This window comes from Deltaproteobacteria bacterium, from assembly GCA_030690165.1.
Lineage (GTDB): Bacteria > Desulfobacterota > GWC2-55-46 > UBA9637 > UBA9637 > JACRNJ01.
The window spans coordinates 1-57,671 of the sequence record JAUYHF010000041.1; the positions used below are offsets into that span (position 1 = coordinate 1).

Annotated in this window: 60 protein-coding genes (1 of these 60 running past the window's edge); 19 read left to right on the top strand and 41 right to left on the bottom strand. The window is 43.2% G+C overall.

Going from position 1 to position 57,671, the window contains the following annotated elements; all coding sequences use genetic code 11:
* Positions 1–191, bottom strand: a 191-nt coding sequence (locus Q8P28_06550; protein ID MDP2682446.1) for a transposase, incomplete at its 3' end; no start/stop codon positions are given.
* A 468-nt stretch (positions 192–659) separates the two neighbouring features.
* Here Q8P28_06550 and groES point away from each other — a divergent pair.
* The 8 genes from groES (at position 660) to plsY (ending at position 8,577) form a co-directional block, all read left to right on the top strand.
* Positions 660–950 (top strand): co-chaperone GroES, encoded by a 291-nt coding sequence (groES, locus tag Q8P28_06555; GenBank protein ID MDP2682447.1) that lies wholly within the window; start codon positions 660–662, stop codon positions 948–950.
* 82 nt (positions 951–1,032) lie between these two features.
* Positions 1,033–2,676: a chaperonin GroEL gene (gene groL, locus Q8P28_06560; GenBank protein ID MDP2682448.1), complete on the top strand. Its 1,644-nt coding sequence runs from the start codon at positions 1,033–1,035 to the stop codon at positions 2,674–2,676.
* Positions 2,677–2,750: 74 nt separating this feature from the next.
* Positions 2,751–3,407 carry an endonuclease III gene (gene nth / locus Q8P28_06565; GenBank protein ID MDP2682449.1) on the top strand — a complete coding sequence of 219 codons (657 nt, stop codon included), beginning with the start codon at positions 2,751–2,753 and terminating at the stop codon, positions 3,405–3,407.
* A 55-nt stretch (positions 3,408–3,462) separates the two neighbouring features.
* Positions 3,463–4,857 (top strand): bifunctional UDP-N-acetylglucosamine diphosphorylase/glucosamine-1-phosphate N-acetyltransferase GlmU, encoded by a 1,395-nt coding sequence (gene glmU, locus Q8P28_06570; GenBank protein ID MDP2682450.1) that lies wholly within the window; start codon positions 3,463–3,465, stop codon positions 4,855–4,857.
* 66 nt (positions 4,858–4,923) lie between these two features.
* Positions 4,924–5,307, top strand: coding sequence for a hypothetical protein (locus Q8P28_06575; protein ID MDP2682451.1), 384 nt, complete (start codon positions 4,924–4,926; stop codon positions 5,305–5,307).
* Positions 5,308–5,329: 22 nt separating this feature from the next.
* Complete coding sequence (glmS, locus tag Q8P28_06580; GenBank protein ID MDP2682452.1) at positions 5,330–7,162, top strand: glutamine--fructose-6-phosphate transaminase (isomerizing); 1,833 nt, start codon at positions 5,330–5,332, stop codon at positions 7,160–7,162.
* 69 nt (positions 7,163–7,231) lie between these two features.
* Entirely contained in the window at positions 7,232–7,933 is a 702-nt protein-coding gene (gene radC, locus Q8P28_06585) for a DNA repair protein RadC (GenBank protein MDP2682453.1), read from the top strand.
* A 50-nt stretch (positions 7,934–7,983) separates the two neighbouring features.
* Positions 7,984–8,577, top strand: coding sequence for a glycerol-3-phosphate 1-O-acyltransferase PlsY (gene plsY, locus Q8P28_06590; protein MDP2682454.1), 594 nt, complete (start codon positions 7,984–7,986; stop codon positions 8,575–8,577).
* A gap of 1 nt (position 8,578) precedes the next feature.
* Here the strand turns inward: plsY and Q8P28_06595 are convergent, their stop codons facing one another.
* Positions 8,579–9,088 carry an NYN domain-containing protein gene (locus Q8P28_06595; GenBank protein MDP2682455.1) on the bottom strand — a complete coding sequence of 170 codons (510 nt, stop codon included), beginning with the start codon at positions 9,086–9,088 and terminating at the stop codon, positions 8,579–8,581.
* Between the two features lie 290 nt (positions 9,089–9,378).
* Between Q8P28_06595 and Q8P28_06600 the strand changes: the two genes are divergently transcribed.
* Positions 9,379–9,717 carry a P-II family nitrogen regulator gene (locus Q8P28_06600; GenBank protein ID MDP2682456.1) on the top strand — a complete coding sequence of 113 codons (339 nt, stop codon included), beginning with the start codon at positions 9,379–9,381 and terminating at the stop codon, positions 9,715–9,717.
* A 108-nt stretch (positions 9,718–9,825) separates the two neighbouring features.
* Positions 9,826–11,238, top strand: a complete 1,413-nt coding sequence (gene glnA / locus Q8P28_06605) for a type I glutamate--ammonia ligase (GenBank protein MDP2682457.1) — start codon at positions 9,826–9,828, stop codon at positions 11,236–11,238.
* 263 nt (positions 11,239–11,501) lie between these two features.
* Here the strand turns inward: glnA and Q8P28_06610 are convergent, their stop codons facing one another.
* From Q8P28_06610 to Q8P28_06635, 6 genes are all read right to left on the bottom strand, one after another.
* Positions 11,502–11,768, bottom strand: a complete 267-nt coding sequence (locus Q8P28_06610; GenBank protein MDP2682458.1) for a DUF1640 domain-containing protein — start codon at positions 11,766–11,768, stop codon at positions 11,502–11,504.
* A 278-nt stretch (positions 11,769–12,046) separates the two neighbouring features.
* Positions 12,047–12,241: a hypothetical protein gene (locus tag Q8P28_06615; protein ID MDP2682459.1), complete on the bottom strand. Its 195-nt coding sequence runs from the start codon at positions 12,239–12,241 to the stop codon at positions 12,047–12,049.
* Positions 12,242–12,624: 383 nt separating this feature from the next.
* Positions 12,625–13,023 (bottom strand): PIN domain-containing protein, encoded by a 399-nt coding sequence (locus tag Q8P28_06620; GenBank protein ID MDP2682460.1) that lies wholly within the window; start codon positions 13,021–13,023, stop codon positions 12,625–12,627.
* The gene (locus Q8P28_06625) at positions 13,020–13,274 is read right to left on the bottom strand and encodes a hypothetical protein (GenBank protein MDP2682461.1); all 255 of its coding nucleotides are present in this window, start codon (positions 13,272–13,274) and stop codon (positions 13,020–13,022) included. Before Q8P28_06625 ends, Q8P28_06620 begins: the two co-directional genes overlap by 4 nt.
* Before the next feature lie 111 nt (positions 13,275–13,385).
* Positions 13,386–16,139 (bottom strand): FecR family protein, encoded by a 2,754-nt coding sequence (locus Q8P28_06630; GenBank protein MDP2682462.1) that lies wholly within the window; start codon positions 16,137–16,139, stop codon positions 13,386–13,388.
* A 180-nt stretch (positions 16,140–16,319) separates the two neighbouring features.
* A complete protein-coding gene (locus tag Q8P28_06635; protein ID MDP2682463.1) occupies positions 16,320–17,828 on the bottom strand; it encodes a tetratricopeptide repeat protein in 1,509 nt (502 codons plus the stop codon).
* Between the two features lie 243 nt (positions 17,829–18,071).
* Between Q8P28_06635 and Q8P28_06640 the strand changes: the two genes are divergently transcribed.
* The 6 genes from Q8P28_06640 to corA all read left to right on the top strand — a co-directional run bounded on the left by Q8P28_06640 (position 18,072) and on the right by corA (position 25,752).
* The gene (locus tag Q8P28_06640) at positions 18,072–18,839 is read left to right on the top strand and encodes a tetratricopeptide repeat protein (GenBank protein MDP2682464.1); all 768 of its coding nucleotides are present in this window, start codon (positions 18,072–18,074) and stop codon (positions 18,837–18,839) included.
* Positions 18,840–18,942: 103 nt separating this feature from the next.
* Positions 18,943–20,169: a universal stress protein gene (locus Q8P28_06645; protein ID MDP2682465.1), complete on the top strand. Its 1,227-nt coding sequence runs from the start codon at positions 18,943–18,945 to the stop codon at positions 20,167–20,169.
* A 260-nt stretch (positions 20,170–20,429) separates the two neighbouring features.
* Entirely contained in the window at positions 20,430–23,087 is a 2,658-nt protein-coding gene (locus tag Q8P28_06650; GenBank protein MDP2682466.1) for a cation-translocating P-type ATPase, read from the top strand.
* A gap of 6 nt (positions 23,088–23,093) precedes the next feature.
* Positions 23,094–23,945, top strand: coding sequence for a prohibitin family protein (locus Q8P28_06655; GenBank protein MDP2682467.1), 852 nt, complete (start codon positions 23,094–23,096; stop codon positions 23,943–23,945).
* 13 nt (positions 23,946–23,958) lie between these two features.
* The gene (locus Q8P28_06660; protein MDP2682468.1) at positions 23,959–24,657 is read left to right on the top strand and encodes a lysophospholipid acyltransferase family protein; all 699 of its coding nucleotides are present in this window, start codon (positions 23,959–23,961) and stop codon (positions 24,655–24,657) included.
* Positions 24,658–24,687: 30 nt separating this feature from the next.
* A complete protein-coding gene (corA, locus tag Q8P28_06665; GenBank protein ID MDP2682469.1) occupies positions 24,688–25,752 on the top strand; it encodes a magnesium/cobalt transporter CorA in 1,065 nt (354 codons plus the stop codon).
* Between the two features lie 77 nt (positions 25,753–25,829).
* Here the strand turns inward: corA and hisG are convergent, their stop codons facing one another.
* The 24 genes from hisG to Q8P28_06785 all read right to left on the bottom strand — a co-directional run bounded on the left by hisG (position 25,830) and on the right by Q8P28_06785 (position 48,423).
* Positions 25,830–26,495: an ATP phosphoribosyltransferase gene (gene hisG / locus Q8P28_06670; protein MDP2682470.1), complete on the bottom strand. Its 666-nt coding sequence runs from the start codon at positions 26,493–26,495 to the stop codon at positions 25,830–25,832.
* Positions 26,492–27,745: a UDP-N-acetylglucosamine 1-carboxyvinyltransferase gene (murA, locus tag Q8P28_06675; GenBank protein MDP2682471.1), complete on the bottom strand. Its 1,254-nt coding sequence runs from the start codon at positions 27,743–27,745 to the stop codon at positions 26,492–26,494. Before murA ends, hisG begins: the two co-directional genes overlap by 4 nt.
* A 2-nt stretch (positions 27,746–27,747) precedes the next feature.
* A complete protein-coding gene (gene prfA / locus Q8P28_06680; protein ID MDP2682472.1) occupies positions 27,748–28,827 on the bottom strand; it encodes a peptide chain release factor 1 in 1,080 nt (359 codons plus the stop codon).
* A 128-nt stretch (positions 28,828–28,955) separates the two neighbouring features.
* Entirely contained in the window at positions 28,956–29,648 is a 693-nt protein-coding gene (gene thyX / locus Q8P28_06685) for an FAD-dependent thymidylate synthase (protein ID MDP2682473.1), read from the bottom strand.
* 85 nt (positions 29,649–29,733) lie between these two features.
* Positions 29,734–29,943 (bottom strand): 50S ribosomal protein L31, encoded by a 210-nt coding sequence (gene rpmE, locus Q8P28_06690; GenBank protein MDP2682474.1) that lies wholly within the window; start codon positions 29,941–29,943, stop codon positions 29,734–29,736.
* Between the two features lie 91 nt (positions 29,944–30,034).
* Positions 30,035–30,370, bottom strand: coding sequence for a histidine triad nucleotide-binding protein (locus tag Q8P28_06695; protein ID MDP2682475.1), 336 nt, complete (start codon positions 30,368–30,370; stop codon positions 30,035–30,037).
* 95 nt (positions 30,371–30,465) lie between these two features.
* A complete protein-coding gene (gene hisIE, locus Q8P28_06700) occupies positions 30,466–31,140 on the bottom strand; it encodes a bifunctional phosphoribosyl-AMP cyclohydrolase/phosphoribosyl-ATP diphosphatase HisIE (GenBank protein ID MDP2682476.1) in 675 nt (224 codons plus the stop codon).
* A gap of 7 nt (positions 31,141–31,147) precedes the next feature.
* Positions 31,148–31,600, bottom strand: a complete 453-nt coding sequence (locus Q8P28_06705) for a DUF2127 domain-containing protein (protein MDP2682477.1) — start codon at positions 31,598–31,600, stop codon at positions 31,148–31,150.
* 41 nt (positions 31,601–31,641) lie between these two features.
* On the bottom strand, positions 31,642–33,018 hold the full coding sequence (locus tag Q8P28_06710; GenBank protein ID MDP2682478.1) for a radical SAM protein: 1,377 nt from the start codon (positions 33,016–33,018) through the stop codon (positions 31,642–31,644).
* The gene (locus Q8P28_06715) at positions 33,015–33,941 is read right to left on the bottom strand and encodes a glycosyltransferase family 2 protein (protein ID MDP2682479.1); all 927 of its coding nucleotides are present in this window, start codon (positions 33,939–33,941) and stop codon (positions 33,015–33,017) included. The genes Q8P28_06710 and Q8P28_06715 overlap by 4 nt, the downstream gene beginning before the upstream one ends.
* A 3-nt stretch (positions 33,942–33,944) precedes the next feature.
* Positions 33,945–35,207, bottom strand: coding sequence for a glycosyltransferase family 1 protein (locus tag Q8P28_06720; GenBank protein ID MDP2682480.1), 1,263 nt, complete (start codon positions 35,205–35,207; stop codon positions 33,945–33,947).
* A gap of 2 nt (positions 35,208–35,209) precedes the next feature.
* Positions 35,210–35,911 carry a class I SAM-dependent methyltransferase gene (locus Q8P28_06725; GenBank protein MDP2682481.1) on the bottom strand — a complete coding sequence of 234 codons (702 nt, stop codon included), beginning with the start codon at positions 35,909–35,911 and terminating at the stop codon, positions 35,210–35,212.
* 27 nt (positions 35,912–35,938) lie between these two features.
* Positions 35,939–36,763, bottom strand: coding sequence for a class I SAM-dependent methyltransferase (locus Q8P28_06730; GenBank protein MDP2682482.1), 825 nt, complete (start codon positions 36,761–36,763; stop codon positions 35,939–35,941).
* A gap of 10 nt (positions 36,764–36,773) precedes the next feature.
* Positions 36,774–38,087, bottom strand: a complete 1,314-nt coding sequence (locus Q8P28_06735) for an oligosaccharide flippase family protein (protein ID MDP2682483.1) — start codon at positions 38,085–38,087, stop codon at positions 36,774–36,776.
* The gene (locus Q8P28_06740; GenBank protein MDP2682484.1) at positions 38,077–38,712 is read right to left on the bottom strand and encodes a hypothetical protein; all 636 of its coding nucleotides are present in this window, start codon (positions 38,710–38,712) and stop codon (positions 38,077–38,079) included. The genes Q8P28_06735 and Q8P28_06740 overlap by 11 nt, the downstream gene beginning before the upstream one ends.
* Before the next feature lie 473 nt (positions 38,713–39,185).
* Positions 39,186–40,313, bottom strand: coding sequence for an SPASM domain-containing protein (locus Q8P28_06745; protein MDP2682485.1), 1,128 nt, complete (start codon positions 40,311–40,313; stop codon positions 39,186–39,188).
* Positions 40,314–40,327: 14 nt separating this feature from the next.
* Positions 40,328–41,764 carry a radical SAM protein gene (locus tag Q8P28_06750; protein ID MDP2682486.1) on the bottom strand — a complete coding sequence of 479 codons (1,437 nt, stop codon included), beginning with the start codon at positions 41,762–41,764 and terminating at the stop codon, positions 40,328–40,330.
* 103 nt (positions 41,765–41,867) lie between these two features.
* Positions 41,868–42,557 (bottom strand): YdcF family protein, encoded by a 690-nt coding sequence (locus Q8P28_06755; protein MDP2682487.1) that lies wholly within the window; start codon positions 42,555–42,557, stop codon positions 41,868–41,870.
* On the bottom strand, positions 42,558–43,532 hold the full coding sequence (gene gmd / locus Q8P28_06760; GenBank protein MDP2682488.1) for a GDP-mannose 4,6-dehydratase: 975 nt from the start codon (positions 43,530–43,532) through the stop codon (positions 42,558–42,560). It lies immediately after the preceding gene.
* 1 nt (position 43,533) lies between these two features.
* A complete protein-coding gene (locus tag Q8P28_06765; GenBank protein MDP2682489.1) occupies positions 43,534–44,679 on the bottom strand; it encodes a glycosyltransferase family 1 protein in 1,146 nt (381 codons plus the stop codon).
* Positions 44,663–45,619 carry a GDP-L-fucose synthase gene (locus Q8P28_06770; GenBank protein MDP2682490.1) on the bottom strand — a complete coding sequence of 319 codons (957 nt, stop codon included), beginning with the start codon at positions 45,617–45,619 and terminating at the stop codon, positions 44,663–44,665. Before Q8P28_06770 ends, Q8P28_06765 begins: the two co-directional genes overlap by 17 nt.
* Positions 45,619–46,665: a GDP-mannose 4,6-dehydratase gene (gene gmd / locus Q8P28_06775; GenBank protein MDP2682491.1), complete on the bottom strand. Its 1,047-nt coding sequence runs from the start codon at positions 46,663–46,665 to the stop codon at positions 45,619–45,621. The genes Q8P28_06770 and gmd (Q8P28_06775) overlap by 1 nt, the downstream gene beginning before the upstream one ends.
* Complete coding sequence (locus Q8P28_06780) at positions 46,658–47,878, bottom strand: glycosyltransferase family 4 protein (GenBank protein ID MDP2682492.1); 1,221 nt, start codon at positions 47,876–47,878, stop codon at positions 46,658–46,660. Before Q8P28_06780 ends, gmd (Q8P28_06775) begins: the two co-directional genes overlap by 8 nt.
* Positions 47,879–47,907: 29 nt before the next feature.
* Positions 47,908–48,423 (bottom strand): helix-hairpin-helix domain-containing protein, encoded by a 516-nt coding sequence (locus tag Q8P28_06785; GenBank protein MDP2682493.1) that lies wholly within the window; start codon positions 48,421–48,423, stop codon positions 47,908–47,910.
* 208 nt (positions 48,424–48,631) lie between these two features.
* Between Q8P28_06785 and Q8P28_06790 the strand changes: the two genes are divergently transcribed.
* Complete coding sequence (locus tag Q8P28_06790) at positions 48,632–50,038, top strand: TldD/PmbA family protein (protein ID MDP2682494.1); 1,407 nt, start codon at positions 48,632–48,634, stop codon at positions 50,036–50,038.
* Between the two features lie 76 nt (positions 50,039–50,114).
* Here Q8P28_06790 and Q8P28_06795 read toward each other — a convergent pair whose 3' ends face one another.
* The gene (locus Q8P28_06795) at positions 50,115–50,519 is read right to left on the bottom strand and encodes a hypothetical protein (protein MDP2682495.1); all 405 of its coding nucleotides are present in this window, start codon (positions 50,517–50,519) and stop codon (positions 50,115–50,117) included.
* 271 nt (positions 50,520–50,790) lie between these two features.
* On the opposite strand from Q8P28_06795, the gene Q8P28_06800 reads away from it, so the two are divergent.
* Positions 50,791–51,669 carry an AEC family transporter gene (locus tag Q8P28_06800; GenBank protein MDP2682496.1) on the top strand — a complete coding sequence of 293 codons (879 nt, stop codon included), beginning with the start codon at positions 50,791–50,793 and terminating at the stop codon, positions 51,667–51,669.
* Here the strand turns inward: Q8P28_06800 and Q8P28_06805 are convergent.
* The 7 genes from Q8P28_06805 to Q8P28_06835 form a co-directional block, all read right to left on the bottom strand.
* Complete coding sequence (locus Q8P28_06805) at positions 51,656–52,258, bottom strand: redoxin domain-containing protein (protein ID MDP2682497.1); 603 nt, start codon at positions 52,256–52,258, stop codon at positions 51,656–51,658. The genes Q8P28_06800 and Q8P28_06805 overlap by 14 nt on opposite strands.
* An 81-nt stretch (positions 52,259–52,339) precedes the next feature.
* Positions 52,340–52,960, bottom strand: coding sequence for a 4Fe-4S binding protein (locus Q8P28_06810; protein ID MDP2682498.1), 621 nt, complete (start codon positions 52,958–52,960; stop codon positions 52,340–52,342).
* Positions 52,961–52,978: 18 nt separating this feature from the next.
* On the bottom strand, positions 52,979–54,043 hold the full coding sequence (gene apbC / locus Q8P28_06815) for an iron-sulfur cluster carrier protein ApbC (GenBank protein MDP2682499.1): 1,065 nt from the start codon (positions 54,041–54,043) through the stop codon (positions 52,979–52,981).
* Positions 54,030–54,239: a DUF542 domain-containing protein gene (locus Q8P28_06820; protein MDP2682500.1), complete on the bottom strand. Its 210-nt coding sequence runs from the start codon at positions 54,237–54,239 to the stop codon at positions 54,030–54,032. Before Q8P28_06820 ends, apbC begins: the two co-directional genes overlap by 14 nt.
* 16 nt (positions 54,240–54,255) lie before the next feature.
* Entirely contained in the window at positions 54,256–54,666 is a 411-nt protein-coding gene (locus Q8P28_06825; GenBank protein ID MDP2682501.1) for a cbb3-type cytochrome c oxidase subunit I, read from the bottom strand.
* Positions 54,667–54,688: 22 nt separating this feature from the next.
* Positions 54,689–54,877: a 4Fe-4S binding protein gene (locus tag Q8P28_06830; protein MDP2682502.1), complete on the bottom strand. Its 189-nt coding sequence runs from the start codon at positions 54,875–54,877 to the stop codon at positions 54,689–54,691.
* Between the two features lie 91 nt (positions 54,878–54,968).
* Positions 54,969–55,193 carry a NifU family protein gene (locus Q8P28_06835; protein MDP2682503.1) on the bottom strand — a complete coding sequence of 75 codons (225 nt, stop codon included), beginning with the start codon at positions 55,191–55,193 and terminating at the stop codon, positions 54,969–54,971.
* A gap of 333 nt (positions 55,194–55,526) precedes the next feature.
* Here Q8P28_06835 and nirK point away from each other — a divergent pair, with 333 nt between their 5' ends.
* Positions 55,527–56,558, top strand: coding sequence for a copper-containing nitrite reductase (gene nirK / locus Q8P28_06840; GenBank protein ID MDP2682504.1), 1,032 nt, complete (start codon positions 55,527–55,529; stop codon positions 56,556–56,558).
* A gap of 89 nt (positions 56,559–56,647) precedes the next feature.
* Here the strand turns inward: nirK and Q8P28_06845 are convergent, their stop codons facing one another.
* Positions 56,648–57,671 carry the 3' portion of an ATP-dependent DNA helicase gene (locus tag Q8P28_06845; protein MDP2682505.1) on the bottom strand. Its footprint extends 2,000 nt past the window's final position, so only the last 1,024 of its 3,024 coding nucleotides appear in the window; its start codon lies off the right edge, out of view; its stop codon occupies positions 56,648–56,650.

Sequence of the window (57,671 nt, forward strand, 5' to 3'; positions counted from 1 at the left end):
TGGCCCTTACCGACAAACGCTTTATCACCATCCTGGGCATACTTCCTTTTCCAGTTGTAAAACACATTGGCATGGATTCCCAAAGAGCGGGCTACCTCTGAGGCTTTTTGGCCTTCTTCAGCCGCCATTTTAACCGCTTGCCCCTTAAACGCCTTGTCAAACCGCTTTAATCTGACCTTTTCCCCTTCCATCGGACACCTCCTTTTTAAGAGACGGCTTTTATGCTACTACCAACTCTTCATTGTGTCCACTTTTTCGGGGGAAGATCAGTTAGAACTCTCCCCAAATTTAGATGGGTGGATAAACACTAACAAGGCGACAACTATTTCGCGCTATGGACATAAAAAAATTTCTCTTAGAAAATATCTCAGCAAAGTTCAAAAAAGAAAGAGGGATGGAGCTTTCCTTTGATGAGTACAAAGGGGAAAAGGCCTGATGCGAACTTGAAAAGCAGCAGACAGGTTATGGGTATAATCCTTGTTGTCATAATATCTGCTATTCCAATAATCTATAAAAAGACCACGTGAGGCGATTAGGCTGGTTTTTAATTGGATTAGCGCTCTCCATGCACGAGTGCTAAAATTCTCCTTGACAACTGAGACAGCGGCGCATATATTAGCGGCAGTAACAAAAACAATATTATAAGGAGGGAGTTTACGATGAAGATTAAACCGCTTCACGACAGGATTCTTGTAAAGGGTCTTAAAGAAGAGGAAAAAACAAAGGGGGGCATCATAATCCCGGACAGCGCCAAGGAAAAGCCGATGGAAGGCGAGGTTGTTGCAGTTGGTCCAGGCAAGATGACCGACGACGGTAAAAGGATTGTTATGGATGTTAAGGCAGGCGACAGGGTGCTTTACAACAAGTACGGCGGCACCGAGGTAAAGATAGAAGGCGTGGAGCATCTGATCATGAGGGAAGATGACGTACTTGGAATAATAGTAAAGTGAAGACCTCAAACCTAAAGGTTTGAGTTACAGGAAGTAACTCAAGGCTTTAGCCTTGAAAACAATAACTAAGGAGGAATGAAAAATGGCTGCAAAGATGATAGCCTTTGGTCAAAAGGCAAGAAATTCTATTTTAAACGGCGTCAATGTTCTGGCTGATGCGGTAAAGGTAACACTCGGCCCTAGGGGAAGAAATGTTGTTATTGATAAATCCTTTGGCTCGCCTACCATCACAAAAGATGGCGTGACAGTTGCAAAGGAGATAGAACTGGAAGATAAGTTTGAAAACATGGGCGCCCAAATGGTTAAGGAAGTGGCATCCAAGACAAGCGATGTTGCAGGAGACGGAACCACAACCGCAACAGTGCTTGCGCAGGCAATATACAGAGAAGGCGCAAAGCTCGTTGCCGCAGGCCACAATCCAATGGATTTGAAGAGGGGTATTGACAAATCTGTTGAGGCGGCAGTTGCTGAGCTAAAAAAATTATCAAAACCAACAAAAGACAAGAAAGAGATTGCTCAGGTTGGCACCATATCTGCCAATGGCGATAGTACAATAGGCGATATCATTGCAGAGGCAATGGACAAGGTTGGCAAGGAAGGGGTAATCACGGTTGAAGAGGCAAAGGGCATGGAGACAACCCTTGAGGTTGTTGAAGGTATGCAGTTTGACAGGGGGTATCTCTCCCCATACTTTGTAACAGACGCCGAGAGGATGGAGTGCGTTATAGAAGACGCATTCATCCTTATCCACGAAAAGAAGATAAGCAATATGAGGGACATGCTTCCAATCCTTGAAAAGATTGCAAAGATGGGTAAGCCGTTTATTATCATTTCAGAGGATGTAGAGGGCGAGGCCCTTGCAACCCTTGTCGTTAATAAGCTTCGCGGCACGCTTCAGTGCTGCGCTGTAAAGGCCCCTGGTTTTGGCGACAGGAGAAAGGCGATGATGGAAGACATTGCAATCCTTACAGGCGGCAAGCTCATTGCTGAAGAGCTCGGCATAAAGTTAGAGACCGTTGATATTAAGGACCTTGGAAAGGCAAAGAGGATAGTAATTGACAAGGAGAACACCACAATCATTGATGGCGCAGGGAAAAAGGCCGATATAGAGGGCCGTGTAAAACAGATAAGGGCTCAGCTTGATGAGACAACATCGGATTATGACAAGGAAAAACTCCAGGAAAGACTTGCAAAACTTGTCGGCGGTGTTGCTGTAATAAATATTGGCGCAGCGACCGAGACAGAGATGAAGGAGAAGAAGGCTCGGGTTGAGGACGCGCTCCACGCAACAAGGGCTGCGGTTGAAGAAGGCATTGTCCCGGGCGGCGGTGTAACATATTTAAGAATACTACCCGCTGTTGAAAAACTTAAACTTGAGGGCGACCAGCAGTTTGGCGTAAATATTGTAAAGAAGGCGCTTGAAGAGCCAATCAGACAGATTGCGGCAAATGCAGGCGCTGAGGGTTCAATAGTTGTTGACAAGGTTAAAAAAGAAAGCGGCGCATTTGGGTTCAATGCCGCAACTGAAATATATGAAGACCTCTTAAAGGCAGGCGTTATTGACCCGACAAAGGTTACACGGTATGCGCTTCAGAACGCCGCATCTATTGCAGGGCTTATGCTGACAACAGAGGCAATCATTGCCGAGAAGCCAAAGGAAGAAAAAGGCGGCGGCGGTATGGGCGGAATGCACCCTGGCATGGGCGGTATGGAAGGGATGATGTAGAAAGAAAGTAATGGGTTCAAAACTATAAAAGGGTGTCCTGGCCATCAGGGCGCCCTTTTTATTTACATGCTGACATGAAAAATTCCGACATAGCCTTAGTCATCAAAATACTTAAAAATGAGAACAAACTGTTTGCCACCCCTGCTGTTACTCAGGTATCCGATACATCCAGAAGTCCATTTATGGTGCTCATCTCGTGCATCCTGAGTCTGCGCACAAAAGATAATACTACTCTTCAGGCCGCTGAAAGGCTGTTTGATATTGCAAAAACACCTGAAGCCATGATGTCTCTGCCGATTAAAACAATTGAAAAGGCAATCTATCCTGTAGGCTTTTACAGAAACAAAGCAAGAATTATAAAAAATATCTGCAAGGAATTGGTGGAAAAATACCATTCAAAAGCGCCTGATGAAATTGATGAGCTTTTAAAGTTCAAAGGGGTTGGAAGAAAGACGGCAAACCTTGTTGTAACAATCGGCTATGGAAAACCAGGTATATGCGTTGACACCCATGTTCACAGGATAACCAACCGCTGGGGTTATGTAAAAACCAATACGCCGGAAGATACAGAGTTTGCCTTGAGGAAAAAGCTCCCAAAAAGATACTGGATTATTATAAATGACCTCCTCGTAACTTATGGCCAGAATATCTGCAAGCCTGTTTCGCCCCTATGCAGCCGGTGCAAGATTTATAAATATTGCAACAGGAATGGGGTTATAAAACACAGATAATCTTCTTGCCCAAAAATACCTTGACGCAAGGGCATTGTTAGTATATTTTTGATATGTGAAAAATAAAAACATTGCAGCTATTATCCTTGCGGCAGGCCTTGGAAAACGGATGAAATCGGATATGCCAAAGGCGCTTCATCCTATTGCAGGCAAACCGATGCTCTTTTATCCCATTGATGTTGTAAAAAGTCTTGGTATAGAAAAGGTTATTATTATAGTTGGCCACAAAGCCGGAGAAGTAATATATGCCTTAAACTCCGAACCAAACTCCAAACTTATTTATGTCAGGCAGGAGCCTCAACTCGGCACCGGCCATGCAGCTCTATCAGCCGCGGATTCTCTTAAATCATTCAAGGGGAATATTTTAATACTTTCCGGCGACGTTCCTCTCATTACCAGAGAGACCATTCTTGGCCTTTTAATCCTCCATGCAAAGAAAAAGGCCGCCATATCATTTATATCAACCGTTCTTGAAGACCCTGTCGGTTACGGAAGGGTGCTGAGGGATGACAATAATAGTGTCATCAAGATAGTAGAAGACAAGGATGCCGACTCCGAAGAAAAGGCTGTCAATGAAATCAACACGGGAATTTATTGCGCAGATGCGGCGTTTTTATTCTCCGGCTTGAAGAAGATAAAAAAGGGAAATGCGCAGGGTGAATATTATCTTCCTGACCTTATAGCAATAGCAGTTAAACAAAGACTAAATGTTTCGTGCCTTACGCACATAGACCCTGCCGAGGTAATGGGGATAAATAACCGCATTGAACTTGCACAAGCGAATAAGGTAATTAAACAGCGGATAAATAATGAACTTATGCTGTCAGGGGTTTCTCTTATTGACCCTGAAACAACATATATCCATTATGGTGTAAATATCGGCAAAGATACAACTATATATCCTAATGTGTTTTTAGAAGGCGATACAAATGTCGGACAAGGGTGTTTGATAGAAGAAGGGTGCAAGATAATAAATTCCGCTATTGGCGACGGTTCTGTAATCAAGAGCCATTCAATTGTTGAATCATCTAAAACCGGCAGGCATGTCTCTATCGGTCCTTTTGCAAGACTCAGACCAAAATGCGTTATTGAAGACAAGGCAAAAATTGGAAATTTTGTAGAGGTGAAAAAATCTAAAATAGGCAAAGGCACAAAGGCAAATCATTTAAGTTACATTGGCGATGCAACAATCGGCAAGAATGTTAATATCGGCGCAGGAACCATAACCTGCAATTATGACGGCATAAAAAAACATCAGACAATTATAGAAGACGGCGCCTTCATCGGCAGCGATACGCAACTGGTTGCGCCGGTGAAAGTCGGCAAGAATGCCTACATCGGCTCAGGTTCTACAATCACCAAAAACGTGCCGGCCGGTTCGCTTGCGTTGAGCAGGCCTGAGCAAAGGGTTATTGAGGGATGGGTGGAGAAGAAGGGGTTCAAGAAGTAAGGTCAGTTGTAAGAAGAGCTAAACGGGATTTAAAAAGTCTCAAAACAATAAAAAAAGGGGGTTTTTATGAATAAAATAGCAGCCCTTATTTTTTTCTTTGCGATATTCTCCTTTTCTGTCATGGCTGAGGATAAAAAAAGCTGCCGTGCCCTTGATACAAGGGAGTTTGGTCTTGTTTCTACAGGTGAAATAGATGAACCGTGGTCAGAGGTTCAACTGACTGAGAAATACGGAGAGCCCTGCCAGATAATTGATTTAGGTGTGGTTTTCTTAGAAAAGAGCCAGGAGCGCACAATTGAACTTGATCCAAAAACCTTTCAAAAGAATAAACAAAAAACCGGCACGGCCGCTGTAAAGCAACAATTTATATACAAGGGCGACTATTCCTCAGGAACATCTATTTTTACTATAATAAATGGTGTTATAGTGAAAAAAGAGCGGATATATTGATATTTTTAATTGGGAGCATTTCATGTGCGGAATAGTCGGCTACATAGGAAATAACGATGCAAGCGAAGTCCTTCTTGACGGTCTCAAACGGCTTGAATACCGGGGATATGACTCGGCTGGCATTGCTGTCATTGACGCCGGCAAAAAGATAGAGGTGCGCCGGAGCGTGGGCAAACTTGTAAATCTTGAGAAAAAGGTTTTTGCCCATCCCATAACAGGACACATCGGCATAAGCCACACCCGCTGGGCAACGCATGGAAGGCCTTCTGAGGAAAACGCCCATCCGCATGTAGAGGCCGGTATTGCTGTTGTGCATAATGGCATTATAGAAAACTACCTTTCTCTAAAAGAGGCGCTTAAAAAACAGGGCGCTGTGTTTAAATCCGAGACAGATACAGAGATACTTGCCCATCTTATATCGCGGCAAATGAAAGCAGGCAGGGGATTTGAAGATTCTGTAACGGAAACTCTGAAGCAGGTCAAAGGCTCTTATGCCATTGTTGTTATATCAAAGGATGAGCCGGATAAGATAATCGGCGCAAGAATGGAATGTCCGCTTGTTGTCGGCCTTGGAGAGGGCGAGGGGTTTATTGCATCTGACATACCTGCTATATTAAACCGCACAAGAAGGGTTATATTCCTGGATGACGGCGAGATTGTTACTGTTACAAGGCATGAAGTTCAAGTCAAAACAATTGACGGCAGGGAAATAAAAAAGACCCCGCGTGAGATAGACTGGAATCCTGTAATGGCTGAAAAGGGGGGCTATCGCCACTTCATGCTGAAAGAAATATTTGAACAGTCCAGGGCAGTAACAGATACATTCCGGGGCAGGATTTCAGAAGAGACAGGCAATGTTATATTGGATGATTTTAAAATGGAGGAAAAGGATTTAAAGGCAGTAGAAAGGATATACATTATTGCATGCGGCACATCATGGCACGCAGGGCTTGTGGGAAAATTTCTTCTTGAGGAATTTTGCAGAATACCAACAGAGGTTGACCTCGGCTCTGAATTCAGATATAGAAATCCGCTGGCGGATAAAAAGACCCTTGTCATAGCCATATCCCAGTCAGGCGAGACATTAGACACATTTGCGGCAATAAAAGAGGCAAAGAGGAAAGGGGCGCGGGTTATATCTATATGCAATGTGATAGAAAGCAGTATTGCAAGGGAATCCGGCAATGTTATTTATACCCATGCAGGGCCCGAGATCGGCGTTGCGTCAACAAAGGCGTTTACAACCCAGCTCACTGCCCTTTATCTCTTGGCGCTCCATCTTGGCATAAAACTCGGCAATATAAAACTGGATATGGCAAAGGGGCTTATCCATGAATTAGTAAAGATTCCCAAAAAGATTGACGCCATTCTAATGGATGAGCCAAAGATAGAGGCAATTGCTAAAAGATATTTCACATTCAGGGATTTTTTATATCTCGGCAGAGGGATCAATTATCCTGTTGCCCTTGAAGGCGCATTGAAATTAAAAGAGATTTCTTATATCCATGCGGAAGGCTATCCTGCTGGAGAGATGAAGCACGGGCCGATTGCGCTAATAGATGAGGACATGCCTGTGGTTGCGCTGGCCCCAAAGAACGTCCTATATCCAAAGATACTGGGAAACATAGAAGAGGTAAAGGCGCGGGGCGGCAGGATAATTGCCGTGGTTAATGAGAACGACAGCGAGGCGTCTAAAAAGGCCGATTGTGTAATAATAATACCTGCTACAAGCCATCATCTTACGCCAATCCTTTTAACCATACCGCTGCAAATGCTTGCCTATCATATCGCTGTCCTCAAAGGCACTGATGTTGACCAGCCGAGAAATCTGGCAAAGAGCGTGACCGTGGAATGAGTCATCAAGGCTAAAGCCTTGAGTTACACGACATGTTGTAGCTCAAACCTTCAGGTTTGATTATTGATTATGGAACCTAAATATCCACAAACCATAAAAGACTGGCCGGAGGATGACAGGCCCAGAGAGAAGCTGATTAAATTAGGCCCGGAAAATTTATCATCTGCCGAACTCCTTGCAATAATTTTAAGAACAGGCTCCAAGGGAAAAAGCGCCCTTGACCATGCTAAGACGCTTATAAATACCTATGACGGATTCAAGGGGATTGAATTGGCAAGCGTAGATGAGCTTAAAAAAACAGAGGGCATCAAAGGGATAGGTCCTGCTAAAGCAACGCAGATAAAGGCAGTATTTGAGATAGCCAAAAGATACTCGGCGGAAAAAATAAAGACCGGAGAAGGGTTTCATAGTTCCATACAGGTCTTTAATCACTTTCACGAATCCATCCGTTCAAAAAAGAAAGAGGTATTTATTGCCGTGCTCCTTGACGGAAAAAACAGGATGCTGAGGGATGTAAAGATTTCAGAAGGGAGCCTCACATCATCCATCGTGCATCCGAGAGAGGTCTTTAACCCTGTTATACGGGACTCTGCGGCAGCCGTAATCCTTGTTCACAACCACCCGTCAGGCGACCCGGCGCCGAGCAGAGAGGATAAAGAGATAACAAAAAGACTGAAGGAGGTCGGGGAACTGATTGGAGTGAAGGTTCTTGACCATATAATAATCGGAGATGGAAGATATATAAGTTTTGCGGATGAAGGAATTTTATAGAAATATTGCAAAATGAAGATTGCAAATTACAAAATTTAACAAAGTTAGCTATGACTCTTGAAGTAATAATATTAGCAATCATCGCCTATCTCGTAGGCTCCATACCCACAGGCATAGTTGTTGCCAAAATACTGGGCGCCCCTGATCCGAGGACTATCGGCAGCGGCAATATTGGCGCTACAAATGTCGGAAGGGCAGCAGGCAAGGCTGCGGGCATTATAACCCTTATCGGGGATGTGCTTAAGGGGTTCTTAATAACCCTGTTTGCATTTTATATCTTCGGCAATAGCCCGGTAGAAGTGAGTCTTGCGGCCTTTTTAGTATTTTTAGGCCATATATTCCCTGTATTTTTGAAATTTAAAGGAGGCAAGGGGGTTGCAACAACCCTTGGGGTGTTTTTGGCTATCGGACCATTGCAGGCATTGTTAGCGCTTGCCCTGTTTGTAATCATAGTAGCAATTTTCAGATATGTGTCAGCCGGTTCAATGATTGCCGTCGCATCTGTGCCTGTGCTGTTCTATCTGTTTACAGCTGCTAATTCCTATATCCCGCTCGCTGTGATAATTGCTATTTTCATTATATTCAAACACTCGGATAATATCAAAAGGCTTGGACAGGGGACTGAAAATAAGATTGGGAGATAGCTTACAGCTTCTTTATCCTTTGAAGCCGTTTCCTTTCCTGTTTTGACAGCTTTCGCGGATTTCCTGCCTTTCTTGCCGGCATAGCTTCCTCATCATCCATAACGCCTTTCATATCACTGTAAATGGACATAGATAGTATTGCGTCAAACTCTCCTGATGATATTGCAACCGCGCCGCAAGCCTCTGCAAAAGAGACAACCGCCCTGTCAGAGGTAACAAGGGTCATACCATGTCTTTCAATCTTTGCCATTTCTTTCAGAATCTGGTCTGCCTCTTCGCCGTCCTTAGAAAATATAACCTCAATCCCGCCCTGGTTCGTTCTTGCCCTGTAGAAATTGCCCGATCCTTTACCGTCAAACACAATGGTTATTCTGCGCCCCTTCAGCCGCTTGTAAGCCATCAGCCTTTTAATAAGCTCTTCTCTGGTATCTTCCAATCCCATTTTTGCATGGTCAGGGATTGTCATAGCTCCGATAAGATTGTAACCATCTATTACAAGATGAACTGCCATTGTTTTAAAATAGCAGATAAGCAGCGGATTTTCAACTATGCCGATTTTATAAGCAAAAAACTTTTAAATTGCATAAAATTTAATCTGGTTGATCGCGAATAGGCTTTGAATCTCCTTGATTTCACGGTAATTTTTTTCTTTCTACTGTTGGCACAAACCTTGCTTAATTTAATGAAAAGGCAATGAAAAGGCAATCACCTATAGTGACGTTCGTTAAGGCTAAAAAATCCTTTACAACTTAAGGTCGGTGTGCTAATTTTTGGGAACTTGAACATTGGAGGTATAACGGCGTGAAGAAGATAGAGGCCATTATAAAACCGTTTAAATTAGACGAGGTAAAGGACGCCCTTAATGAGATTGGGATACAGGGCATAACTGTTTCAGAGGTAAAGGGTTTTGGCAGACAGAAGGGACATACAGAGCTTTACAGGGGCGCAGAGTATGTCGTTGACTTTCTGCCAAAGATAAAGATAGAGATAGTTGTCAAGGCGGATATGGCTGCAAAAGTTATTGAGGTAATTGTCAATAGCGCCAAGACAGGCAGGATAGGAGACGGCAAGATATTTGTGCTGCCTCTGGATGAGGTTGTTAGAATAAGAACAGGGGAAAGAGGGGAAGAGGCGATATAAAATACAGGGTCAAAGAATCAGAGGGTCAAAGGGTCAGAGCAAAAACAAAAACTTTGACTCTATGACTCTTTGACTCTATGACACTTAAAACCAAGGAGGAATAAAAGAATGACGCCAAAAGAGGTATTACAGTTTGCAAAGGAGAAGGGCGCAAAGATGGTTGACTTCAAGTTTCTGGATTTTATCGGCATCTGGCAGCATTTTTCAACACCCGTCTCTGAACTCAAGGAAGAGATATTTAAAGAAGGGTTAGGCTTTGACGGCTCATCTATCCGCGGCTGGCAGCCTATACACGCAAGCGATATGCTTGTTGTGCCTGACCCTGTAACAGCGGTTATGGACCCGTTCATGGAATCACCCACATTATCCCTTATCTGCAACATTATTGACCCCATAACAAGAGAGGATTATTCAAGAGACCCCAGAAATATCGCAAAAAAGGCAGAGGCATTTCTAAAGTCAACAGGCATTGGAGATATGGCATATTTCGGCCCAGAGCCGGAGTTCTTTATCCTTGACAATGTCCGGTATGACCAAACAGCGCAACACGGTTATTATTTCATTGATTCTATTGAAGGCATCTGGAATACAGGCAAAGACGAGTGCCCTAATCTCGGATACAAGCCGCGGCATAAAGAAGGTTATTTCCCTGTTGCGCCAACAGACAACCAGCAGGATATAAGGACAGAGATGTGCCTCATTATGGAACAAATAGGCATTCAGATAGAAAGACAGCATCACGAGGTTGCGACAGCAGGACAGGCTGAAATAGATATGAGGTTTGACAGCCTTTTAAAGATGGGCGACAAACTCATGTGGTATAAATACATTGTAAAAAATGTCGCATGGAGATGGAAGAAGACAGTAACATTCATGCCCAAACCGATATTCGGCGATAATGGAAGCGGCATGCATGTTCATCAATCCCTATGGAAAGGCGGCAAGCCCCTTTTTGCAGGCGATAAATACGGCGGTATGAGCGACCTTGCAATGTATTACATCGGCGGCATTTTAAAACATGCAAGGGCTTTAAATGCGTTCTGCAATCCCGGAACAAATTCCTACAGAAGGCTCGTGCCTGGTTTTGAGGCGCCCATAAATCTTGCCTATTCAAGCAGAAACAGGAGCGCATCCATAAGAATCCCAATGTATTCGCCGTCGCCAAAGGCAAAGAGGATTGAGGTTAGATTCCCAGACCCGTCCTGCAACGGCTATCTCGCTTTTGCGGCAATGCTAATGGCAGGGCTGGACGGCATCCAGAACAAGATTAACCCGGGCAGCCCGCTGGACAAGGATATATACGCGCTTTCGCCTGAGGAACTCTCAAAGGTTCCTTCCGCCTGCGGCTCTCTGGAAGATGCGTTAAACGCACTGAAGAAAGACCATGAATTCTTGCTCAAGGGAGATGTCTTTACAAAGGATGTTATTGACACATGGATTGAATACAAGATGGATAAAGAGGTCAATCCTGTAAAATTAAGACCTGTTCCGCATGAATTTGCGCTGTATTTTGACTGCTGATTTTGACCTTAATTGTAGTTTGCTGATTTATCAGCATTTGTAACTCAAACCTTCAGATTTGAGGTTTTTCAAGGCTAAAGCCTTGAGTTACAAATCGCCCGATAAATCGGGCAGCTACGAAATTCAAACAAAAAAGCCCCCCGATTTCCATCGGGGGGCTTTTTTGTCTTTACTGCATAGCTTTTTCGTTTATTGTGTTTATTGCGTTTAACGCTGTTCACTGTATTTACATCTCACCTCTCACGTCTCACTGTATTTATGTATCACTTCCTGAAAAATATCTGCAATATGGCTATGAACGACGCCAATTGGCCTATCCAAAACAGAAACATCCATTTTATGATGTCCGAACGTGTCTTTTCTATCTTAATCTCTAAATTTGCAATATCCTGTTTAGTCGCCAGTGTGTCTTTTTTTTCTTCAAACTTCTTCTCAACTTTAGCCTCTATGTATTCAACCAATGTTCTGGCTTCTTTTTCTCCAACCTTTGTTTTTAAAATCTCATAAAGTTCTATTTCGGCAACATACATAAGAACACCCTCCGCTTGTTTCTTTTTACCGCCTCTCGCCTTATAATCACTTCAGAGTTTACTCCTCCACCCTTTATATGTCAAAGGAAAAGGACGGTTAGTCTTTTGGCTGCCGCCCTATTCTGACTGCCCTACCTCACCACCCCTGCCCCTGTGCCGGAGGAGACGCTGTCTAATAACAAATGTCGTGGCTGCCTATTTCTATGAGGTATATAGTTTCGTCATCCAGGATTTTAAAAACTATTCTGTTAGAATAGCTTATTGAAAAAGCGTAATAACTACTCATGTCTCCCTTTAGCTTCAATGAACCTATCTATGGAGATTTTTTTAACCTTGCCGGCCTTTAAGTTCTTTTCAGCCTCTTCAATCCGCAATAAAAAATTCTGGCGCTTTATTGTTTTGTATAGTTCCTTTAAAAGCCTATATTCCACTTTTGGAACTGTTATGGTTTCTTCTGTGATTGCCTGTTTCATTTTGACACACCTCCTACGCTTTGTTTAATATGTAATAAAATTTTAGCAGAGACATGTTTTAAAATCAAATTTAAAATCTCCCCTGACCCCTCTTTGCAAAAGAGGGGGGAAAACAAGTCCCCCTTTGACAAAGGGGGCGGGGTACCCATCCGAAGGATGGGTCGGGGGATTTATCTTCTGTTCTCCGGTTTTACTGTGCCACCCCTGCCCCTGTGCCTGAGAATGTGCCTGGCCCTATGCCTGTGTTTGTGCCTGCCGCAGCGCCTTCAAAGTTGACGGTAGAGCCGGTCATTGTGTCTGTGCCGGTGTATGTGCCGCTGCCGTTAACCGTTGCGAGCCACTTTTGACCGGCTGTATCAAAGGTCTGGACATTAAGATTTGCATCAAGCCATCCAATTTTCTATTTTGAGCCCTTCAATTCTGGAAAAGTGAGATACATTATTGGTTACAAGGACAGCTGCGCGGCTTTTTACGATACTGGCTATCAGAATATCCGCATCGTTAATAAGTTGTCCTCTCTTTTTAAGAGAGGCATATATCTCGCCGCCTATTTTGGCAGATTGATATGACGCTTCTAATATAACGGAGGAGTCAAACAGTTTCCGTAAGAATTTCTCTTCTTCTATCTTTCCGCTAACAAAGATGCCTTTAAAAAATTCATAGAAAGACAACCAAGTAAGACCAATGCTGTCATTATCCGAAAGGGCCTCTATCCTGTCTCTTATTTTCTCATTTCCACGAAAATACTCAATGAGAATGTCCGTATCAAGGCAGAATATCAAAGCTTAACCTCTACCCTCCCAAAACTCTCCCGCTCTCGCAAGATTTCCTTATAGATGTTAATCTCTGCCTGGGTTTTACCCTTCCAAATGCCCAAAAGCCCCAAAAAATCTTTTTTGTTGAATTGTTCGGTTTCAATGATAGTTTTTACTCTTTTACCCTTTTCCAGAGATAAGGTTTTTACAATCTTTTCCGGTATGGAAAGATGTCCATCTTTTAGAAACTCGGCTATAAATACAGCGGTTTTCCCCATGACAGGCCTCCGTTGCTGATTTGTTTTTATAATATAAAATTAAAGCATAAACTGCAAGAAATTTAAGGTTAAGGATTTCCTTAACCTGTCTTTACTCAACCTTAACCTGTTTTACTTCACCACCCCTGCCCCTGTGCCGGAGAAGGTGCCTCCTACCGTGCCTGAGTTTGTGCCTGCGGCTGCGCCCTCCATAATGACATTTGTGCCGTCCATCGTGCCGCAACCAGAGCATGTCCCGCTGCCGTTAACTGTTGCGAGCCATTTTTGACCGGCTGTATCAAAGGTCTGGACATTAAGATTTGCGCTCAGGCCGTTGCCAGCTACAGGAATAGTCCCACCTCCGCAGGCCGAACATGTATAAGTGCCATTAATATCTCCTGTTGCCCAGATTTTTGGCGCAGCGCCTGTATTGTATGCAAAGAATATAACATTATTCATAGCGGCAGTAGCAGTGCTGCCTCCTATAGTGCCTGTGCCTGAAAGATTTGCCCTTCCCACCTCTGCAAACGGGATATTAAGCGCTGCAAGCGTTGCTGTATCAGGAGTAGTGCCAATCTTTCCCGCCATTGTAAGGAATTTTATTGTATCTAACCATGCGCCCATCTGAACAGCCTGCCAGACAAGATCCGCAGGATTAAATGCGCCGATGGTCTCGCCAACGCTAATCCACGTCATTGGTGTAGTTGCAATATCCGCGCCATAGCCGTATGTTATGCCAGCAAGTTGATTGTTTGACCATAGGCCGCCGTCGGTCTGTGTGCCATAGATTGTGATTGGGGAGAAGGGGTTAACAACGGTAGAGAGCCTCCATACATCTGATGTCGGACCTACATAATTGCCGCCTATGATTGACTTCCATATACCCCAGTCCTGACTGGCTATGGAGTATCTCCAATCAGTTGCAGGCAACACCGCATTCCCTGCCACTGTTATAGCGCCAAGGCGGCCGTTAAAAGTGCCGGATCCAGGTGATGTCAGCCCATAATTGGTGGAAATAACATTAAAGGTTGCTGTGGTTGCATTAAGACCGGTTGTCAGCGCTGTCGGCGTCCATGTCCCGTCTGCTGAAAACATATTAATGCTTGGATAATACGCGCCAGTCAGGTCTCCCTTGAGGATGCCTGCATTCCCAGCAGGGTCTATGTAAAGGCTGTAGACATTTGCGTCAATCGCCGTGTCGGCCTTCCACACACCGCCGATGAATCCCCTATATGCGCCGTTGTCAAAAGTGGTGTTTGTGTTATTATTCACATTAAAGCTGCTTATCTCAGGTGTCCAGAGATATGGGGGGCCAACTCCAATGCCGTTTAAAACATCATAGGTTCCCATATATGTTGCAGAGGTTGTGCCGCTCCACGGAGAGCCAACGCCGCCCATAATCCCTGTGCTATTCCCCTCTATATCAAGCAAACCACAACCAAGACATGTGTCAAGGCTGTAAAGACCTGCGCTATTCGAGTCGGCTGCTATATTCCCGCTCCATGCCAGCGGTGTTTCTGTGTATGTGCCAGTGCCTGAATCTGTTATGTTCCATATCCCGCTGCCATAAGCGCCGCTCACTGTTCCCGTTCCCCTGCCGATCCTGTCGAAAGAGAGATACCTGAGATCTGATGAGCCGGACAGGCTGCCTGAAGAAGCTGTCATGGCAATTGTTTCAATCCAATAGCTGCTATTATTACTTGCGAGCGAGTCATTTCCCCTTCCTCCTGCAGAGAGCGCAATTGAAGGCCCCACAAATTGATACGAGCCGTCCATAGTAATGCTCCATCCCCCCCATGTTTCGTTCAAAATGCCGGCAACCTCGCCGCTTGTTACTGTGCCGGTAAAGGTGGCAGTATCACTGGCATTTCCCGCAAGGCTGTATCTGCTGAGATCAAATAACAATGAGGCAGGGGCAGAGGGATTTCCTGCTGTGTCAGTTGCAGTATAATCAATCGTATGAATCCCTTCTACAACACCCGTAAGGCTTAAAGACGAGCCTGTGGAAGTCAATGTCCCTCCGTCTAATTGGTAGGAGTAGGTAGAGGTTTCATTGCTCCCAAAATTAATGTTTATATCAGCAGTGGCGGCAGCCAATGGAACGGCAGACCTGGATACTATTGATACCACAGGGGGGATTGTATCCTTCAATAATTCAGTATGCGTCTCTGAGATTGGGATTACTATGGTTCCCACTGTGTCTGTCGGCGGCGCTGGAGTTCCTCCCGGGGCTTCGTAGCCGAATGTGTCTGTATCTCTTGTAAGCAGTACCATTTCTACATTACTGGCCGGTCTTGGCGAAGAAGGCGGCTTATCCCCCGCAATAAATGTGCCATTGCCTTCTGTTACGCGCACAATCTGACCCGGAATGGCAGGGTTAAAGACATCAACCATTCCATCTTTTACTAAAATGCCTGTAACACCCATGCTGTATGACACAAAGAAGTCCGTGCCTTTGACGCCTGCGACCGCTGTCGGAGTTCGCACCTCAAACCGAGCGCCTCCTCCAAAGGCTGCGCCGATAAAACCTCTTGATTTGGAGACAACTGCCCGAATCTTTCCCCTGAAGAGGTTCATAACCCCGCTCTTTCTCTTTCCCCCATCCATAAGATACTCTGTTATCTGAAGCCTGCTGCCAGGGGCAAGCCTTATGATGCTTTCATCTATGAAGGTTATCTCTGCTTTTCCATTGCTCTTTGTCCTGAGTATGTCACCCTCGGACACAAGCTGCTGCAACGCGGCGGGCGCAGCCCTTTCCTGTCCGGGTTTCAGCACATCCACATTCCCCTCAATGGCTGTGATCTTGCCGATTACATCAGCAAAGGCCACAGCCGGCAAAAAAACGGCTATTAAAAGTAATATTGATATTAGTCTTGTGTTTTTCATAAGACACCTCCGTGTTTTAAGAAATGTCCCCCGCTGGCGGGGGATTAAGGGGGTGGAGAGGTGTTGGCTCGCTTTCCTCATGTGGGTTCAGGTTTGCAACCTGAACCTTCTGATTCGTAATTACCAACTATTCGGGTTCAATTTGCAAAATTGAACCCGCTTAAGCCATGAGCTATAACGCTAATACCTTACCTCTATTCCCACACTGCTCACATTCTTACGATAGTCGTAGATTGCTATATTGGAGTCGTCTCTTATATAGACATATTGCAGATGCGCCTCCATGTTTTTATAGAATTCGTAAGAAAGCATGGCCGACCATGTCCATGTCGTATCCCTTCTCCTTTTAAGGAAGTTTGTGTTGGTATGCTCATATTGCTGATAATATGCCTCGCCTGACACATTGAACTTGAGCGCATCATTGAGCGGCATAATTATATTAAGACTGCCTTTGTTGCCGATATAGTTCCAGTTTATGCCGTCTGTGTCTTCCTGGTTGAGCTCATACTTAAGATTCACAAACCCCTTATTCCCTGCAAAGAATGAGAACCATGCCATTGACGCCGCATATTCCTGCGCATCCCTGTCCTCATTTTTTGTAAACGGCGGCTGCCGGAGTTCTTTTTTCTGATAGCGCAGGGCGAACTGCCCCATCTGTCCGGGCCACGGCATGAATGTGTATTGGGGAGAGGCTGTCCCTGCCCACATGTATTTATCATCATCCACCAAAGTATAATTGTAGCTTAAAAGCAAGTTTAACATGCTGTCTGCCATTGTGTAGCCCGGCACCAATGCAAGGGTGTGGCTCATAACATCATAAGAACCAAGCTTCTGATAATCGCTGTAATAAACCGAATACTGCGCCTTTATGCCAAACTGCCCTGAAAATGCCGGCGCATATTCTGCCCTGAACAGGCTCACAAATCTTGTGTCATGTTCGCCTGATATGCCGGCCGCAACAGTCTGGTCCGATGGTTTTAATATTACATTATCGTCATATTCCCAGTTTACGCCAAGGGAGAGTTTTAATGCCTTTGCTTCTTCCGGCTTTCTTGAGAGCGCCTCAAGATACTGGTTTGCAAATTGCGCCATGTCAGAGTTAGGGTCTGCGACAACAAGTTCTTTGAATGCCCGGCCTGCATCTTCCCTCTTGCCTTCCTTTATCAGCAAAACGCCTATCTGAAAGTTTGCGGCCTGCGCCATTGATGAGTCTAATGCCTTTGCCTTATTAAATGAATCACCTGCCTCTTTATTCTTTTCAAGCTTCGCAAGAACGAGGCCTTTCAGGAATGCCGTCTGCGCCGGTTTCACCTGCTGTTCTTCCGCAAAATTAAGCTGCTTGAGGCTTTCCTCATTCAGGCCAAGCTGATAGTATGTCTCTGCAAGGTCAAGGAAGCCGTCCTTTACGCCCGGCCTCAGCTTTATGGCGTCTATTAAATGAAATGTCGCCTCTTTATAGTTTTGAAGTTGTTTATATGTAATACCAAGGTAATATGCGGCAACGGATGACTGCGGGTCTTGTTTTCTGGCATTCTGGAAGGAAGAGAGCGCCTCTTCATAATTTTCCGACCTATAGTCAGCGATGCCCTGGGTGAGAGGGCTATCTTCTGAAAAAGCGCCCTGCGGCTTGATAAAGAGAAAAAACGCAGCCGCCAAAAACATGCTCGCAAGAAAGAAACCTTTCCCCATTCCCTAACCTCCTCATCTTTCTGTTTATCTGTCTTGACATTTTGCGCCAATTTTGATTTATTGTCAATTGCTGATATTTTAAATGGAGGTTTATGAAACATTCATGAACTTCGTTCACAAAGAAGGATGAAAATTAACCCCACCCTCACCTTAATCCTCTCCCTGAGGGAGAGGAAACTTTTTTGTTCCCTCCCCTTCAAGGGGAGGGTTAGGGTGGGGATGGGGTAAAAGAGGTATTTTCAGGTGAAAAAGGTTATAATTATAATTGTTGCGGCTGTTATATTTATCGGCGCTGTTATAGGCGGCGGATATTACTGGTATAAGAAGCAAAATGAACCGCCTCGGACAGTAGAATATAAGGATATTGGAGAGGTTGACAGGGATATAGCAAGACTTGAACCGCTTGACAAGGCAGGCAGGCTTTCATGGCAGGATAAGTATCTGCTCGGCGTTGCATACATACAGAGGGGGAGGATGGCTGACGCCGTTAAAATCCTTGAGGATGTTACAAGGCTTCATCCCAACTTCTACAAGGTCCACGAATCCCTTGGTATGGCCTACTTCAGGATGGATAATATGGAAAAGGCCGTCTCAATATGGGAAAAGGCAATTAAGATAAGCCCTCAGGCAGCCCATCTTGAGGATATGATAAACCGGGGGAAGCAGAAAATAGAGTTTAGAAAAAGGATTTCAACATTGGAGCAGGAGTTAAAGGACAACCAGGCTGGATGGCAGAAGAAATTTGAACTTGCAGCGCTCTATCTTGCCGTTAACAGGGTAGATGACGGCAAGGCCCGGCTTGAAGAGATTATAAAGGTAAAGAAGGACATCCCAGAGGTGTATGATGCTATTGCCCATGCCTATGCCATGAGCGGCGATTTTGAAAAGGCGGTTGATGCAGAAAAGAGGGCTGTAAAATTAAGGCCGTCAGACGAGAAATTTAAAAAGAGGCTTGCTGAACTGGAAAGGGTAATGGAAGGGATTAAAAAAGAGGGGTATCATAAAAAGTAACAGACACCCTTTATTTGTAGCTCAAACCTTTAGGTTTGAGGTTTCTCAAGGCTGAAGCCTCGAGCTACTGTATTTTCTGTATTTTCGGGACAAAGGAGGTAATATGTTTCAAAAAATCCTTACGGCATTAGATAACTCAACCTATTCAGACTACGGCATGGAAGATGCCATTGCCATTGCCGATACATTTAAGGCAACGGTTACAGGCTGTCATGCCTATGCTGCCCGCCTCCATGAGACAAGATTCATGGACATGGAAGCAGGACTGCCTGAGCGGTATCAATCAGAGGCAATCCTGAAAAGGCAACGTGATATACATGAATCGCTTATATCCAAGGGGCTCGGCATTATCTCAGATTCCTACATGGACAGATTTGAAAAAAGATGTGAGGAGGCAAAAGTTCCATGTATCCGTAAAAACAGAGAAGGCAAAAACTTTGTAGAGATACTAAAAGAAATAGAAGAAGGCAATTATGACCTCACAATCATGGGCAACCTCGGAATGGGGGTTGTGGAAAACAGCATTATAGGAAGTGTATGCGAAAAGGTAGCAAGAAAGACAAAAAAAGATATCCTCATAGTAAAAGATAATGCGGCGCTCAAAGGCAACATCCTCGTTGCCATAGACGGAAGCGTTTATTCATACTGGGGTTTGATGATTGCCATTGCATTAAAAAAGGCATTTAACTGCGAAATAGAGGCAGTAGCGGCCTTTGACCCATACTTCCATCAGGTTGCATTTAAAAACATTGCAGACGCCCTGTCAGAAGAAGCGGCAAAGGTCTTCAGATTCAAAGAACAGGAAAAACTCCATGACGAAATCATAGACAAAGGCATGGCAAAACTCTACGAGGCCTACCTGGACACAGCAGCCAAAATAGCAAAGGTAAGGGGTGTAGACATTAAAACAACCCTCCTGGCAGGGAAGGCATACAACGAAATACTAAAACACATCCAGATAACAAAACCAACCCTTCTTGTGATTGGCAAATTTGGCATCCACCATGTGGCTGAATCAGACATGGGCGGAAATGCAGAAAACCTCTTAAGACTTGCGCCGTGCAGCATATTCCTTGGCGCAAGGGGATTTAACCCTGAAGAGATAATCAAAACCGATACAAGCGCCTTGCCTCAGATAGAATGGACACAAGCGGCATTAAAGAGACTCGAGAAGGTCCCTCCATTTGCAATGGGTATGGCCAAAAAGGCAATAGAAGACTATGCGAGGGAAAATAACCGCGCAAAGATAACAGAAGAGGTTATGGACGAGGCAACCAATAAACTCCTTCCGCCTTCCGCAAAAAAGGCGATGGGGATACCCCCCGATTAGTCCCCCCTTAAAATAATCCCTGTAAACCCCATAATCATATTAAGTGGTTATGGGGATTTTTTTATATAAAACAGACGCAAGACTATAAGACTGTAGTTTTTGGTCTGTATAGTGAACGGCATAAATAAGTTGATATTCTTCTGTAGCTCAAACCTTCAGGTTTGAGGTTTCTCAAGACTTTCAAGGCTAAAGCCTTGAGCTACGATGTCTATTTATTTTTAGCGCTTACTATAGTCTATAAAAGGAAGGAAGGTAAAACTATGCAATGGCATAATAAGGAAATAAAAGAAGTCCTTGAAGATTTAAAGAGTTCTCCTCATGGGCTTTCTTCAGAAGATGCGCAAAAACAGCTTGAAGAATATGGTCCAAATGAACTTTTAGAGAAAAAAAAGAAGACCCCTTTAGCAATGTTCCTTGACCAGTTCAAGGACTTCATGATTATTGTCCTTATTGCTGCCGCCATTATTGCCGGCGCACTGGGTGAAGCGGCTGACACCATCGCCATAGCAGTAATTATTGTGCTTAATGCCATAATAGGCTTTGTTCAGGAATACAGGGCAGAGAAGGCAATGGCTGCTTTAAAGAAGATGGCAGCGCAATTTGCAACTGTAATAAGAGACGGCAAACTTATAAATATCCCCGCATCAGAGATAGCGCCCGGAGATATTATTGTCCTTGAGGCAGGCAAGATTGTTCCTGCTGATATGAGACTCATTGAGGCAGTCCAGTTAAGGATAGAGGAGGCAGCGCTCACAGGAGAATCAGTCCCTGTAGAGAAATCTACAAAGGCTTTGCATGATAAAGAGCTGCCTATTGGCGACAGAAAAAACATGGCATACAAAGGGACTGTTGTTAGTTATGGCAGAGGCAAAGGTATTGTGGTTTTAACAGGCATGGACACTGAAATTGGGAAAATTGCCACCATGCTTCAGGAAGAGGAAGAGGTAAAAACTCCACTGCAAAAAAGGCTCGCAAATTTTGGTAAAAGACTTGCCATTGCTGTTTTAGCCATATGTGCAGTTGTTTTTGGTATCGGAATAATGAGAGGAGAGTCTCCAATCCTTATGCTCCTTACAGCCATTTCACTGGCTGTTGCAGCCATACCTGAGGCGCTTCCTGCGGTTGTAACTATATCCCTTGCGCTTGGCGCAAGAAAGATGGTCAGGCGGAATGCACTCATAAGAAAACTCACGGCAGTGGAGACACTTGGCTCTGTTACATACATCTGCTCTGATAAGACAGGCACGTTGACTTTGAATAAAATGACAGCAGAGGAGATATGGGTTGATGGGCAACTTGTAGGGGCAGACCTCCGTGTCTGCCCGAAAGAAGAGGGCGAACACAGGGGTTCGCCCCTACATCTGCTCATGACTGCCCTTGCATTAAGCAATGATGCACAAACAGGCGCAGAGGGGAAGGCGCTGGGTGACCCTACAGAGATTGCCTTATATAACATTGCAAAGGATAAAGGCTTTGATAAAAAGGACCTTGAAACAAAATTTCCCCGCATTGCAGAGATTCCATTTGATTCTGACAGGAAGATGATGACTACCGTTCATAAAATCCCACACTCTTCCCCCCTTTTATTAGAAAAGGGAGGTGCGGGGGGATTTATCTCCTTTACCAAAGGAGCAATAGAGGTCTTGATAGAAAAATCTTCAAATATTTTGACATCAAAGGGAATAGAGACCATTGATATAGCGGAGATTAACAGAATAAGTGCAAGGATGGCAGCGGACGGTCTGCGAGTCCTTGCTATTGGGATGCGGAGATGGGAGGCTGTGCCTGAGATGATGACATCCGGGGAGGTAGAAAACAATCTCACTATTCTTGGATTTGTGGGCATTATGGATCCGCCAAGAGAAGAGGCAAAAGAGGCAGTTGCATTATGCAAGGCTGCGGGCATAAAACCTGTAATGATAACAGGTGACCATCCGATTACTGCAATGGCAATAGCAAGAAGGCTCGGTATTATTGAAGAAGATTTAAAAACTATAATTACCGGAAGGGAACTTGAAAGGCTTTCTCTTGAAGAATTTGAGGAAAGGGTTCTTCATATAAGGGTCTATGCAAGGGTTGCGCCTGAACAGAAACTAAAGATAGTAAAGGCGCTTCAGGATAAAGGACAGTTCGTTGCAATGACAGGGGACGGCGTCAATGATGCGCCTGCATTAAAGAGGGCTGATATAGGGGTTGCAATGGGCATTACAGGAACAGATGTTTCAAAAGAGGCGTCGCACATGATTCTTCTGGATGATAATTTCGCAACCATTGTGAAGGCAGTGAAAGAGGGCAGACGGATATTTGACAACATACGCAAATTCATAAAATATACCATGACAAGTAATTCAGGCGAGATATGGACAATATTTCTTGCGCCTTTCCTTGGTTTGCCAATTCCCCTTTTGCCGATACATATCCTCTGGATTAATCTTGTTACAGACGGACTTCCAGGACTTGCCCTTGCTGCCGAACCGGTAGAAAAGGGGATAATGAATAGACCTCCGCGGCATCCGAAGGAAAGCATATTTGCGCATGGTCTTGGTACGCATATTATCTGGGTGGGACTTCTAATGGGTTTTGTTTCAATCTTTACTCAGGCATGGTCAATTGAGACAGGGCATAGCCACTGGCAGACAATGGTTTTTACTGTCCTCTGCCTCAGTCAGATGGGTCATGTGCTTGCAATAAGGTCGGAAAGGGAATCTCTTTTCAGTCAGGGGTTATTTTCCAACAAACCCCTTTTAGGCGCCTTTGCATTAACCTTTGCCCTTCAGATGGCAACTATATATATTCCATTTTTAAATCCTATCTTTAAAACAGAGCCATTGAGTTTAGATGAGTTATTTATTACACTTGTCCTATCTTCTGTAGTATTCTTTGCAGTAGAAATAGAAAAATACTTTAAAAGGAGGTAACAAATTATGTACAACAAGCAGCCACAAAATGTGGAGGAGGTAATAGACATGGTAAAAGGTGTTGGAGGAAGGTTCGGGAAGGTTCCTATAATTGCAGCGGGTGTCATTCTATTACTATTACTAATGGGCGGCGCACCGTGGACTATTGTAGGACCTGGTCAAAGAGGTGTGCTTATAAGACTCGGCGCTGTGCAAAAGGGTGTTCTATCCGAAGGGTTGAACTTCAAAATGCCTTTCATTGACAGTGTCGTGAAGGTAAACGTACAGGTGCAAAAGAACGAGGCAAGGGCCGAGGCAGCTTCGAGAGACCTTCAGATCATATCTACAATCATGGCCACAAATTATCACCTGGTCCCGGAGGCAGTGGACGAGGTATATCAAAAGATAGGGATGGCATTTGAAGACAAGGTTATCCAGCCTGCGGTGCAGGAGGTTATCAAGGCCGTAACCGCTAAATACACAGCAGAGGAGTTGATAGCAAAGAGAGGAGAGGTCAAGTCTGCCATACGGACAGAACTGACCGACAGGCTTGCAGTTTTCAATATCAAGGTTGTCGAGGTATCTGTTGCGGATTTCAACTTCTCCAAGACATTCAATGAAGCCATAGAATCAAAACAGGTGGCGGAACAGAGGGTTGCCCAGGCAAAGAACGAATTAGAAAGGATAAAGGTAGAAAACGAACAAAAGATCACACAGGCAAGGGCCGAGGCCGAAGGGTTAAAGCTTCAGAGGCAGGAGATAACAGAATCCCTCCTGAAACTCAGAGAGATTGAGAACCAGCGGAAGGCTATAGAAAAATGGGATGGAAAACTGCCGAGTGTAACAGGCGGGACTGTTCCATTTATACAGGTAAAATAAATAATACTGTAAAATGCTTATAAGAACCCTATCTGTATGGCTTGTTGGCCTGCCTGTTACAATATTCATTTTTATCATTGTAATCATTTCGCTTGCGTTTGACAGGAGCGGCAACAGCATCCACTCTATCGGCGCTCTATGGAGCCGAATCCTGCTTTTTTTAAGCGGCGTAACTGTTGAGATAAAAGGCGCGGAAAATCTATTTCAAGACAGCCCCCAGATTCTTGCGTCAAACCACAGGGGTGCATTTGATATTTTAGCTTTGCAGGGATTTATTCCCATTCAATTCCGCTGGGTTGCAAAAAAGAGCCTTTTTAAGATACCCATCATCGGATGGTCTATGAGCCTTGCGGGATATGTAAGCATTGACAGAGAAAAGGCAGGGAGCGCCTATAAGAGCATAGAAAGAGCGGCTGAGAAGGTAAAAAAAGGGGCGTCTGTTCTGATATTTCCGGAAGGCACGCGAAACGCTGCAGGCAGCCTCCTCCCATTTAAACGAGGCGGGTTTTTGCTTGCGATAAAAAGCGGCGTCCCGATTGTGCCGGTGTCAATAAGAGGCACTGAGAACCTAATGAAAAAGGAGAGTATTTTAATAAGGCCGGGGGCCGTAAAGGTTGTTATAGGAAAGCCAATACCTGTATCGGGTGCAGACGAGAAGCTTCTCATGGAAATGGTTAGGAAGGCAATTGAGGAGGGACTTACAGCCTGTTAGGGATTATCGCATTAGATTGCAGAGGTATTCATGCCGCGTTTAATAAAGAATAGGTCCAAAAAGAGCGGCCTTCTCCCTGGAACACTTGTCCATATCGGTGAAAAGAGGGAAAAGGATGTAAACATCTTTGTCATTGATTATGACGAGGCAAATGTCTATGAAATAGAATTAAAGGCTGTAGAGGAATGCCTGCCTTTAAAGGAGAAATCTACTGTAACATGGATAAATGTTGAGGGGCTCCACCGCTCTGACATTATTCAGAAACTTGGCGATTGCTTCTCTTTGCATCCGCTTGTCCTTGAAGACATCCTGAATACAGACCAGCGTCCAAAGATAGAGGATCATGGAGAATATATCTACATTGTCCTTAAGATGCTGCATAAAAAGAGCGGAACAGAATTTATCGCTGAACAGATTAGCATAATACTTGGCAAAAACTTCGTCCTCTCATTTCAGGAAGGGATAAAAGGTGATGCATTTAACCTGATTAGAGAAAGGATAAGGAGCGGGAAGGGACGGATACGGGGTCTTGGGACGGATTATCTTGCATACTCACTTATAGATGCAATCGTAGACAACTACTTTGTCGTGCTTGAAGAGATGGGGGAAAGGATAGAAAATCTTGAAGAAGAACTTGTCAAAAATCCTCAGGTGCAGACTTTGCACAAGATACATGTATTCAAAAGGGAGATGATATACTTAAGAAAAGCCGTATGGCCATTAAGAGAGGTGATAAGCACAATGGAAAGGAAGGAATCTCCTCTCATCAGGGACACCACATCCATATATCTCCGGGATGTATATGACCATACAATACAGGTGATTGATACAATTGAGTCGTATCGCGAGATGCTTTCAGGCATGCTTGATATATACCTTTCAAGCATAAGCAACAGGATGAATGAGATAATGAAGTTTCTAACCATCATCGGCACAATATTCATCCCTCTCACCTTTATAGTCGGCATATACGGCATGAACTTTGAATTTATGCCTGAATTAAAATGGCGGTATAGCTATTTCGTGGTCATTGTTGGAATGTCTGCAATAGCAATCATGATGCTTTTCTATTTTAAAAAGAAGAAATGGCTGTGAAACATGCGCTACGGTTTTGCCGCCGGCTTCCTCTTTTATTGTGCTTCGAGGTTGAATGTGGGGCAGGGCAGGATGCGTTATATTGCCTTTTTCAGGCTGTCAACTATTGCTTTTATCCTGTCAGGTTTTGTCTTTAACGACGCCCTGTTGCAGATAAGTTTTGATGTAACCTTCATTATCTCCTCTACTTCCACAAGGCCGTTTCTTTTTAATGTCTCGCCGGTTTGAACCAGATCAACGATCCTCTCCGAAAGACCAAGGAGCGGGGCCAGTTCAATAGAACCGTAGAGTTTTATTATCTCAACCTGTATCCCTTTGTTCATGAAGTGCTTCAACGTAATGTTCGGATACTTTGTGGCAACCCTTATGTGTGTCCAGTGCTTCGGATTATCTTTTTTGCCCAGTTCCCTGGGCTCTGCAACAACCATCCTGCAAATGCCGATGCCTAAATCAAGCGGTTCATAGATATCCCTCTCCTGTTCCAAAAGCACATCCTTCCCTGCTATACCCGCATCTGCGGCGCCATATTCCACATAGGTCGGCACATCCTGAGACCTTATTACCATGAACCTGATACGGCTCTTCTTATTTTCAAAGATAAGTTTTCTGCTGTCCTCCATGACATCGGAACAGTCAATACCGATCTTTTTAAAAAGGGCAACAGCCTCTTTCAGAATCCGACCTTTCGGAAGGGCAATGGTTAAGTAGTTTTGAGTTTTGAGTTTTAAGTTTTGAGTTCTCATTCTTTCACCCTCTTTATCTTTGCGCCCAGTTTTGAAAGTTTTTCCTCTATCTTTTCATAACCCCTGTCCAGATGATAAACTCTGGAAATCTCCGTTACCCCCTCTGCTGCAAGACCTGCTAATATTAATGACGCGCTTGCCCTTAAATCTGTTGCCATGACAGGGGCGCCGTTGAGAGAGGGTCTCCCTTTTATAATCGCATTTTTTCCTTCTATCTTTATATCCGCTCCCATTCTCCTTAATTCGCTTACATGCATAAACCTGTTTTCAAAAACAGTCTCTGTTATCACAGATATCCCGCTTGCAATGCTCATCATTGCCATTATCTGAGCCTGCATGTCAGTTGGAAAACCCGGATAGGGGAGGGTCTTTACATCAAAGCTTCCCAGGTGAGAATTTCCTGTAACACGCACCCCGCCATTTTCCGTTTTTATCTCCACACCCGCCTCTCTTAGTTTTGCAGCCAACATCTCAAGGTTTTGTAAGGGGCAGTTTTTAACAAGCACATCACCCTTTGTCATGCCTGCTGCAATCATAAATGTCCCTGCCTCTATCCTGTCAGGCATAACCGTGTGCCTTACTGGTTTCAGGCTCTCAACGCCTTCTATGGTTATGCAATCCGTGCCTCCGCCTTTTATGCAGGCGCCCATCTTGTTTAATACATTTGCCAGTTCCGCCACCTCCGGCTCACATGCGGCATTTTCCAATACAGTAACACCATCGGCAAGCGTTGCCGCCATCATGATATTCTCCGTGCCTGTTACTGTAGAGATATCAAAACATATTTTGGCGCCTTTAAGCTTTTCTGCCTTTGCATTGATGTAGCCGCCGTCTATCTTAATATCAGCCCCCATCTTTTCCAAAGCCGTCAAATGGAGATTCATGGGTCTCGCTCCTATTGCGCATCCACCGGGCAAAGAAACCCTTGCCATTTTAAATCTTGATAGAAGCGGCCCCAACACGAGAGACGACGCCCTCATGGTCTTGACTAATTCATAAGGCGCTTCCGGATTTTTGAGGTTTCTGGTTCTAATCTTTAAGGCATTGCCATCTTCCTGAATTTCAGCCCCGATATAAAGAAGCAGGGTTTTTATAGTGTCAATGTCTTTTAGTTTCGGAACATTATAAAATGTATTCCAGTCATCGGTTAAAATAGCCGCGGAAAGGATTGCCAATGCTGCATTCTTAGCGCCGCTTATCTCTACCTCTCCAATTAGACGATTGCCGCCTTGTATAATAATCTTGTCCATGCCTATACCTGCAAGGCCATATTATGGCCTTTTAACGCCTCTGTCTGATAATAATGTGTGAGCGCTTCTATGAGTTCGTTTAAGTCTCCTTCCATTACAGCATCAAGTCTGTGAAGGGTAAGGCCGATCCTGTGGTCTGAAACACGGTTTTGAGAAAAATTGTATGTCCTTATTTTTTCGCTCCTGTCTCCTGTCCCGACCTGACTTTTTCTTTCCATCGCAATATTAGTATCCTGTTCCTTTTGCTTTATGTCCAAAAGTTTCGCCGCCAGCATTTTCATGGCCTGTTGCCTATTTTTATGCTGGCTCCTTTCAGCCTGACACTGGACAATAATATTTGTCGGGAGATGCGTTATCCTTATAGCAGTTTCCACCTTATTTACATTCTGCCCGCCTGCGCCGCCGGCCCGAAAAGTATCAACCTTTAAATCTGCCTCTTTTATATCTACTTCAACCTCTTCGGCCTCAGGCAGCACTGCCACAGTAATAGTGGATGTATGTATCCTGCCCGATGCCTCTGTTGCCGGAACCCGTTGAACGCGATGCACACCGCTCTCGTATTTGAGCTTGCTGTATACGCCCTTGCCGGCAATTATGGCTATAATCTCTTTTAATCCGCCCATTCCTGTCGGGCTGCTGCTTAATATCTCCACCTTCCATTTTTGAACTTCAGCGTATCTCGAATACATCCTGAAAAGGTCGGCAACAAATATTGCGGCCTCATCGCCGCCAACGCCTGCCCTTATTTCAAGTAGTATATTTTTTTCATCATTCGGATCCTTTGGAATAAGAAGGATTTTGAGTCTTTCTTCCAATTCAGTTTTTCTTTTTTGAAGAACAGGGATTTCTTCTTTGGCTAAACCCTTAAGCTCTTCATCTTTTCCTTCTATAATCGCCTTGTTTTCCTTTAATTCATTCTCTGCTTTTTTTAATTCATTGTATGCCTCCACCATCTCAATCAGAGACGAATGTTCCCTGCCATACTTTTGAAAGCTTTCCTGGTCAGAAATAACCTTTGGGTCGCTTAAAAGATTTCCGAGTTCAATATATCTTTTTTCTATTTCTTCAAGTCGCTTAAGCATGTCGCTTTGCTCCATTGTAAAATGCAAATTGCAAAATAAAAAATGCAAAACAAAATAGTGGTTAGTTTTCTATCTTTACATTTTTTAATTTTAACTTTTGCAATCTTCAATCTTTAATTTGCAATGTTCTATATTTTTTTAAATTCTTCCCTTATTTCGTCTGGCCTGCCGCAGGTCATTTCACCTTCAGTGCATTTGCCTGTGCTTACACAGCCAGGACCTGCTTTTTTAAATATAAATGGCGCCTCTTTTTTTGCAAGGGAAAGCATCCTCTTTGCCATCTCCCTTATCTCCCATTGAGCCCTTTCACAGGTGCGAAGGCCAAAAAAATGCAGAAGTTCTCTGGCATTCATTGTAACTATAATCTTTGTCTCTGCAGCATTTGGAAGTATATATCTGGCGTCTTCTGCCGGTATGCCTGCCTCAATCATCTCATTATATAAACTGTAGAGCGAGGCTGTGATATCAGAAAATTTTTCCCCTATTTTTGCATTTTTCTTTATAGAGGGCGGGGTTACAAACTCCAGCCCCTCTTTGAATTTAACATACCGCTGGCTTTGCTGAGAATATGACGCAAGCCTGTGACGCACCAACTGGTGAGATGTGGCCCTTGATATGCCTTCTATGCCAAAGGTAAAACCGGCATGCTCCAGCACAGAGAGGTGTCCCATCTTGAGAATCTTCCCTAAAAACTTTTCAAAAGATGCGCCAAGAACCTTTTCCTCTAATTGGGATATATTACTGTCCGAATAGCAGAGTTTGGCAGCCAGAACTACGGTCTTTTCAGGGGCCGGGGTAAAATTAAGGAGGGTTACCTTCATAGAATACAGTGTCAAAGTATCAGAGGGTCAAAGAGTCAAAGTTTTTGTTTTTATCTCTGATACTCTGACTCTCTGACACTATATATCAGCTTGCCTCTTTCTTCTTATATTTCTTCTTAAATTTCTCCACCCTGCCGGCAGGATCCACCAACTTTTGCTTGCCTGTAAAAAACGGATGACAGTTAGAGCATACCTCTACCCTTAAATCCTTTTTGGTAGACCTGGTTTCTGCAATAAACCCGCAGGCGCACTCAATAGCAGTTGTTTCGTATTTTGGATGTATTCCTTCTCTCATACAACCTCCCAAGAATATTTAAGCTTTAGATAATAACAATTGTGTCAATTAACTGCAAGAAAAATTTGCAGGTATTTTCACATGACAGCCTTTATCCCATCATTCCGGAAAGGGGCCTTCCTGCAAGGAGGTGCATATGCAGGTGAAATACTGTCTGCCCTCCATCCTCGTTTGTATTTATAACAACCCTGAAACCTTTTTTACTGACGCCGAGCTTTTCAGCTGCCTGATTAGCCATTGAAAGCATATCGCCCAGAAGGCCTTTATCCTTGCATTCAAGAATGGTTGAAAAATGCCTTTTGGGCATTATGAGTATATGCGCAGGCGCCTGCTGGTTTAGATCTTTTATTGCAATAAGGCTGTCATTCTCCAATACTATTGTTGAGGGTATCTCCTTTTTTGCTATTTTGCAAAAGATACAGTCCATGGTATCTCCTGATTACTCAGATTTTTGAAAAACGATTACACAGATTAAAATCTTGTTTCCGAAATCAGTGTAATCTGTTTATGTAATCGGTGTAATCATGCTTTCTTTCGCGACGCCTTTTCTTTTAGACCCGATATGCCGGCCCGTCTTTTCAGTTCATTTAATATCTCCTGCAAAGAAATATCCTTTTGCCCGAGCAAAATAAATGTATGAAACAAGAGATCCGCCGCTTCATGGATAATCTCTCCCTTCTCGCTGCCCCTTGCTGCATCAATCAGCTCAGCGGACTCCTCTTTTACCTTTTCCAGAATTTTGTCAATGCCCTTTGCATACAGGGATGCAACATATGATTTTTCCGGCGCGGTCTTTTTTCTCTGTTCTATGGTTTTAAAGAGTTCTGCCAAAACCGCCAAGCCTGCGGCTTCTTCTGCGCCTTTATCAATCCTTCTGAAAAAACAGCTCCTCTCTCCTGTATGGCATGCAAACCCAATCTGATTAACCTTTAAAAGCACAGCATCTTCATCACAATCATAGTAAATGGCCTTAACCTCCTGAAAATTTCCAGAGGTCTCGCCCTTAAGCCACAATTTATTTCTTGAACGGCTGAAGTAATGCGCCCTGCCTGTGAACACTGTCTTTTCCAACGCCTCTCTGTTCATATATGCCATCATCAGGACTTCACCGGTAGCATAATCCTGCGCAATTGCAGGGATAAGTCCCTTTTCATCAAATTTTATGCTATTTATATCTATTGCCGCTATTAACATCATTTACCGCTCACCGCTTAAACAGCTCTTTATGCTTTGCAAGATAGTATACAATCACGCAATTTAATATCAGGATGCCGATGCGGATTAGTGTCTGCTCCTGAATAATCTCATATATCTCAAACGGAATAAGAAGCGCAGTTGCAATTACTGTCAGCCATTCTGCCCATCGCTTCCTCCTATGCAGGCCGTAGCCCATTGCGAGATTCAGCAAGGCATAAGAAACCATGCCGATTGAAACCCCGATAATCGTTCCGTTTTTAATCATCCCTATCTTTGTTATCACGGCCTCTATATAGCGGTTATCCATATCAAGGCCAAAGTAGTCAACAATCTGATTGGCAAACACTTCCATGTTTTTATTTATAAGGATTATAACGCCAAAGGATAAGAGGGTGGCAATTATCCCCAGGGTGAATTTTTCAATAATGATAATTTTTAGGAAGGCCTCATGCTTTTTCATCGCCTGCTGTCCCATACTTACTATTTATAAGGTTTTAGTGTCTAAAAGTAAAGCGGAAACCATGAGTTGACTTGCCTCTTTACAAGCCTGCTCACCTCTCTTATACCTATAAACGGGTGTTTGAGGGCAAGATAAAAATACTTTCTTTTCTGAAGCCTTTTAAATTTTCTGTAGAGTTTAGACAGTTCCTTCCTTGAAAGTGTCTCGGACATTATGATGTGACGATTTTCGACCTCATTAAACTCCTCTCTCAGGATACTCCAGTCCATGAAATCGGTCACCAGCCCCCTTTTCTTTGCAATTTCCCATACAGGAGTTCCGGGTAGAGGGGTAAGCATAAGAGGGGAAAAGCTGTCTATGCATGATTTTCGTATGAATCTGTATGTATCCATTATTTCCTCTTTTGTCTCATCCGGAGAACCGATAATAAAACCCCCGTGTGTAAGAATATCTTGTTTTTTGAGTATCCTTATGGCATTACTATTTTGCTCTACGCTGCAGGCCTGCTTTTTCAGGTATTTCAAAACTCTCTGATTGCCGGATTCTATGCCGAGAAACACGTGCGTTATGTTCATGCTCTTAAGAAGTTCCGCTACTTCCTCCGTTATCTCGTTTGGGCGAACGTTACAGTTGAAGGTTATCTTTTTGTGAAGGCCCGCCTCCCTTATAAGTTCAACTATCTTTTTGAACCTCGCCCTAGGCGCTATGAAAAGGTCATCATAGATGGAAAGCTGAGACACGTTAAACCTTTCAACGATATGGACTATTTCTTTTACCACGTATTCAGGGGAAAAGAACCGCGCCTTCGCGCCCCAGAAGGGTTTTGAAAAACAGAAGATGCAGTCGTACGGGCAGCCGCGAGAAGTAAAAATCCCGCGGCGCGGATGGTAATATAACTCTCTCGCTGGAATTGGCAAAGTGTCAAGGTTTTTTATGCGTTCGCGAAACGGAGTCATTGAGAGCCCACTTTTATCGTGATAGACGATACCCTTTACATCGGCGAGTTTTTGCTTCGCAAGAAAGCTGTCTTCCATGAAAATACGCATAAGTTCGACTATGGCGTCTTCGCCCTCGTTTATAATCCCCACGTTCATGTCCTCTGTAAGGGTATTGGGTAGCGTTGATATATGAACGCCTCCCACTACGACAGGGATGCTTCTTTCTTTGCAAAGTTTTGCATATCTCTGGGCGATATGGTAATTCTGCGATACTGAAGAAAGACCCACGATATACGGCTTAATGTCATCAAGTGTTGAACTGAAAACCGGCCCGTAAGTAACTTTTATTTCGAGCTCCTTTTCTGTGAAATGCCTTCTCAGGGAAGATGCTATATAAAGGATTCCCAGATGTTCCGCTGAATCCTCCGTATAGCGGAGTCCCTCGTCAAGATTTATGCAGTTTACAAGAAGTATCTTCACGGTCTACCTTTTTCTCTTAAACTGTCAGTAGAACCCCATCCGGAAAATAGCTTTTTTATTATACCAAAATTCAGCAGTTTTATATCCTCCATCCTGATGCCTCTATTCAATCTTGTATACTTTACGGTTGTAAAAACGAGAGCTGTCAAAACAATCAGTGGCTTCAGGTTTTTTATATAAGCAGGCATCAGGTTTCTAACTATTTGATAACAGTATCCGTAAACTCTGTTCAGAGGGGCCCAGTCCATATGTTTGACTACCGTATCCACGATCTCTTTATTGCCCGCAAGGGCATGCCTCTCGGATATAGTTTTTGATTCACGGTGCAGTCTAAAACAAGATAAAAAATCCTCGCAGTACATCACGCTAAATCTCTTTGCCATTTTAAACCAAAGGTCATAATCCATAGTATAAGAAAGCTCCCTGTCTACACCGCCGGCGGCCGTGTAGGCATCCCTTCTGAAAAACACCGAAGACTGCGATATGTAATTGCATGTCGCAAGGGTCTTTAAGTCAAAATTCTCGGTGGGATATTCCCCCAAAACCCTACTGTCTTCATCCGTACAATATGTTTTTCCATAAATCATGGCAACATTAGGATTTAATTCGAAATATTCAACAACGGTTTTTATAGCGCCGGGAAGGTAGGTGTCATCAGAATTGAGCCATGCGAGTATTTCGCCCTTGCTTATCCCGAAGCCCTTAATTATGGCATCCGACTGGCCCCTGTCTTTTTCCGAAATCCACCTGAGCCGTGTCTCGTATTTTTTAAGTATCTCTACGGTGTTGTCCGTTGAACCTCCGTCAATGACTATGTATTCGATGTTTGAGTAGTCCTGAGAGAGGACGCTTTTTATGGTTTCCTCGATGAACACCCCTTGGTTATAAGATGGGGTTATTATGGAGACGAGTGGTCTGCTCATTTTTTAAGCCTTCTCTTTAGTGTTCTTTCCGGTAAATTCTTTGTAAACTTTTTCATAAACCTTCAGAGTTTCTTCTGCCGTGCGCTCCCATGTGAACGACCGCGCTCTTTCAAACCCTTTCCCTATAAGGGTGTTTCTCAAGTCCTTGTCATAAAGCATGCTGACTTTTTCGGCTATATCATAGGGATCTTCGGGGTTAAAGACAACTGCAGCATCACCCGCCACCTCAGGGAGGCTCGTGGTGTTCGAGCACGCAACTGGAAGTCCAGTTGCCATGGCTTCAACCACGGGGATGCCGAACCCCTCGAATAACGACGGAAAAACCAGAATGCCGGCGGCATTATACAGTAGCGGCAGGTCTTCGTAAGGCATGTAGCCCAGGTGTGTTATATATTCACTGAGCCCAAGTCTTTCTATCTCCATCTCGACGTTAGTGTGATTCTGCTTTTTAATTCCAGTAAGAATAAGTTTGTCTTTGATGGCGTACTTTTCCTTGAGTATCTTGTAGGCTCGCACAAGGTTTATATGGTTTTTATGCGGCCATGTGGCCGCCGGATAAAAGATGAAATTTTCCGGCAGGACGTGCCGTTTCCTGAACGCGCTGACCGCGCCAGTGTCTATTTTCTTGAAATTTTCGCAGTGACCGAGATATACAACGGAAATTTTATCGCCTGAGATAGCATACTTCTCGATAAGGCTTCTTTTGGTAAATTCGCTTATAACAATTATGTGGTCGGCTTTTTCCGCCGATGCTCTATAGGTAAGCCGTCGAAGTTCAAGAGATTCTTTGTTGAAAAACTGCGGAAAGTACTCCTGTTGAATGTCCACAATTGTAAGCACCACAGGCGCATCATAATGTTTTTCGTGCGGAAAGGCGTTGAACATGTAGTGCATGACGTCACACTGCTGCGAGGTAACGGCAGCAGATGGATTGTGAAAAAACTTTGCAGCTCTGACGGCCAGTTCGGCCGAACGTCTGACGATTTTCATAAACAGCGATTTACTGTCCGATTCAAAAATGATTCCTCCAACAATAGCCATTGCTTTCAGTTTCGCGATTTCTATTGGCTTATATTTCCCCGAAATTATTTTTTTGAAGTTTTTAGCGATGACGGGAAAAGCCTTTTCGTTTGAGATGGAGCAATAAAGAAGGTACTCGTTCGAACGGTCGACCGTTTGAATAGTTTTCACAAGGTTCCGTGCGTAGGTCTCTACGCCACCAACCGTGCCGAGTGGAAGGTATCCGATGGGCAGACATATACGCATAGCTACTTTTTTACCACCGCAAAAAATACAGGGGTTAATATATCAGGATTCATATTTCCGTTAATCAACCTAACCTTCTTTACGTAAAACCAATAGAATCTTCGCAATATTTTAAGAATCTTTTCTTTCCATATGCCAATCGCAAATTCCTCAAAGCCGCCGAACTTTATGTCTTTAAAGCCGGCGGCCATTAAAACCTGCTGAAGACTGTGTTCTATATAACCAACCTCATGAGTGAAATCGTTGTATCTATGGAGTTGTCCATCGGGGGCCTGCAGATTCGGGGTCTGAATTATAAGTATGCCGCCGCTTTTAAGGGAAGCCCTCAATGCTTTTAGAAAGCCGATAGTTTCCTCTTTTCTTATATGTTCAAGCACGTCAATAAGTGTTATAATTTCAAAAGTATCTTTATTTTTGTCCTCAAGCCATGCCGGTATGTTCTCGACCAGCGCGCAGTTTAAGCTGATGGATTTGCAAAAATCAACCGTATCCTGCGAAATATCGATGCCGAGATAATTTTTGTAACCCCAGTTTTTCATGCAGGTAAGCATCTCGCCCCTGCCGATACCAACGTCAAGAAGCCTCGAGTCCTTATCGGAGGGAAAGAAATGCTTATAGTTGAGTTCAAACTGTTTAAACTTGGGCCCGGCCTGCTCATATGAGCCAAAAGCAACTTTTATGTACGAATCTAATATTTCCTTCATTTAAATCTCCCCCATTAGATTATCTTGCTATTTGACCAATTCCAAACAAACGTTTGCCCCGGACGCCGCGGCGTAATCCTTGCCCGGTGTTTTCTCTGTTATCATGTCATAAGAGAGAGCTTCTTTACACTCTTCTCTAAAAGCCGCCATCCATCCATCAGGTTCATATTTGAAATAATTCTCAATTGTAAACGATGGAGAAAAGGCGCTGACAATCCGGTCCACCATTACCCCATCAAAAACCTGAAACCAGCCATGATTTTTATGCTTCCCGAACGGAACGCTGAGATAAAGAACTCCTCCCGGCTTTAAAATTCTCCGAAATTCTTTTATTGCCTGCAGATACGCCAGCGGATCATTTTCTTTCTTAGCTAAGTTCTTTGTATAGACTATTGTGTTGTCCATGCCGATGTGCTCAAGGGTGGAAAGGCATACTATCCAATCAAAATAATCGTCTTTGTAACACGTATCCCGCAAGTCTTGATAAACATAAGAAACCTCCATCCGATAGAAACAACTGTGCTCGGGGGCAAGAGTGGAAATGAATATTTTTTTCGATTCCAGCGCCTTGTGAGAAAGTATATAATCAAAGTTCAATACCGAACCGGCGTCAAGAAGATTTCCTTCCCCATCCGGCAGCCTTGAAAAAAGCCACGGGTATTCTACAATCCTGTCGTCAATCCTGAAGCCATGGCCCGGTGGAAGTTTTTTTGCGTCAAAACCGCCGCGCTCAAGAGTCTCACGGATTTTTTTATGCTTGTAGAAGTTGTAGCCAATCCTCCAAGGCTTCATGCCGTTAAGGACAAAAAGCGCACAATTTATGCTGTGATAGATTCTCTTTATAAAGTTCATCGGCTTCAAATTATTCAATCTTTAAGCGCAAAGGAAATGGTAAAATATCAAACCTCTTCCGCATGTTGACAGCCATTGCGATATACCAGTATAGAGCCGTAAATGCAGTTGCCATAGATGCCCCCAGTGCTCCGTAATTTGGAATAAACGCCATGTTCAATGCGGCATTCAAAAATAATCCGACTAATAAAAATCTGACAACCATATTATGACGACCTGTTATGCTAAATAATAGGCCGATTTGTCCGGACAGGGCAATAAGAATGTGGGCGCAAAGCAACACAGCAAGCGCCGAATACACGCTATAAAATTCCCCTCCATAAAAATCAAGTATCCGTTTTCCAAAAACTAAAAAGACGGCGAACAACAAAGAAGAAGCGAACAAAACGAGACGTGAAGCCTTCATGACGAGATGTTGAAGTTCCTTGTGATTTCCCTTTGCATAAATGTCGGCTATTGCAGGGCCAAATGAGGAATTTACCGCCGCACTGACTAAAGTCAATAAACCGGCAATGTTACTTGCTACAACGTAAAAACCTGCTTCTTTGGGGCCTCTAATAACACCGACCATAATAATGCCGAGTCTATAAAGTATAAGCTGGTAAAGAACCGCGATTAGCAACATTGCTCTTGCAACGTTAAACCACTCTCTGGAATTAAAACTCGCTTCGACAATGCTCACCTCGCCGGGCCGTATCTTGTAAAAAAGGAAAGAAGCAACAATTAACGCAATCACGGCGGCTATAATGCTTATAGACATAGCTGTTGCAGCCGTAAAATCAATTTTGAACCATAAGATGGCAATAACTATTCCTGCGCAAAAGACAGATGGTTGTAAAATAGTTCGCGGGATTTCGGCGCGAATTACCCTTTTAAAACCTATCAGCCATCCTTCCTTCATCTGCAATAAGGATAAAATGGGCAATCCCGCAATAGCTATCAATAATGTGTAAAAAAATTCGGCGCTTAATTTCTCCCTTATGACCCATACCCCAAAAGCACAAAGAAGAGCAATTAAAACTGCCGTCGCGAATACGATTTTATTCGTGTATTGTAAAAATCCTTTTAGGAGCATCCACTCTTTCTCCCCATTGTAAACCGCGATAAATCGCATGGATGCCTGAGAAAAACCCATATCAGATAAAATCATCAGTAAACTTACCAATGTAAAAGCATAAACGTATATACCGAAATTCTCGGCGCCAAGCATGCGGGCAAGCACTATTTGTATAAAAAAAGCCATGGTGACGGCGATTGCCTTGACCGCTAAATTCCCTATGGCGCCGCGCACGAGCATAGATTTTCTATATTCTTTAAAGATCATTTAATCCTTTATCAACGAAAAAAGCGGCACGGCTTGTTATGTCAACAACCGAACCTAATTCATTACTTTTTACAAAATTTTCGTCTATCTCGAACAATTCTTTTGCAAGTTGGTCAAAAGCAATGGTTGTCCTTTTATTGATTAAATCCGTCCTGGCTGAAATGAGTTCTGATTTTATATCATGAGATGTCCTTTCTATAATCTTGGACCAAAACATGTCCTTCGTATCGTTTATGTATCTTCGTGTATCCGCATCAGCTATTACAATCCTTTCCGGAGCTGCTTTTATAGCCCATTTCAGGAATAGATTAGTCTCGTGGAGATTTAAAGGGGTTGTAAGATATTTTAACCAGGTCTTTGTTTTATTTCTCTTGATCAACTCTTCCGCAAAGGCGATGGTTTTGTTTATATCAAGTCCCATAATTTTCTTGTAAGTCTCAGGCTCAAACCCAACTATGGAAATAGTTACTGCGCTGAATAAATTCTCAAGCATTTCAAGCATGTCAAGGCTTACATTTCCATTGGTAACCAATATGATTTTCAGTTCAGGATATCTACTTTTAAGGCCATACAGCCATTTGATAGACTCTTTCTGAATTAAAACTTCACCGCCTTGCACCATCAAATTTTCGGGACGACAAAGGTCAATAAATTTTGCTAAGGATTCATAATTGTCATATTTCCCATGCCATGACGGGGAATCTACGCAACACATCGCGCATGATGCCTGACAAGCCAAGGAAAGTTCCGCGATTACAAGTTTGACTTTCATGCTATCGGATGGCAATAATTTTCGGAACCTGGCGCGTGAACAACCGCAATAAGCGTTGAATCGTTCTAATTTCTTCTGTATATCAACATCATCAATGCGGCCTATCTTCATGGTATTGATACCCCAAACTTGGCAACACGGATATACTTCCCCTTGAGTGTTGACAAACATCTCTTTGAAATGACATGCAGTTTTGGGGCCGGTTGATCTTAAATATGCAAATAGAAAACGCGCTCTCCATGCCACAGCGCCAACGAGAGGGGTTCGCTTAATTAATTCTTTGAATGCATATAAGTTCTTCTTAAACATGCAAAACTCCAAGAATGTTAATAACCAAAAGGGTAACGCCCTTCTTTGAAATTTAACACGTCCGGCGTAAGACTATATTTAACTCCGTCCATGTAATGAGTGCACTTCTTGCAAATTTCGGGCAAATTTTCCGTGCCAAAAGAGGATCTGATTTTTTTATACTTTTCGCTATTCCAGATCTCTTTCAAAGTTTCTTTCCTGCAATCACCTATTGTCAATTCAGGAGAAATTGCTTCGTTCATACAGGAACAGGCAACTGCCAGCCCGGAGGAAGTTATACCCAGTCCTATATAAAAAACGAAACAGGGGTTCAATTTAGCCTGCGAGGGAATGTTTTCTCTAAAAATTGCGCCTGCCGGCAAATCTTCTTCGCCTACGGTTCCACCCCAATTGGAATAAACATTATCAATCGTAATGTCAATTCCCAACTTTTTAAATTCTTTGAAATCAGGGCTTTTAAACACTTCGGACTTTTTAGCCACTCTAAGAATCAATCCAAGAACGTATGCCGGTTTTATTGTATTCCTTAACTTTACGAAATTGACGATATTTGATTTAACTTTCTCGTATTTATCCACCCCGTACATTTTATGGTAGGATTCTCTTGTTAGCCCTCCGATACTGAAATGCATGATATCCGTATTGTTAATAAAATAACCCCAATCATCCTTAATTCTATCTAGTGCAATGCCATTTGTCACGACGGTGATTGTGCCTATCTTGGGATATCTTCTCGCTATTTCTATCCTTTCCAGACATTTTGAGTCTAAAAAAAAGTCCCCGTTAATCGGAGAAAAATCAAGCGACCCTCCGCCCATTTCCGAATATTCCCTGATTATCTTTTCATATAACTCCAGCGACATTTCTTCTTTTTTTCTATTGTTTTTTTTTGGGTAAGAACAAAAACAACATCTTGCATTGCAAATGTTAATGGTTTCTATATTTAAGCTGAAAGGCCTTTTATTTATAAGTTCCTCGAATCTCTTGTTTCTTTTCAAAAAAATATGCTTGATTCTGGCAATAATTCTGCCGATCCTAAACTCCTTTACCAGTATTTTGGCGAAGATAAAGTTGTAATACTTGCATAATGCAGTAAGCTCCTCTAAGTATGCAAAATTTATAAAAGCCATAAACCCTTTTGCCATTTTTGCTTTCCCACCTATCTCTTTATTTTTCTTAACACTTTCGTTAAGACAAAATAAAATCCGAACTGTTTAAAGTTTCTGTATAGCAGGAATATCCGCATCTTTGCAAGGTGAAATACCTTCCCAAAGACAAAAATGATAAGCGAACGGTAGAGTTTGTATTTGACGGCCTCGCTCGCGATTTTTTTCAGACTGCCGAACTCAAACCAGTATGTCGCCATGTTCGACATAAGCCATGCCTTGACCCTGTCTTCCACCGGAAACTGCGCGGTAAAAGCCGGCGGAATTTGGTAATTGCCCTGCGGGTCGATGAGGGTGGAAAAATTGCGTAGTTCGCCCACGCTTCCGTTTTTTCCATACCACGCGCGCACATCGGTTCCGGGCCACGGCACGCACATGTTCCAAAAGGCATAATCGGCTTTATGAGTTTTCGCGAATTGCAGCGATGCCATGTGACGCTCAAGGTTGTCTTCGGGAAGCCCTATGACAAAGCACATGCCGAGCGTAAGCCCGTGTTTTTTGATTAACCTCGCGGCCCCGGCTATTTTTTCAAGCGTCTCCCCCTTGTGTGTCAGTTCAAATACCTCTGGGTGTCCGCTTTCCACGCCAAGGCAGATGTTCTGTCCGCCCGCTGACACGTAAAGTTCAATCATCTCCTCGTCAATCAGGTCCGCGCGCACATTGTCCACCGTGAGTTGGCAATGAAGGTCAGCATCTTTAAACATCTTCAAAAATTCTTTAAAACGATTCTTGTTTATGGTCGGGACATCATCGGTAATGCTTATTGTCCTTATGTTCGGGTATCTTTTTTTTGCCTCGACAATCTGCCTCACGCAAAGCGAGAGGTCTCTTAATCTTACCTTTCTTCCAGCCACCATTTTTACGTTGCAGAACGAGCAGTCAAAGGGACAACCCCTGCTTAACTGTATCTGGTAGTCGGATAGAAATTCGTTTCCATAGGCTATGTCCAGATTAACCGCCGGGATTTCCTGTGGGGAAGGCAGCGTGCAATCTATTGAAACCGGTGTTTCCCCCTTTTTTGCCGTTGCCACGAGGTCTTTTATAATCCCCTCGGCCTCGCCGCGCACCGTGTAGCTGACCCGGCGATCGGAGCCAAAATCGTCGGGAAACATGATAAAATGGGGACCTCCAAGTATTATGGGCGCAGCAGTGGAGTCAGATACCCTTTCTATTATAGATAGGCATTCGTCATAAACATACGTAAATACGGTTATTCCGATTACATCGGGCTTGAAACTTTCGATCACCTCTTCTATTTCGGGGACTCTGATTTTTCCTCTGAGCCCCCTTAAAAAAGCGTAATCCATTACCACCACTTCATGACCGTGATGCTTCAGCATACCGCCAAGAAGGGTTTGCCCCATGTGCATGCGACCCACGGTGAAGTAATCATTTTTGCAGGGGTTTATAAAAAGCACGCGTTTTCTCATCGCCTGTAACTTCCGTACCAAATCTATCGTCTTCCTTAATCCAACATTAAAAACAAAAAAATCTTATAACCTTCTGTGCTTTAGCAGTAGTCATATATTGTTTTTATATCCATCCTTTAATCCAGTAGATACCTAACCCCATAAACTCCCATATAGTCTCATCAAATAAGCGCAACCTATCCATAGCTCCCACCCTGTAGATAGTGTAATTTGGGGCATGCGCGGGCATAAAATTTAAGCCCATCTTTTTTGCAATTCTTGCAACCCTGTACATGTGAGTACCGGATGACACAAGAAGGCTCGTCTTTAAATTATTCTCTTTCATTAAAAACATTGCCTTTTTTATATTCTCATATGTATGAGTTGATGTTTTTTCTATTATTATATCATTTTCATCAGTACCCAGTCTAACAGCGAGATCCTTCATTACCATAGAATCTATTGTGCTAATTCTGGAATCATCAGAAGATTCTGCAAATGCATCTGTGAACTTCCTTGTGGTAGAATTAATTGAGCTCCCAACTATCATCAATTTTGGCGCATAGCCCATCTTAAAGAGGTTTATACCTTGTAATATTCTCTCATTAGATGATGTTGTAAGCGTTCCACCCTGATATGCACCTCCTGCCAAAACAATAATTACATCCGCCTTTTTATAAGTTGGCTCAATCTCAAGCAAATTGGCTAACTGGTTAGACACGGGTGTAAACATTATTATCAATGCACCTGTAGTAAATGCTGCACAGAAATACTTAACCGCCCTAAAAATATATTTTATAAAACTGTCGAACATCTATGCCTGCCTGTTTTTTAGACTTTCAATATCTGCTTTTACCATTATCTCCACCATATCTTTAAATGACACATTGGGTTTCCAGCCAAGTTTTTCCATAGCCTTTTTAGGATTTCCAACAAGTATCGTTTCTTCTGGTAATCTTACCAGTGCTGGGTCTATTACAACATAATCCTTCCAGTTTAACCCTGCATATTCAAATGCCGTTTCAACAAAATATTTAACTGTATGTGTCCTTCCTGTTGCAATTACATAATCATCAGGGATGTCCTGCTGTAACATTAGCCACATTGCTTTTACATAATCTTCTGCAAAACCCCAATCCCTCTTTGCATCTAGACTGCCAAGCCTAATTTCTTTCTGGAGCCCAAGTTTTATTGCAGCAGCGCCATTTGCAATCTTTCTCGTAACATATTCCATATCCCTCCGTGGAGATTCATGGTTAAATAGTATTCCCGAACATGCAAACATATTATATTTTTCTCTGTAATTTTTTGTTAACCAGTATGCGTAAACCTTTGCTGCACCGTAAGGATTTCTCGGATTGAACGGTGTTTTTTCATCCTGAGGTGATTTTTTTGCATTGCCAAACATCTCGGAAGATGACGCCTGATAAAATCTTGCATCGGATTTAAACTTTCTGATGGATTCAAGCAATCTTGCCACACCTGTGGCATTTATATCTGCAGTCAGCACAGGATGTTCCCATGAAAGCGGTATGAATGACTGCGATGCAAGGTTGTAAATCTCATCAGGTCTTGCCTTCTTTATTGCCTCATCAATTGATGACTGGTCTGTCAAGTCCCCCTGCACAAAAGAAATCCTATCTTTGACATGCTTTATTCTCTCAAAGTTTTCAAAACCAGAACGTCTTACAAACCCATATACTTCATAGCCTTTTCCCAACAATAGCTCAACAAGATATGAGCCGTCCTGTCCTGCTATGCCTGTTATTAAAGCCCTTTTTTTATTCATATCACCTTTGACTGTCTGATATTACTGATTTGAATACATCCAATGTTTGCCTTGCTGTACTTTCCCATGAAAATTTCCTTGCCTGTTCAAATCCTTTTTTAATTAGTTCATTCCTGATGTTTTTATCAGCAACGATTGTGTGTATTTTTACAGCAATATCTTCAATATTCATGGGGTTAAAAAACAAGCCTGCATCTTCAACGACCTCAGGCAGAGATGTTGTATTGGATACCGCTACCGGCGTGCCACATGTCATCGCCTCAATGGGCGGGATGCCAAAACCCTCAAATAAAGATGGAAAGACAAATATAGCAGCGCCTTTGTAGAGAATTGGTATGTCTTCTACAGGTACCCATCCTGTGAAGATTACGTCTTTTTCAAGAGACATGCCTTTTATTGCGCCTTCCACAGCCTTTGATGCCCTTGCTTTCATACCCACCAGTACAAGTTTATGACTGCTTCCATACCTGTCTTTAAGTATTTTATATGCCTCTATAAGCCTGTAGAGGTTTTTATGCGGGTGGAACGCGGCAACAGAAAGTATGTAATCTTGATCTATCTTATATTTTTTCTTTACCTCTCTTATCTTTTCCTCTGTCCAATCCGCAGTATTGGAAAAAATATTTGCAGCAAGATAGATTGGCACGACCTTATTAGATGGCACATCCAGCACATTTTCTATATCCCTTTTTGAATTATTGGACAGGACAATTATCCTGTCTGCAACCCTTGCAGACAATGGGATAAGCAGTTTCCAGAAAATAAGCTCAAACCTTGAAAAATCCTCCGGGTGGTGATAGTAATTCAAATCATATATTGCCACAACCTGTTTGCATTTTGTAAAGACAGGCGCTGTATAGCCCGGGGAAAACAGGATATCAATTTTATATTTCAATGTCTGAAACGGTAAAACAAACTGTTCCCAGAGTATCCTCCCCGGCTTAAAAGACGCATTGATAGGGCAAAGCACTTTGTGAAAATTTGGTTTATCTATCCTAAACTCATTAAAATTTTCCCTGTTTGCAAATATGAAATATTCGTTTCCATTATCAATATCAGATAATTTTGATAAAAGATTTCTTATGTATGTCTCGCTGCCGCCAACCTTGCCAGGGATAAAAAAGAGCGTGTTAATCCCTATACGCATTCATATCCCTATTTTTCGTGTACCACTCTATTGCCTTTTTTAGCCCTTCTCTAAAATCGGTTGTCGCCTTAAATCCAAATTCCCTCTCAGCCCTTGTCGTATCAAGACACCTTCTTGGCTGACCATCAGGTTTTGTAGTATCCCATGTTATCCTGCCTTTAAAGCCGCTTAACTCCACGATAAGTTCTACTAAATCCTTTATCTTTATTTCCTTGCCAACGCCAAGATTTACCGGCTCGGGCTTATTGTATCTTTCTGCTGCCAGCAGTATCCCTTCTGCGCAGTCTTCAACATATAAAAACTCCCTTGATGGATTTCCTGTACCCCATATAACCACTTCATCTATACCATTATCAATTGCATCAACCATCTTTTTTATAAGCGCTGGAATAACATGGGAAGACTTTGGATCAAAATTATCTCTTGGTCCATAAAGATTAACAGGGAGTAGGTATATTGCATTGAACCCATACTGCTGTCTGTAGGCCTGCGCCTGAACAAGGAGCATCTTTTTTGCAATGCCATAAGGCGCATTTGTTTCCTCAGGATAACCATCCCAGAGGTTGTCCTCTTTAAACGGCACAGGGGTAAATTTTGGATATGCGCAGACAGTTCCGAGGCATACAAACTTCTCCACACCATTTTGCCTCGCAGCCTCCATGAGTTGAATACCCATTATTGCATTGTCATAAAAGAGTATCGCAGGGTTTTCTCTATTAAAACCAATGCCGCCGACCTTTCCTGCAAGATGTATTGCAATATCAACACCCTCAACAACCCTCCGGCAGTTTTCCCATTTACGCAAATCCGCCTCACTGCTTCTCGGTATAATAATATTCTGCCTCGGCATACCTCTTTCCATGAGCTTTTCAACAATAAAAGAGCCAAGAAAACCTGCCCCGCCTGTTACAAGTATTTTTTTATTATCCCAAAATGACATCAGTCTTTTTTCCACCACCTATTTGGAAATTTTTTATTTAATATCTTATCTCCCTCGCCAATAGGTTTAAGCCCGATTGCCTTCATATCCGTGTCAACCATAATCTTCGTTAAGTCCTTAAATGTAATCTTTGGTTTCCATTTTAATATTTTCCTTGCTTTAGACGGATTTGCAATCAATACATCCACCTCTGTTGGTCTGAAATATTTCTTGTCAATCTTTACATATCTTTTCCAATCAAGACCCGCATAATCAAATGCCTCTTCAGCAAATTCCTTTACAGAATGAGTTTCACCTGTTCCAAATACATAGTCATCGGATTTATTATGCTGGAGTATCTTCCACATTCCCTCTACATATTCAGGCGCAAACCCCCAATCCCTTTTTGCATCAAGATTTCCGAGATATAAAAACTTCTGCCTCCCTGCAATGATATTTGTAATAGCCCTTGTTATCTTCCTTGTTACAAATGTCTCGCCCCTTCTTGGAGATTCGTGGTTGAAAAGTATGCCGTTGCACGCAAATAGATTATAACCCTCTCTGTAATTAACAGTCATCCAAAAGGCATACGCCTTTGCAGCGGCATAAGGGCTTCTTGGGTAGAATGGGGTTTTTTCGCTTTGAGGGGGTTTAGCAGAGCCAAACATCTCAGATGATGACGCCTGATAAAATCTTGTCTTTATGCCGCTTCTCTTTATAGCCTCAAGTATCCTTGTTGTGCCGAGCCCTGTCACATCACCTGTGTATTCAGGTATGTCAAAACTCACTCTTACATGACTCTGTGCGCCAAGATGATATATCTCATCAGGCTTAACATTATAAATGAGATTTGTTAACTGGCTCGCATCGGTTAAGTCGCCGTAATGAAGAAACAATCTTGCCTTCGGGTCATGAGGGTCAATATAGATATGGTCTATCCTTCCGGTGTTAAATGTTGAAGCCCTTCTTATAACACCATGAACCTCGTATCCCTTTGATAGCAATAATTCAGCCAGATATGAGCCGTCCTGGCCTGTTATGCCTGTTATAAGCGCTTTTTTAGGCATGGGCTTCTCCTTTATATATATTATTTATGACTTCATAATATTTATTCACAGCAATGTTTCTGTCATAAAACCTCATAAATGCGTCCCTCCCGTTTTTCCCCATTCTTATCCGCATCTCTGGATTTTCGTATAATTCAAATATCTTGTTATGTAAATTATTTGCGTCCTCAACAATGCCGCAGTTATTTTGTTTTATTATAGAGGCGATTTCACTATCCTGTGCGCATACGGCTATAACAGGCTTCCCAACCGCAAGGCAGCTATAAAATTTACTTGGGACAACCTTGCCTTCCGCAGATTTTTTAATGGATACAAGAGAGACATCGCAGGCATTCAGGCTGTACAACAATTCCTTTCTTGGCTGGTATGGTAAAAATACGACATTAGGCAAACCCTTTTCTGCAACAAAATCTTCCATCCCCTTTTTTTCAGTGCCGCCTCCTATAAAAAGGAAGGCAATATTTTTTTTATCTCTTAATTTATCCATTGCAGACTTTATCGGCTCAAATTCATGGACAACCGTCATATTCCCTGAATATAAAACAATAAATTTCCCTTCCAGATTATATTTTTTTATAAATGGATTTTTGTCTTTATCCAGAGGATATATCTCTTTGCCATCTGACCAGTTGTGTATAACCTCTATCTTTTTTTCATCAACACCATTTTTGATAAGTCCCTTTTTCATGGCATCGCCCAAAACAATAATCTTATCCGCTTTTTTGTAAATCCATTTTGATATGGCCTCCAATGTCTTTAATATTAAATTATTTTTTACAAGCCCAATATCCCTTACAACATCAGGATATAAATCCTGAACGCAAAATATAAATTTCGAACCCTTTACACTTTTTAGCAAAACCCCTATAAATGCAATGTAAGGCGGGGTTGACAGCGCCATAACCACATCGTGTCGCTGCAAAAAGACAGTCTTCAGCATCGCGGATATATAAAATGTAAGCCAATTTGGTATGCGGTAGATTAAATATTTTGTAGAGAATCTCGTATTGAAGACCCTGATAATATCTATGCCATTATATCTTTCTCTCTTTGGGGCATCATAATCAAAACCCTCAAGATTGTAGCTCGGCCTTCCTGTCAGGACAGTTACATCAATACCCTTTTTTACCAAATCCTCTGCCAGGTCTGTCATAAGCTGGCCTGTTGGCGCTATCTCAGGATAAAAGTGCTGGTTTATTATAAGAATCTTCATCCGGGAAACTGTCTGTTTTTCCGCTAACCTTATGGTCTTGTTTTTAAAGGCTCCAAAACTGTAATCAAATCCTTTATCTCCTCAAATTTTTCCTTGCCTATACCGGCCAATTTAATCTCCCCTATTTTCTTAAAGCCTTTATTTTTCTTTCTATATTCAATAACAGCGTTGGCATCCTTTTCAGATATTCCAGGAAGGGAAAGTAGCGCCGGGGTTGTAGCCGTATTGATGTCCATAAAAACCCTGAGGTCGCTTTTCCCTGTTGTGGTCAGGTGTTCCCTTGTTTTATTAAAGACTGCATCCCCTATCCCCTTGACCCTCTTCATCTGTTCAATAGCCTTAAACCCTCCCAACTCTTCCCGATACTTTACTATTCTGTGGCTTGTCTTTTCTCCAATACCCGGCAAAAGTGAAAAATCCTGCTTGGATGCCTCATTGATATTGAGTTTTCCTGTTATAACCTTACGTGTCTCTTCAGCAACGGCGGCCCCTGCAACCATCATAAAAAAGGTTATAAATATAACTATTAATATCTTTTTAACCATGCTTAATCCCTCCTTATTTGCAGGTTCAGTGTCTATTATTAAAATAACACTGAAACGAAAACCTTGTCAAGAAATTCAGTCAGGTTTTGCCCTTGATGTATTTTCCCAAATATGTTAACAAGCTTTACCATCACACCTTCCCCCTGTCCCCCTCCGTGAGGGGGATAAAGGGGGAGGGTGCGGGGGTTGCATTATTTTTGGAGGGACTATGGATTTTATCATGGATTTTGACCCGTTTAAGATTCTAAAAAAGGCATTGAAAATGGGCGGCGATTTTGCAGACATCTATATAGAGGAGACGGTCAATACATCCATAATCTGCGAAGAGAATAAAATTGAGAAGGTCATATCAGGAAGGGATAGGGGATTGGGGCTTCGGGTTATCTTTGATTTTAAGACAGCCTATGCATATACGAATGATTTAACAGAAAAAGGGCTTCTGGAACTGGCAGATGTGGTAAGCAAGGCTGTAAAAGATGGAAAGGCAATCCCCCCTAACCCCACCTTTAACAAAGGGGGGGGTAAGAAGGATATAGCACAAGGTTTTTCCATAAAAACTCCGTCTTCCGGTGTTGACCTTTCAAAAAAGGTTCTTCTGGTTAAAAAGGCAGATTCGTTTGCAAGGGGTTTTGATAAAAAGATCGGCCAGGTAAAGGCGGTATATGGCGACGGTTTCAGGCAGATGGCTGTTGTAAACTCTTTGGGCCAATGGCTTGAGGAAAACAGGACATGGATTTTGTTTTTGGTTCAGGTTGTTGCAAGGGAAGGGAATGTTGTGCAGACAGGTTATGAATCTGTCGGCGGTGTTATGGGCTTGGAGATATTTGAGGAAAATCCTCCGGAAAAGGTTGCTGAAACAGCCGCAAAGAGGGCCATTCTCATGCTCAGGGCAAGGAAGGCGTCGGGGGGGAAGATGCCTGTTGTTTTATCCAGCGAGGCAGGCGGCACTATGATTCACGAGGCTGTTGGCCACGGCCTTGAGGCAGACCTGGCACAGCAGGGCCTTTCAGTATATTCAGGAAAGGTTGGGGCAAAGATTGCCTCTCCTTTAATAACCGTAATAGACGATGCAACTATTCCATATAAAAGAGGTTCATTTTTCTTTGACGATGAGGGAAGTCTGGGTCAGAAGACTATCCTTGTAGAAAACGGGGTCTTGAAAAACTATATGTATGACCGTCTCTCTGCAATGAAGGACGGCTGTAAATCCACAGGCAACGGCAGGCGGGGGTCTTATCACCACAGGCCAATACCGAGGATGACAAACACAATGATTGCGCCGGGCAAATCAAGTCCGGATGAAATCATAAAGTCCCTTGAAAAAGGGCTTTTTGTAAAAAAGATGGGCGGCGGCCAGGTGAATACAGTCAACGGCGATTTTGTGTTTGAGGTTACAGAAGGCTACTTAATAGAAAAAGGAAAGATTGGAGAGCCTGTAAGAGGCGCAACCCTTACAGGGAGCGGCCCTGAGATATTAAAAAACATAGACATGGTCGGCTTTGACCTCGGCTTCGGGATAGGCACATGCGGAAAGGATGCGCAGGGTGTGCCGGTTTCAGATGCCCAGCCCACACTGCGCATACCGGAGATTGTTGTAGGCGGAGAGGTAAAATAATAAAGAACCACAGTGTCAGAGTATCAGGGTAAAAACTTTGACACTGTGGTTCTTTGACACTTTGACTCTTACTAACTCACTCAATGGTAAGAGCGCCTTCTTCCAGAATTACCTCGTACCTGTATCCGCCTCCAAAATCCCTATCTGCGGCCAGCACACCGGTTGCAAGAATGATATCACCAACCTTTGCATTCTGTTGTGTAGTGACTGTAATATCATTAGTTCCTTGTTTGCCGCTGCCATCCTGCAGGTGAACCCAGTTCTTTCCACTGATGCCTGTATTAATTTTTACTGCCTTGCCGCGGACAGCGACCTTCTTGCCATTTAGCTCAGCCTTTTTGGCATACAGCTCTTCAACCGTATATCCGCCTTTTGCCTTTGTAATCGCGCCTTTTTCAGCAGCCAGGGAATCTTTATTCAAACCAGCTGCAATGAAAATAGCCAATAGTAAGGCCGTGATGCTTAATAAATAGACTCTCATTTGTATCCTCCTTATGTTTTTTACCGGGTTAGAGAGACATTTTATAAAGGAGAAAAATCCCATTTGCAGGCACGATGCAGAAAAGATGGGTTTGACCCTTTTTCCCATGACATTCTAACGAGGCTTATATGTTTTTTAAAATAACACGCTTCAACCAACTAATCAATCTATTTCTCTCCATATATGGAGGATTTAAAATCTATACTTTTTAACGGGGTTTACAGATGAGGCCTTCTATGGTAAGAATTATATACTTATAAAATATATTTTTATGCTTTCCATAAAAGTCCTCTCCATAGTATTTCCTGTATTCAGCATCATAGGCCTCGGGTTTATATTTGCGCGCTTTAAAAAGATAAGCCTTGAGCCGGTGATTGAAATCCTTCTCTATCTCACCATCCCAGCTCTTGTAATATCATCCCTCACAAAAAGGCATCTGGTTCCGGGCGAATTAGTTATAGTATCCCTTGCGGCATCCGGCGTTGTTGTCGGCACAGGTTTAGTAAGTCTCATATATCTAAGGATTATAAACAGAAAGGAATTAAAGGGCTTCTATCTGCCGACGATGTTTATGAACTCAGGCAACATGGCATTTCCCATCGCCCTCCTTGCATTCGGCGAAGAAGGCCTTGCAATAGCAATAATATACTATGTGGCAATAAGCCTTCTTGTATATTCCCTCGGGATATATATAGCAAAGGGCCAGGGCGGATTTTCAGAGATATTCAAGCTGCCCTTGATATACGCATCTATGGCCGGCATAACCATAAATCTCACTGATACATCTCTGCCAAAATCTATTCTGTCTACAGTTGAGATACTCGGCAGCGCGACAATCCCTCTGATGCTAATAAGCCTCGGCTATCGGCTCCATTCAACACGTCTGACATCGCTTAACATATCCATAGCAGGGGCGCTCATAAGGATTGCAGGCGGATGTCTGATTGCGTATCTTATAACAACACTGTCCGGGATAGACGGTTTGAATCAGAAGATAATTATTCTGTCATCATCAATGCCCTCGGCAGTAATAAATTTTATCGTAAGTTATAGATATAAATTGCATTCAGAACTTGTCGCCTCTATTATATCCATAAGCACAGTTTTAAGTCTTATAACAACACCGGTTATTCTGGCTATGATACTATAGCTTCATATACCTTGCCGACCAGATTGGCAGAGGGTTTGAGGGTCTTTTCCCCCTCTGTCCAGTTTGCCGGACATACCTCATCAGTATGGATTGCGGCATAGACATTTGCCTTGACCTTTCTCAAAAGCTCAGATGCGTTTCTGCCGACATTGTAGAAATTCACCTCTGATGCAACAAGTTTCCCATCAGGATTTATAAGAAAAGACCCTCTCAGCGCAAGGCCTGTTGCCTCATCATAAACCCCGAACATCCTTGATACCTTCCCTGTAGGGTCTGCGGCCATAAGATATTTTACACCCTTCAGAAGCCTTTCAGACTGCTGCCATGCGAGGTGAGAAAACTTTGTGTCAGTGCTTACAGAAACAACCTCGCAGCCCGCTGCCTTCAGTTCTTTGTGTTTTTCAGCAAGATCATTAAGCTCAGTTGGACATATAAAGGTAAAATCTGCGGGATAGAAAACGAGAGCCATCCACCGTCTTTTTGTCTTTACCTCTTCAAGGCTTATTTTCCCAAAGTCTCTCTTTACAGGGTCATACACCTCCATTTCGAAGTTTTCTACCATTTGTCCTGTCCTTATATAGTTTTCCATGTTTACTCCCTCCTTTTTTCTTTTTTTGGCATTCCCTGCAGATACCATAGCATAGAAATCTATAATGAACTACTTAGAAATTTACAACCTTGAAGCCTCTCTCATATACTCTTCCACAACCTGCTTTAGGATTGCATAAACATCATCTTCATTAGCAAGCTCTTTAAGGACATCCGCAAGTTTCGGATGTCTGCCGAGTTTTCCACTTGCCATGATCCGGGCTCCTTTTTTCTCAATAACAATAGATCCTGTCGGACAGGCTTCAGCACAATCATCACATAAGACACAAAGGTTATAATCAAATACAGGTCTTGCGCCAATTATCCTTACAGCGCCTTCCTCCTTGCATATCTCGGTGCATTTCATACATTCTATACAAGGGGCGTCAGTTACTATGGGCTTTGCCTGGCCGCTTATGCCAAAGGCCTTTATCTGAGGCTGGGAGCAGGCATTAGGGCAGCCTGCAAGCGCAACTTTAAACTTCATGTGATAGAGGAGTTTTCCCCTGGCCTTTGCCTTTATATGCTCGCCAAGACCCAATTCATCCAGCAGGGTCTCTATCTTATCAGCAATCGGTTTTGGGTTTATTATGGCATGGGGACAGCCTGTTGTCCCTGCCCTGCAGATGGCTATATCATAAGGAGAAACAGCCTTTTCCTCAGGGTTTGGCGGAGGGACAATTTTGAGAGGCTCTTTTTTCATCTGATTTGAGGCGGAAGTTTATTCACATATATCCAGCATGCTTATCTTTGAGGCCACTGCCTCAGAGATTTTTATGAATGTCTCTGTCTGCGGTGAAGACGGGTTGAAGATAACTATAGGCTTACCGCTGTCCCCGCCCTCTCTGATGCCTGTGTCAATGGGGATTTTGCCGAGGAGCGGCACATTATAGCACTGGCTTGTCTTTTCTCCGCCGCCGTGACTGAATATCTCGGTCTTTTCTCCGCAGTGCGGACACTGGAAATAGCTCATGTTTTCTATAATGCCAAGTATGGGAACCTTTACCTCATGGAACATCTTTATGGCACGTCTTGCATCTATCAAGGCAACATCCTGAGGTGTTGTAACAACAACTGCGCCTGTTAGAGGGATTGTCTGGACAAGTGTAAGCTGTGCATCGCCTGTGCCTGGCGGAAGGTCTATAACAAGATAATCCAAATCGCCCCATGCCACACCTGTTAAAAACTGTTTTACAATCTGCATGACCATAGGCCCGCGCCATACGAGCGGCATCTCCTCATCCAGCATAAAACCCACTGACATGAGCTTTATGCCATAATTGCTTATGGGTAATATCTTTTTATCTGGCGTGGTTTGAAGCTGCTTATGAATTCCCATCATCATTGGTATGCTGGGGCCATAAATATCAGTATCCAGAAGGCCCACCTTCGCGCCGCTTTTACTGAGCGCAAGGGCAAGGTTTACAGCAACAGTGGATTTACCCACACCGCCTTTACCGCTTGCAACTGCTATGGTATTTTTCACCTTTGGTATGGGTTCTTTATCCGGAAGTTTCCTGGCTGATGGAACCTCTGCCGTTCTTTCAACAACAACCTCTTTTACTCCCGGGACAGCCAAAACTGCATTTTTAGAGTTTTCTGTGAGCTCTTTTCTTAGAGGACAAGCAGGTGTGGTTAGAACAAGCCGGAACGTTATCTTTGCCCCGTCGATCCGTATATCTTTTATCATATTGAGGGTAACAAGGTCTTTGCCCAGTTCCGGGTCCATTACCTTGCTTAATGCCTCCAATACTGAAGCCTGAGTTATTTCTTTAACGGGATTCATTGGCCGCCTCATTCAATTTTTTTAAAAGCGCATTTAAATCCGCCTTATCCCTTTTTGCAGCATCTTCAATGCTTACAGCGCCTCCGCAACATGAGTCTATATGAAATTTGCTGAAGACCCCGATTGTATCCGGATACAGTTTGATTGCATCATTGACAACCATAGTTTGTGTAATTTTTTCTTTGATTGTAACCATAGTTTTTGCCTCTTCTTTATTTTGCGGCAGGCGGCGCAGGCGCAGCCTTTATTGTTTTAAACATATTTATAACAAACATTACTGCTGCTGTGGCTGCCACAATTGAAAATATAATGAGCGTATTGGAGTCTCCCTGCCAGCTTTTTACCATCCAACCAATGACCATGCCTGCAAGTCCGATATTTGCCAGCCAGAACTGCCACTCTGCAATCCTTTCGCTGTAGAGAGGCTTTCCGCTGAATCTTGGCAGAATATGATAGCCAACACCGTATATCATCATTGATATCCAACCAAGAAGATTAAAGTGTGCATGTATCGGCATATACGGATATTGCGTGCCTGAAACCGCCATATAAATGCCCAGCACAATTGCCAGTAAAAAATACACCATTGCGCATTTGATAAACCAGACTGTGATCTTACTCATTTAAAACCTCCATTCTGCCTTTTTATCCTACCTTTGCCTGCTCCAGTATGGGTTTGCATGCATCAACAGGACAGACCTCAGCGCATGCCCCGCAGTCTGTGCAAAGTTTAGGATCAATTATATAGGGATTGCCTTCGCTTATTGCGCCTTCCGGACATTCAGGCAGGCAAACGCCGCAGCTTACACAATCTTCTGTTATGTAATAGGCCATAAGTAGCTCTCTTCATTGTAAAATGCAAAGTGTAAATTTAAAATTGAAAGTCACAAATATCTTTAAATTTTGCATTTTGCAGTTTGCTATTTTATACTGATATAACTTCTTTTACTTCAGGCACCTCTTCCTTTATTGCCCGCTCAACACCCATTGCAAGGGTTATCTGTGCGCTTGGGCAGCCTGCGCATGCCCCCTGAAGCTGAACCTTCACGATGCCCTTCTCCTCGTCAACATCCACAAGCTTGATGTCGCCTCCGTCTGCCTGAAGCGCCGGTCTTATATTGTCCAGGGCCTTTTCTATTCTTTCCTTCATCATGGAATACACCTCCGAATAAATTTATTGTTACGATAAACTTTACAATAATAATGCAATATCTGCAAGAATTTAAATATGATTTTTGTCATATCAAAGGGCAATCTGTTCAAATATAATCTATCTCAACTTAATTGCGGATTTAAAAGCGGATTAAAAAAGACTTGATATGTGGATGCAGAGGAGTAAAATAAAGCCAATTTCTAAGTTGGTCTGTAAAAAAGGAGGTGAACTGGAAAAATAAGACCTATAGGAATATACCTTTGGGTCCTTTAAGTGGTAAATATTTGGAAAGATTAAGAGTAAAAAAACTCGTTTTAAAAGGAGGTTTGTATGTTAGTACAATTTAGGAGTCTAATAAACTCAATATTTGGGAAAATGGCCTTAACGGTCACCCTGTCTATACTTACGATGATAGGGTTTGCTTACTCCGTTCATGCTGCAGAAGTTTTGAATGTAGCGCGGGATCCTTCAATAGTGCCTCCGCCAATAACCCGTAAGGAGCCAACCACTGTCAAGATAAAGCTTACTGTTAAGGAAGTTACAGCCGATATCACTGATGGATCAACTTATGCTTTCTGGACATTTGATGGAACAGTTCCTGGCCCTATGCTTAGGGTAATGGAAGGTGACACAGTAGAATTTACACTTGTTAACCCAAAGGAAAGCGTATCTGGCCACAATATAGATTTACACGCTGTTAATGGCCCTGGTGGCGGCGCAGCCGTATCAAATGTTAATCCTGGCGAAACCAAGACATTTACTTTCAAGGCGCTGAACCAGGGCGCTTATGTCTACCACTGCGCATTCAGTCCGCCCTGGCTTCACATCTCAAATGGAATGTATGGCGGTATTATAGTCGAGCCTAAGGGAGGTCTTCCAAAAGTTGACCGTGAGTTCTATGTAATGCAGGGAGACTGGTATACCTCTCCTTCCAGCGCTAAGGGACATCTGGATTTCAATGCAGAAAAGGCAGCTGCCGAGCATCCGGATTATATCACCTTTAATGGTCATACAGACGCTTTAACCAAAATCTATCCTTTGAAGGCAAAGGCAGGAGAAAAGATACGTTTATTCTTTGGAGTCGGTGGACCTAATGTAGGATCCAACTTCCATATCATCGGCGAGATATTTGATAAGGTAATTATTGGTTCTAACAAAACCCCTATAGCAAACGAGGAGACATGGTACGTTCCGCCAGCATCAATATCAGCATTTGAATTTAAGCTGGATGTACCAGGGACATACCTGCTTGTAGATCATGCTATTTGGAGATTGACTAAAGGCGCTGCTGGCGCATTAGTGGTAGATGGTAAACACGATGATAGCATCTACTCTCCATCTCCCGGCGGGAAAAGTCATTAAATGAGTCTGATGTTTTTGCGGAAAGGGTTAAATACAAAAGAGAGGGGCATTTATATCGGCCCCTCTCTTTTTATTTCGCCGTGGCGCGCTTAATACGCTGTTGCCGGGCAGATATTATTAAAGGCGCAGTATTCGCAGTTTAAATAATCAGGTTTTGCAGTGTAATCCCTCTGTCTTATGCCTTTGGCCGCCCTGTCTATAATATCAAGGATCTTTTGAATGTGTTTTTCCTCAAAGACTGCTTTTCCCACCAGACCTGACTCAAGGAAATGCAGCTCGCAGCCTGACGGCAGTTTTTTGAAGTTCTCCCTGTATGCCAGTGCATAGAGCATGAGTTGGAGACTATCCTTTGTTTTCTTGTCAGCGTTTTTCTGTTCCCTTACATCCGATGTCTTGAAGTCTATGATATAAGGGCCGTCTCCCCTCTCCTCTATCAAGTCCCATCTCCCTTTTAGCCTGTTCATCCCAAGATCAACAACAAAATCCCTTTCTATTGCAGCAGGGTTTATGCCGTTCTGTTCCTGCTCATTGTAAAATTTTTTTATGGCCTCTTTGCCTGTCTCGTACCTCTGAAGTTCATGCTTCTTTGTCACAAAACCCTCGCTCCGCCAGTTTGCGTCAAAAACTGTAATAAGTTCATCAAGGCTTGCCCCCGAAGGGGTCAATCGGGGGCTGGCAGGCCTTCCATCTAATTTTTTCCTGAAATATGTGGATACCACCTCGTGCATTGCCTTGCCGTACATGATGGAATGATGCGGCAACAAAGGGACTTTGAGTATATGAACGTATTTATACTTTAACGGGCATGTGCGATAGTCATCTATCTGGTAATGGCTCAGGGAAAGGACTGCGTCATCCGGCATGGCCGGAAATTCATTCGTCATCTCCTTAACAGGCGCATATCTCTTTATAGCCTCCATCGGTTTGGTCTTTACCGCCGCAACTTCAGCCTTTGGCATATCCAGCGCCTCTAACACAAATGGGCTTATCTTTTTTACGCGCACGCCGCCGTAATCCGATGCGCTTGTGAGATAGAGTTCATTCATAGCCCTTGTCATGCCCACATAAAAAAGCCGCCTCTCTTCCTGAAGGTGGAAATCTCCGGATGGGAGA

What these genes read in the sequence shown, in the direction of transcription:
- radC (MDP2682453.1), top strand. Translation starts at nt 7,232, where the DNA reads ATGGAACCTAAATATCCACAAACCATAAAAGACTGGCCGGAGGATGAC.
- Q8P28_06660 (MDP2682468.1), top strand. Translation starts at nt 23,959, where the DNA reads ATGCTTATAAGAACCCTATCTGTATGGCTTGTTGGCCTGCCTGTTACA.
- Q8P28_06655 (MDP2682467.1), top strand. Translation starts at nt 23,094, where the DNA reads ATGTACAACAAGCAGCCACAAAATGTGGAGGAGGTAATAGACATGGTA.
- Q8P28_06795 (MDP2682495.1), bottom strand. Translation starts at nt 50,519, where the DNA reads ATGAGAGTCTATTTATTAAGCATCACGGCCTTACTATTGGCTATTTTC.
- Q8P28_06635 (MDP2682463.1), bottom strand. Translation starts at nt 17,828, where the DNA reads ATGGGGAAAGGTTTCTTTCTTGCGAGCATGTTTTTGGCGGCTGCGTTT.
- Q8P28_06715 (MDP2682479.1), bottom strand. Translation starts at nt 33,941, where the DNA reads ATGAGCAGACCACTCGTCTCCATAATAACCCCATCTTATAACCAAGGG.
- hisG (MDP2682470.1), bottom strand. Translation starts at nt 26,495, where the DNA reads ATGAGAACTCAAAACTTAAAACTCAAAACTCAAAACTACTTAACCATT.
- gmd (MDP2682488.1), bottom strand. Translation starts at nt 43,532, where the DNA reads ATGAATAAAAAAAGGGCTTTAATAACAGGCATAGCAGGACAGGACGGC.
- Q8P28_06825 (MDP2682501.1), bottom strand. Translation starts at nt 54,666, where the DNA reads ATGAGTAAGATCACAGTCTGGTTTATCAAATGCGCAATGGTGTATTTT.
- Q8P28_06805 (MDP2682497.1), bottom strand. Translation starts at nt 52,258, where the DNA reads ATGGAAAACTATATAAGGACAGGACAAATGGTAGAAAACTTCGAAATG.
- Q8P28_06630 (MDP2682462.1), bottom strand. Translation starts at nt 16,139, where the DNA reads ATGAAAAACACAAGACTAATATCAATATTACTTTTAATAGCCGTTTTT.
- Q8P28_06790 (MDP2682494.1), top strand. Translation starts at nt 48,632, where the DNA reads ATGGATTTTATCATGGATTTTGACCCGTTTAAGATTCTAAAAAAGGCA.
- thyX (MDP2682473.1), bottom strand. Translation starts at nt 29,648, where the DNA reads ATGAAGGTAACCCTCCTTAATTTTACCCCGGCCCCTGAAAAGACCGTA.
- Q8P28_06595 (MDP2682455.1), bottom strand. Translation starts at nt 9,088, where the DNA reads ATGGCAGTTCATCTTGTAATAGATGGTTACAATCTTATCGGAGCTATG.
- rpmE (MDP2682474.1), bottom strand. Translation starts at nt 29,943, where the DNA reads ATGAGAGAAGGAATACATCCAAAATACGAAACAACTGCTATTGAGTGC.
- Q8P28_06730 (MDP2682482.1), bottom strand. Translation starts at nt 36,763, where the DNA reads ATGAACTTTATAAAGAGAATCTATCACAGCATAAATTGTGCGCTTTTT.
- Q8P28_06830 (MDP2682502.1), bottom strand. Translation starts at nt 54,877, where the DNA reads ATGGCCTATTACATAACAGAAGATTGTGTAAGCTGCGGCGTTTGCCTG.
- Q8P28_06750 (MDP2682486.1), bottom strand. Translation starts at nt 41,764, where the DNA reads ATGAGAAAACGCGTGCTTTTTATAAACCCCTGCAAAAATGATTACTTC.
- Q8P28_06800 (MDP2682496.1), top strand. Translation starts at nt 50,791, where the DNA reads ATGCTTTCCATAAAAGTCCTCTCCATAGTATTTCCTGTATTCAGCATC.
- apbC (MDP2682499.1), bottom strand. Translation starts at nt 54,043, where the DNA reads ATGAATCCCGTTAAAGAAATAACTCAGGCTTCAGTATTGGAGGCATTA.
- nirK (MDP2682504.1), top strand. Translation starts at nt 55,527, where the DNA reads ATGTTAGTACAATTTAGGAGTCTAATAAACTCAATATTTGGGAAAATG.
- Q8P28_06765 (MDP2682489.1), bottom strand. Translation starts at nt 44,679, where the DNA reads ATGCGTATAGGGATTAACACGCTCTTTTTTATCCCTGGCAAGGTTGGC.
- Q8P28_06625 (MDP2682461.1), bottom strand. Translation starts at nt 13,274, where the DNA reads ATGGGGAAAACCGCTGTATTTATAGCCGAGTTTCTAAAAGATGGACAT.
- Q8P28_06645 (MDP2682465.1), top strand. Translation starts at nt 18,943, where the DNA reads ATGTTTCAAAAAATCCTTACGGCATTAGATAACTCAACCTATTCAGAC.
- Q8P28_06755 (MDP2682487.1), bottom strand. Translation starts at nt 42,557, where the DNA reads ATGTTCGACAGTTTTATAAAATATATTTTTAGGGCGGTTAAGTATTTC.
- Q8P28_06725 (MDP2682481.1), bottom strand. Translation starts at nt 35,911, where the DNA reads ATGAAGGAAATATTAGATTCGTACATAAAAGTTGCTTTTGGCTCATAT.
- murA (MDP2682471.1), bottom strand. Translation starts at nt 27,745, where the DNA reads ATGGACAAGATTATTATACAAGGCGGCAATCGTCTAATTGGAGAGGTA.
- Q8P28_06745 (MDP2682485.1), bottom strand. Translation starts at nt 40,313, where the DNA reads ATGGCAAAAGGGTTTATGGCTTTTATAAATTTTGCATACTTAGAGGAG.
- glnA (MDP2682457.1), top strand. Translation starts at nt 9,826, where the DNA reads ATGACGCCAAAAGAGGTATTACAGTTTGCAAAGGAGAAGGGCGCAAAG.
- Q8P28_06610 (MDP2682458.1), bottom strand. Translation starts at nt 11,768, where the DNA reads ATGTATGTTGCCGAAATAGAACTTTATGAGATTTTAAAAACAAAGGTT.
- Q8P28_06720 (MDP2682480.1), bottom strand. Translation starts at nt 35,207, where the DNA reads ATGCGTATATGTCTGCCCATCGGATACCTTCCACTCGGCACGGTTGGT.
- plsY (MDP2682454.1), top strand. Translation starts at nt 7,984, where the DNA reads ATGACTCTTGAAGTAATAATATTAGCAATCATCGCCTATCTCGTAGGC.
- Q8P28_06770 (MDP2682490.1), bottom strand. Translation starts at nt 45,619, where the DNA reads ATGTCATTTTGGGATAATAAAAAAATACTTGTAACAGGCGGGGCAGGT.
- Q8P28_06835 (MDP2682503.1), bottom strand. Translation starts at nt 55,193, where the DNA reads ATGAAGGAAAGAATAGAAAAGGCCCTGGACAATATAAGACCGGCGCTT.
- nth (MDP2682449.1), top strand. Translation starts at nt 2,751, where the DNA reads ATGAAAAATTCCGACATAGCCTTAGTCATCAAAATACTTAAAAATGAG.
- hisIE (MDP2682476.1), bottom strand. Translation starts at nt 31,140, where the DNA reads ATGATGTTAATAGCGGCAATAGATATAAATAGCATAAAATTTGATGAA.
- glmS (MDP2682452.1), top strand. Translation starts at nt 5,330, where the DNA reads ATGTGCGGAATAGTCGGCTACATAGGAAATAACGATGCAAGCGAAGTC.
- Q8P28_06785 (MDP2682493.1), bottom strand. Translation starts at nt 48,423, where the DNA reads ATGGTTAAAAAGATATTAATAGTTATATTTATAACCTTTTTTATGATG.
- Q8P28_06705 (MDP2682477.1), bottom strand. Translation starts at nt 31,600, where the DNA reads ATGAAAAAGCATGAGGCCTTCCTAAAAATTATCATTATTGAAAAATTC.
- Q8P28_06575 (MDP2682451.1), top strand. Translation starts at nt 4,924, where the DNA reads ATGAATAAAATAGCAGCCCTTATTTTTTTCTTTGCGATATTCTCCTTT.
- groL (MDP2682448.1), top strand. Translation starts at nt 1,033, where the DNA reads ATGGCTGCAAAGATGATAGCCTTTGGTCAAAAGGCAAGAAATTCTATT.
- gmd (MDP2682491.1), bottom strand. Translation starts at nt 46,665, where the DNA reads ATGCCTAAAAAAGCGCTTATAACAGGCATAACAGGCCAGGACGGCTCA.
- groES (MDP2682447.1), top strand. Translation starts at nt 660, where the DNA reads ATGAAGATTAAACCGCTTCACGACAGGATTCTTGTAAAGGGTCTTAAA.
- Q8P28_06650 (MDP2682466.1), top strand. Translation starts at nt 20,430, where the DNA reads ATGCAATGGCATAATAAGGAAATAAAAGAAGTCCTTGAAGATTTAAAG.
- Q8P28_06810 (MDP2682498.1), bottom strand. Translation starts at nt 52,960, where the DNA reads ATGAAAAAAGAGCCTCTCAAAATTGTCCCTCCGCCAAACCCTGAGGAA.
- Q8P28_06780 (MDP2682492.1), bottom strand. Translation starts at nt 47,878, where the DNA reads ATGAAGATTCTTATAATAAACCAGCACTTTTATCCTGAGATAGCGCCA.
- corA (MDP2682469.1), top strand. Translation starts at nt 24,688, where the DNA reads ATGCCGCGTTTAATAAAGAATAGGTCCAAAAAGAGCGGCCTTCTCCCT.
- Q8P28_06820 (MDP2682500.1), bottom strand. Translation starts at nt 54,239, where the DNA reads ATGGTTACAATCAAAGAAAAAATTACACAAACTATGGTTGTCAATGAT.
- Q8P28_06735 (MDP2682483.1), bottom strand. Translation starts at nt 38,087, where the DNA reads ATGATCTTTAAAGAATATAGAAAATCTATGCTCGTGCGCGGCGCCATA.
- Q8P28_06615 (MDP2682459.1), bottom strand. Translation starts at nt 12,241, where the DNA reads ATGAAACAGGCAATCACAGAAGAAACCATAACAGTTCCAAAAGTGGAA.
- Q8P28_06695 (MDP2682475.1), bottom strand. Translation starts at nt 30,370, where the DNA reads ATGGACTGTATCTTTTGCAAAATAGCAAAAAAGGAGATACCCTCAACA.
- prfA (MDP2682472.1), bottom strand. Translation starts at nt 28,827, where the DNA reads ATGCTTAAGCGACTTGAAGAAATAGAAAAAAGATATATTGAACTCGGA.